Below are 54934 nucleotides of genomic sequence, written 5' to 3' on the forward strand. Positions count from 1 at the left end.
CGCGCGGGGCGCGTCGGGGGGGCGCGGGGGGCCGGGGCCGCCCCGGCGACGGCCGTCGCCCCGCAGCTGCGGGGCGACGGCCGTCGTCGTGCTGCCGTGCGCGGGAATCAGCCCGCGGCGGCGACCGCCTCGGCGACCTCGTAGGTGTTCAGCGCGGCGCCCTTGCGCAGGTTGTCGCCGCAGACGAATAGCTCCAGGGTGTTCGGGAAGTCCAGCGACTGCCGGATCCGGCCCACCACGGTCGGGTCCCCGCCGACGGCGTCGGCCGGCGTCGGCCACTCGCCGGCGGCCGGGTCGTCCTTCACGACGATCGTCGGCTGCGCGGACAGCACCTTGCGGGCCGCCTCGACCGGCACGTCGCGGGAGAAGGTCGCGTGGATCGCCAGCGCGTGCGTGGTGACCACCGGGACGCGCACGCAGGTCGCGGAGACCTTCAGGTCCGGGATGCCGAGGATCTTGCGGGACTCGTTGCGGACCTTCAGCTCCTCGGACGACCAGCCGTCGTCCTTCAGCGAGCCGGCCCAGGGGACGACGTTCAGCGCCAGCGGCGCCGGGAACGGAGAGCCGTCGCCGACCGGGACGCCCGCCGCCTTCAGCGCGTCGGCGACGTCGCCGGAGACGCTCCCGACCTGCTTGCCGGCCAGCGCCTCGATCTCGGCGTAGAGCTGGTCGACGCCGGGCTGGCCGGCGCCGGAGGCGGCCTGGTACGAGGAGACGACGAGCGCCTCCAGGCCGAACTCGCGGTGCAGCGCGCCCATCGCCGCCATCATCGACAGCGTCGTGCAGTTCGGGTTCGCGATGATGCCCTTCGGGCGCTCGGTCACCTTGTCGGCGTTGACCTCGGGCACGACGAGCGGGACGTCGGGGTCCATCCGGAACGCACCGGAGTTGTCGACCGCGACCGCGCCGCGGGCCGCCGCGACCGGCGCCCACTCGGCGCTGATCTCGTCCGGGACGTCGAACATGGCGATGTCGACGCCGTCGAACACCTCGGGCTTGAGCTCGAGGACGGTGACGTCCTCGCCGCGCACCTGCAGCACCTTGCCGGCGCTGCGGGCCGACGCGATCAGCCGGATCTCGCCCCACGGCACCGACTCGCGGGAGCCGATGATGTCGATCATGGTCGTGCCGACGGCGCCGGTGGCGCCGACCAGCGCGAGAACGGGCTTGTTCATGGCCATCTCAGCTCACCGGCCCGTTCCCGCGGCGACCACCGCGTCGTCCTCGGCGCCCAGCCCGAACGCCTCGTGCAGCGCCTGCACCGCGTCGTCCAGCTGGTCCGACCGGCAGATGACCGAGATCCGGATCTCGGAGGTGTTCATCGTCTCGATGTTGATCCCGGCGTTGGACAGCGCCTCGCAGAACGTCGCGGTGACGCCCGGGTGGTTGCGCATGCCGGCGCCGACCAGCGACACCTTGCCGATGTCGTGGTCGTAGATCAGCTCGGAGAAGCCGATCTCGCCCTTCGCGCGCTCCAGCGCCGCGACGGCGGTGTCGCCATCGGTGCGGGGCAGCGAGAACGTGATGTCGGTCTTCTTGTCCGACACGTTGGAGATGTTCTGCAGCACCATGTCGATGTTGATCTCCGCGTCGGCGACCGTGCGGAAGATCTTCGCCGCCATGCCGGGGGTGTCCGGCACGCCGGTGACGGTGATCTTGCCCTCGGACCGGTCGTGCGCGACGCCGGTGATGATCGGATTCTCCAACGGGATCTCCTCGATCGAGCCGGAGACCAGCGTGCCCGGCTTGTCGTTGTAGGAACTGCGCACCCGCAACGGCACGCCGTAGCGGCGGGCGTACTCGACGGCGCGCAGGTGCAGCACCTTCGCGCCGGAGGCGGCGAGCTCGAGCATCTCCTCGTAGGTGACGGTCTCGAGCAGGCTGGCCCGGGGGACGATCCGGGGATCGGCCGAGTAGACGCCGTCGACGTCGGAGTAGATCTCGCAGACGTCGGCGTTCAGCGCCGCGGCCAGCGCGACGGCGGTCGTGTCCGATCCGCCGCGGCCCAGCGTGGTGATGTCCTTGGAGTCGGCGCTCATCCCCTGGAAGCCGGCGACCAGCACGATGTAGCCCTCGTCCAGGGCCTCGCGGAGCCGGTACGGGTTCACCTCGGTGATCCGCGCGTCACCGTGCCGCGAGGTGGTCAGCATCCCGGCCTGGGAGCCGGTGAACGACCGCGCCTCGGCCCCGAGCGAGTGGATGGCCATGGCCACCAGCGCGTTCGAGATGCGCTCACCCGCGGTGAGGAGCATGTCCATCTCGCGGGCCGGGGGTTTCGGGGAGATCTGCTCGGCGAGGTCGGTCAGTTCGTCGGTGGTGTCCCCCATGGCGGACACGACGACGACGACGTCGTGTCCCTCCTTGCGGGTACGGACGATCCGCTCGGCGACCTTCTTGATGCGCTCTGCGCTCTCGACCGACGATCCGCCGTACTTCTGCACGACGAGGGCCACGCCGACCTCCTGTCCTGGCTCCGCTTCTCGAAGCCGTCGGGTGCTCTCTTCGGCCGCGGGCGAGCGTGGGTGGAACGCCCGCGGCGCTGGTCGGAAAGGCACACTACCGGCGGACGGCATCCGATTTCAGGCTCTGACCGGCCGTCGATGACTCAGGACACACGGGCGTGTCACCGGCGCGCCCGTCCGGTATCCCGCAGCGCGCGCGGCCACGGATGATGATGCCCCGCCCGGCCCGCCGGGCGGGGCCGTCAGGCGGCTCGCCCGGACTGGCGGAGCCGGTGCCTGCGGACCGCGTCGGTGTTGCCGCAGCGGGCACTGCAGTAGCGCTGCCTGCCGTTGCGCGACACATCGGCGAAGATCCGCTCGCAGCCCGGCGCGGCGCACCGGCCGAGCCGGTCCATCCCCCGGGTCGCCAGGTGCGTCGCGGTGCCGATCGCGATCAGCGCGTGCAGCACCGCGGCCAGCCCCAGGCCGTCGTCGCGGTGGTGCAGGTGCCAGTGCCCGTCGTGGTCGGTCAGCCGCGGCGGGCCGGTCCCCTCGGCGAGCAGCGCGTTCAGCAGCTCCGCCCGCGCACCGGCCGCCGGCGCGTCGACCACCTCGGCCCAGCGGGCCAGGAAGGCCGCCACGGCGCCGAGATCGGCCGGCTGCGGCGTCCACTCCCGGGCCAGCCCCGCGGCGACGCAGCGGTCGGCCAGCTCGGCCACCGACGACGGCGGGTCGTTCGCCAGGTCGGCGGCCAGCAGCACCGGATCGCGGCCGTAAGGGTTGATGTGCACCAAGGCATTACAGCAGGGTCGGACGGGTGAGCACACCCCTGGACCACGAGTGGGAGACGGTGTCCCGGCACCGCACGTCGGACGGGACCGTCCGCTACCGGCGGTGCCGGTGCGGCGCATGGCGGATCGAGCCGGGCGGCGACCTGCCGCCGGCGGTCGTACTGCCGGGTCAGACCCGGCGCAGCAGCCGGACGACGACGGTCGTCAGCACCAGCCAGAGTACCGCGGCGACGCCGTAGTTCAGGGTCACCGCCAGCTTCGGCTGCTCGGGCGTGAACAGGTCGCCCAGGCCCAGGTTGAACTGCGCGGCCCAGCCCGCGACGAACTCGGTGAGGAAGTTCGCCGGGTTCGCGTCGAGCAGCGTCAGGACGATGTGGGCGACCAGGACGCCGACGATCACCAGCCCGACCACGCGCACGATCGTCGCGATGATGCCGAGCCCCTGTCGCAGGGTCGTTCCCACGGTTGCCGCCATCGCACACCTCTCCCGTCGTGACGGACGCCATGGTCCCATCCGGGCGCCCTCGCCACCCCTTCAACGACGCGGGCGGCGGCCGGATGTGATCTCTTCGTTGCGACCGCACATCGCTCCGGCCGAGATCCACCCGATCACCGGGTTGCCGCGCAACGGGGGTACCGGGCTACGGTGGACACATGGCGCGCCTGCTCCTTCGCCGCCGCGGCGGGGTCTGACCGACCGGCCCCTCGTCGCGGGGTCTCGCGTGTCCGCCGGTCGCCACGGCCGTCCGGCGAACACAGCGACATCGCCACACTGCGACACATCAGGAGCACCTTCCCGTGACCACGTCTCCCGACGCCTTCGAGTCCCGCGCCCGCAGCAACGTCCGCACCCCGCAGGGCGCACCGCACGACGGGCAGCCCGCGTGGAACCGCCAGCGCGGCTCGCAGCTGCCGTTCCACCGGTACAAGCCGTTCCATCAGCTGGTCGAGCCGGTCTCGCTGCCCGACCGCACCTGGCCGGACAAGGTGATCGACACCGCGCCGCTGTGGTGCGCGGTGGACCTGCGCGACGGCAACCAGGCGCTGATCGACCCGATGAGCCCGCTGCGCAAGCGGCGCATGTTCGACCTGCTGGTACGCATGGGCTACAAGCAGATCGAGGTCGGCTTCCCGGCGGCGAGCCAGACCGACTTCGACTTCGTGCGGGAGATCATCGAGCAGGGCGCGATCCCGGACGACGTGCAGATCCAGGTCCTCACCCAGGCCCGGCCGGAGCTGATCGAGCGCACCTTCGCGGCCTGTGAGGGCGCGCACTCGGCGATCGTCCACCTCTACAACTCGACCTCGATCCTGCAGCGCCGGGTGGTGTTCCGGTCCGACCGCCCGGGCATCACCAAGATCGCCACCGACGGCGCGGAGCACGTCCGGCGGATCGCCGAGAAGTACCCGAGCACGGACTGGACGTTCCAGTACTCGCCGGAGTCCTACACCGGTACCGAGCTGGAGTACGCCGTCGAGATCTGCGACGCGGTCAGCGCGGTCTGGGAGCCGACGCCGGAGCACCCGATGATCGTCAACCTGCCCGCGACGGTGGAGATGGCGACCCCGAACGTCTACGCCGACTCCATCGAGTGGATGCACCGCCGGCTGGCCCGCCGCGACGCGCTGGTGCTCTCGCTGCACCCGCACAACGACCGCGGCTCCGGCATCGCCGCCGCCGAGCTGGGTTACCAGGCGGGCGCCGACCGGATCGAGGGCTGCCTGTTCGGCAACGGCGAGCGCACCGGCAACGTCGACCTGGTCGCGCTCGGGATGAACCTGTTCACCCAGGGCGTCGACCCGCAGATCGACTTCTCCGACATCGACGAGATCCGGCGCACCGTCGAGTACTGCAACCAGCTGCCGGTGCCCGAGCGCCACCCGTGGGGCGGCGACCTCGTGTACACGGCGTTCTCCGGCTCGCACCAGGACGCGATCAACAAGGGCTTCGCCGCCATGCAGGCCGACGCCGCCGAGGCCGGCCGGCCGGTGGACGACCACCCGTGGGAGGTGCCCTACCTGCCCGTCGACCCGCGCGACATCGGCCGCACGTACGAGGCCGTGATCCGGGTGAACTCGCAGTCCGGCAAGGGCGGCATCGCCTACATCATGAAGACCGAGCACCAGATGGACCTGCCGCGCCGGCTGCAGATCGAGTTCAGCCACGTCATCCAGGCCTACACCGACACCGAGGGCGGCGAGGTCGAGCCGAAGGCCATGCGCGACGCGTTCGACGTCGAGTACCTGGGCCGGGAGACGCCGCTCAAGCTGGTCCGGCACCGGATCACCAGCGACGGCGAGGGCCGGGACGAGATCGTCGCGACCGTCCGGGTGGAGTCCGACCTGCACGAGATCACCGGCTCCGGCAACGGCCCGATCGCCGCGTTCGTCGACGCGCTGGCCGGGATCGGGTTCGACGTACGGGTGCTCGACTACCACGAGCACGCGATGGGCGGCGGGGACGACGCCCGCGCCGCCGCCTACGTCGAGTGCGCCGTCGAGGAGAAGGTGTTCTGGGGCGTCGGGATCGACAGCTCGATCACCAGCGCCAGCCTGAAGGCCGTGGTCAGCGCGATCAACCGCGCGCTGCGCTGAGGTTCAGCGGCCGATCGCGTCGGTGACCGACAGGGCCGGCCCGGGCAGCTCCGGGCCGGGAGCGCCTGCGCCGGATCGTGCGGCGCCAGCACCGGCGCGAGCACCGAGACCAGCACCACGCTGCGTGACGCCCGGTGGCGTTGCTCTTTGGTCCGAGCTCGTTCGGTTTCGGTTGCTTCGTGGATATGACGTTGCGTCACTCAACGGTAGATCGTTGCGTCACGCTCGTGCTACGAACCGGCACGGGCGTACCAGGTCGGGTCAGGGCGGTCCGCGGGGCCCGTTCAGCCCAGGGTCCGCTCCAGGTCGTCGAGGATCAGTCCGGCGCCGGTGGGGCCGATCGCGAGCATCCAGGCGTCGTCGTCGACGGTGAAGGCGCGACCCTCCCGCACCGCGGGCAGCGTCTCCCAGAGTGGCGCGACCTGTGCGAACGGCTGGTCGTCGGCGAGCCCGTAGGAGGTCACGTAGACGACGTCGGCGTCGGCGGACCCGATCTGCTCCGGGCCGATGCGGACCGCGATGTCCGGCTCGTCGCGGACGATCTCCGGCTGCGGGAAGCCGGCGTCGGCGAGCACCGAGCCGACGAACGAGCGCGGGCCGTAGAGCCGGATCTCCTCGGGCAGGAAGCGCACCACGCTCACCGTGCGATCGGCCGCGCCGAGCCGGTCGCCCACCTCGGTGGCCCGGGCGGTGTAGGCGTCCAGCAGGTCGCGGCCCTGCTGCTCGCGGTTCAGCGCGCCTGCGTAGAGCGCCAGGTTCTCCTTCCAGGCGTCGCCGGTGCGCTCGGCGAACACGGTCGGCGCGATCGCCGACAGCTGCGGGTACAGCGCCTCGTGCCGCAGCTTCGAGGACAGGATCAGGTCCGGCGCGAGCGCGGCGATGGCCTCCAGGTCGGGGGTCGCCATCGGGCCGACCACGGTGATCCCGTCCGGGACCTCCAGGTAGGACGGCAGCACGCCGTCCGCCGCGGCACTCGCCACGCCGACCGGCTCGACGCCCAGCGAGAGCGCCACGTCGAGCTCCTGGCTGTCCAGCACGACGACCCGCGCCGGCGACCCCGGGACGGTGGTCGTGCCCATCGCGTGCGCGATCTCGCGCCCGCCCGGATCCGGCACCGACTGTTCGCCGGGGGCCGCGGAGCAGCCGGCGAGCAGGGCCGTGGCGAGCAGGACCAGGACGGGACGAAGCGGACGTACGGTCACCGGCGTGAGTGAATCAAGGCGAAACGGATTCGGCAAGCCTCACCTTGCCGGGACGGCGATCGTCATGATCAGCCGGCGGCGGCGACCGCGGCGGCGCGGTGCCGGTCGCGGTGGTGCGCGATCAGCGCCCGGGACGCCTCCGGCTCCAGCGCGTCCGCCCGCGCGTCGGCCAGCACCCGGCGGTAGGTCTCCAGGTCCCGCGCCGTGTCGAGGAACGACTCGCCGGCGTGGCCCTCGGTGTGCACCAGGTCCGAGCCCAGCTCGTCCGGGATCGCGAGCACCGAGAACCGCCCGGCGTGCGCCCGCTGCACGCCCGCCGAGAACGGCAGGACCAGCAGGATCACGTTGGGCAGCCGGGACAGCTCCAGCAGCCGGTCGAGCTGGTCGGCCATCACCGACGGCCCGCCGGTCGCCCGCGCCAGCACCGACTCGTCGATCACCGAGCGCAGCCGCAGCGGCGGGTCCGAGGTGAGGGCCTCGTGCCGGCGGCGGCGCAGGTGCACCAGCTGGTCGATCTCCCAGCCGTCGTGGCCGGGCAGCCGCGCGGCGAGCACCGCGCGGGCGTAGTCCGGGGTCTGCAGCAGGCCGTGCAGCACCGACAGGTCGAACGCGTCGACGCCGGTCGCGTCGGTCTCGACGGCGGCGTACCGGCCGGGGGCGGGCAGCACGTAGCGCTCGGTGCGCAGGCCCTCGGTGAAGGGTTCCCACCAGCCGCGGGTGCGGCTCTGCGCGACGAGCCGGCGGAGCATCTCCGCCTCCATGCCCGCGACGCCGCCGTAGAGGGCCAGCAGGGCGTCGACGTCGACGGGGCGGGGCACGCCCTTCCCGTTCTCCAGCCGGCTGATCTTCGACGCCGAGCACCTCAGCCCGCGGGCGGCGTCCTCGAGCTTCAACCCGGCGTTGAGCCGCAGGCGGCGCAGCTCCGCGCCGAGCCGGCGCCGGGCGCCGGTGGGCTCCTGCTCCACCTCGTCCTCCTGTCGTCGGGGCCACCCGCTGTCGGTGTCGTCGGGGGCGCCCGCTGTCAGTGCACTGCACCCCTCCGGCTCGTGCAATCCGCCGCGCCGTGCAACTTTCATCAAGAATGCAATTGCACAGGGGCGGGAGGTCAGGCACCCTGGGAGGTGTTGGACGTGACACACAGCACAGTTCGGAACGTACGACGGCCGGGAGGGACGACCAGCACACACACCGAAGGGGGAGGAACATGATCGGCACATTCTCGATCGGCACGGCTTCGATCGGCACGGCTTCGATCGGCACGGCACGGGCGGGGTGGCCGCGGGCCGGCGCGGGGCGGTGGACGCCATGACCGCACTGGTGATGCTGGCCGCGGTCGGGATCGTGGTGCTCGGGATCACCGCGATCGTGATCGGCGTGATCGACTCCAGGCGGGCCGGGGCCCGCAGGCGGATCGCCGCCGAGCGGCGGCTGGCGTGGGAGCGGCGGCAGCGGCAGCTGCACGGCGGCCCGTACGAGGTCGAAGCCTGGGGTGACGAGGACACCGACTGACGGGTCGGCAGGACGGCGCGCCCGGTGGGGGCCGGCGCGCCGGGGCCGGTCGCGTCCGGGCGTACCCGGCGGGACCGGCCGTCGTCGTGTCCGGGTTCTCTGCGGGTGCTAGAGCGCGCGGCGGCCGGCGAGCGCCCGGCCGAGCGTCATCTCGTCGGCGAACTCCAGGTCGCCACCCATCGGCAGCCCGGACGCGAGCCGGGTCACGGTGAGCCCCGGGAAGTCGCGCAGCAGCCGGACCAGATAGGTGGCGGTCGCCTCACCCTCGGTGTTGGGGTCGGTGGCGATGATGACCTCGGCGATCGCGGTCTCGTCGGGCGCGGGGCCGGTGCCGCCGAGCCGGGCGAGCAGCTCCCGGACGCGCAGCGTGTCCGGTCCGATCCCGGCCAGCGGGTCCAGCGCGCCGCCGAGCACGTGGTAGCGCCCCTTGAACTCCCGGGTCCGTTCGACGGCCAGGACGTCCTTGGGCTCCTCGACCACGCACACCAGCGTCGGGTCACGGCGCGCGTCGGCGCAGTACCGGCAGCGGGTGTCCGCCGAGACGTTGCCGCAGACCTCGCAGAACGCGACACCCTGCTTGACCGTCTGCAGAACCTCCTGGAGCCGGGCGATGTCCGCCGGGTCGGCCGCCAGCAGGTGGAACGCGATCCGCTGGGCGCTCTTCGGGCCGACGCCGGGCAGCCGGCCCAGCTCGTCGATCAGGTCCTGGACCGGCCCCTCGAACACCTCAGGCGCCCGGGAGGCCCAGGCCGCCCATGTCCAGACCGCCGGCGAGCGGGCCCATCTTCTGCTGCTGCAGCTCCTGGGCGCGGCGGACGGCGTCGGCGAGCGCGCCGGCGACCAGGTCCTGCAGCGTCTCCACGTCGTCCGGGTCGACCACCTTCGGGTCGATCTTCACCGAGCGCGGCTCGAGGCCGGCGGTCACGGTGACCTCGACGAGGCCGTTGCCGGCCTGGCCGGTCACCTCGGCGGCGGCGAGCTCGGCCTGTGCCTCCTGCAGCTGCTGCTGCATCTTCTGGGCCTGCTGCAGGATCATCTGCATGTCGGGCTGACCGGGTTGCACGCGTACCCCTCGCTGTTGCTCCCGGCTCGCGGTCACGGGGGAATCCCCCGACACGGCCGGCGCGGACGTCTCCGCACACCAGGGTAGCCGTGTCAGGCTCTCCGACCGTGCACGCCCCGATCCGTCCCGTCGCCGTCGTCCTGGCCGCGGTCGCGCTCTGCGCGGCGTGCGCCGGAGCCGCCCCGGCCGCCCCGGTCACCCCGTCCGGCACCCCGGAACCCGTCCCGCCCGCGCCGCCGCCGGTGGTCGTGCTCGATCCCGGGCACAACGGCGGCAACGCCGCGGACCCGGCCGCGATCAACCGTCCGGTGCCGGACGGCCGGGGCGGGACGAAGGCCTGCAACACCACCGGGACCGCCACCGACGACGGCTATCCCGAGCACGCCTTCAACTGGGACCTCGCCCAGCGGGTCCGGCAGCGGCTGGAGGCCGCGGGTGTACGGGTGGTGCTGACCCGGCCGGACGACGACGGCGTCGGCCCCTGCGTCGACGAGCGCGGCGCGGCCGGTGGCCGGGCCGGGGCCGCGGCGGTGGTGTCGCTGCACGCCGACGGGGCGGCGCCGGCCGCGGCCGGGTTCCACGTGGCGCACGCCGATCCGCCGGTGCACGGCACCGGCCCGGAGGCGCTGCGGCTCGCCGGCACCCTGCGCGACGCGCTGCGGGCCGGGGGTTTCACCCCGGCCGGCTACATCGGGCGGGACGGGCTGGACGGCCGCCCCGATCTCGCCGGGCTGAACCACTCGACCGTCCCGGCGGCGCTGGTCGAGGCCGGGAACATGCGCAACGCCGCGGAGGCACAGGTGCTGTCGAGCCCGGAGGGCCGGGAGCGGTACGCCGACGCGGTCAGCGCCGGGGTGCTCGGGTACCTCGGGCGCTGAGGGCCTCCGGTCACTTCGGGTCGATCGTGCGGGCGCCCAGGTGGGTGGTGAGGATCTCCAGCGCCGCCGCCTCCGGGTCCCGCCGGACGCCGGGCGTCGCCGCCTCGGCCGCGGCCTCGGCGAGCATCGACTCCTCCACCTCGGCCTCGCTGACCGGCCGGGCCGGGTGGGCCACGCCGCCGGACCGGCCGCCGGTCTCGTTCGGATCGGGCGGGGCGTCGTCCGGGGGCGGCTCGGGCGGCAGCGGGATGTCGGAGTCCGGACCGGCCGGGCGCCGGGCCGGACGACCGCCGCGCTGCTGGTCACCGCCCTGCCTGACACCGCCCTGTTGATCATCGCCCTGCTGTACGCCGCCGCCGGGCCGCTGGGACGGGCGCTGCGGGATCGGGCGTTGCGGGCGCTCGGCGGCCGGCCGGTTGCGGGCGGCCGTGGCCTCCCCCTGGTCGCAGCGGACCTGCCACTGCACGCCGAGGACGGCCCGGAGCGCGTCACTGATCACGTCGGTGTTGCGCTGCTCGGAGAGCCGCCTGGCCAGCGGCGGCGCCCCGATCGCGAGCACCAGGGTGTCCCCGTCGACGGCCCGGACGGTCGCGTTGACCAGCAGCGCCTCGGTGCTGCGGCTGCGCTTGCGGACCGCGGCGAGGATCTCCGGCCAGACCCGCCGGACGGCGGTGGCGTCCAGCGAGGCCGCCATCGGGGCGGGCTGCGCGGACGCCGGCGGCGCGGCGTCCGGCGGTGCCCCGTCCCGCGGCGGGGCCGGGGTGGTCGCCGGTGCGGTCGGGGGAGCCTGCTCGGTGGGCCCGTCCGGAGCCGGTTCCGCGGAACGCGCCGCGCCCTGGTCGGCGGTCTCCCCCGAACCCGGCCCTGTGGCAACCCCCGCGGCGCGTTCCGCGGAACGCGCCGCCCCCGGGTCGGCGGTCTCACCTTGGCCCGGCCCGGCCGATCCGGCGCCGGTCGGTTCCGCGGAACGCGCGGCCCCCCGATCAGCGGTCTCCCCCGAACCCGGCCCTGCGGCAACCCCCGCAGCCGGTTCCGCGGAACGCGCGCCGGAGTCCGCCGCGCCAGGTCCGGCCGACCCAGCGCCCGCCGGTCCCGCGGAACGCGCAGCGCCCGGTCCGGCGGGATCACCCGTGCCCGGCCCCGCTCCGGTCGGTCCCGCGGAACGCGCCGCACCCGGTCCGGCCGTCTCACCGGTGCCACGGCCGGCCGGCCCGGCATCGGTCGGTTCCGCAGAACGCGCGGCGCCCGAGCCGCCGGCATCCCCGGCAGCCGGTTCCGCGGAACGCGCCGCGCCCGATGCGGTGGCCGGCTCCGGCGCGGCGGAACCGGCCGCCGCGGGCCGGGATCCCGCCGCGGGCCCCGGCTCAGCGGGCCGCTCGCTGGGCCGCACGAACTGCCGGGCCCGGCCGCCGTCGTCGGCGCCGGGGCCGGGGCCGGGGCCGGCGGGATCGGAGACGATCGCGTTCCGCCGCTCGATCCGCTCCAGCCGTTCCAGCAGGCCGCCGTCGGAGGTGGTCGCCGCGGGCAGCAGCATCCGCGCGCACAGCAGCTCCAGGAGCAGCCGCGGCGCGGTCGCCCCGCGCATCTCGATCAGGCCCTGGTGCAGGATCTCGCCGTAGCGGGTCAGCGTCGCCGGGCCGACCCGGGCCGCCTGGTCCGCCATCCGGGACAGCTCGTCGGCGGCGCCGTCGACCAGGCCCTGCTCGGCGGCGTCGGGCACCGCCTGGACGAGCATCAGGTCGCGGAAGCGCTGCAGCAGGTCCGAGGCGAAGCGGCGCGGATCGTGACCGGCCTCGACCAGCCGGTCCACCGCGCCGTAGACGGCGGCGCCGTCGGCCGCGGCCAGCGCGTCCACCGTGTCGTCGATGAGCCCCGCATCGGTGACGCCGAGCAGCGCGACCGCCCGCTCGTAGGTCACCCCCTGCGGACCGGCGCCCGCCAGGAGCTGGTCGAGCACCGACAGCGTGTCCCGGGCCGAGCCGCCACCGGCCCGGATGACCAGCGGGAACACCGGCGGGGCGACGGTCACCTCCTCCTCGCCGCAGATCCGCTCCAGCAGCGAGCGCATGGTGCCCGGCGGGATCAGCCGGAACGGGTAGTGGTGCGTCCGCGAGCGGATGGTCGGCAGGACCTTCTCCGGCTCGGTGGTGGCGAACACGAACACCAGGTGCTCCGGCGGCTCCTCGACGATCTTGAGGAGCGCGTTGAAGCCCTGGTTGGTGACCATGTGCGCCTCGTCGACCACGAACACCCGGTAGCGCGACTCGGCCGGCGCGTAGAACGCGCGGTCGCGCAGCTCCCGGGCATCCTCGACGCCACCGTGCGACGCCGCGTCGAGCTCGACGACGTCGATGTTGCCCGGCCCCTCCGGGGCCAGTGCCACGCACGAGGAGCACTCGCCGCAGGGGTCCGGCGTCGGCCCCTGCACGCAGTTCAGCGAGCGCGCCAGGATCCGCGCCGACGACGTCTTCCCGCAGCCGCGCGGGCCGGAGAACAGGTACGCATGGTTGATGCGGCCCGCGGTCAGCGCCGTCGACAGGGGCTCGGTGACGTGCTCCTGCCCCACGACGTCGGCCAGCTTGGCCGGGCGGTACTTGCGGTACAGAGCCAGAGCCACGACCGCGAGGCTACCGAGGGGGTCCGACACTCCTCGAGGCGCGGGACGGGCCGCGACACCGGCCCGGAACATGAGGGGACCCCGCGCACCCGCCAGAGCCTGTTGACCCTTGCTGCCTTCCGGCCCTGGGGGAGTTCACAGGATGGACGCCGCACGGGGTCCACGGACAGTGTGCCACGCCGGGGACCCCGCAGTGCGAGGGGGCGGTGACGGTTCGGGAGAGAGGGCAGGTAGCCTTCTCCGCGGAGGATTCGCCTAGTGGCCTAGGGCGCACGCTTGGAAAGCGTGTTGGGAGCAATCCCTCACGGGTTCAAATCCCGTATCCTCCGCCAGCCGCAGCAGGCAGAACGCCGGGCAGCCCCTCGTAGGGCGGCCCGGCGTTCGGCGTTGTTGCGAGACGGCCGCCGGCTCCCACCGGAGACCCCGATCCGGGCGGCCCCGCCCCGGCCGTCCGGCACGCGACGTGGCCGGTGCCTCGCGGCGGAGTGGCACCCGGCCCGCCAGGCCGGCGCCGATAGCATCGCGCCGCGCCTGGCGCCCTTCGTCGGAGATTCGATTCCTGGGACCGGCACTTCTTCGTCGTGGTGCGACCTGGTGGGCTGCGATCCGATCGACGCGGTCGGCACAGGAGGACCAGCGAGCTTCGCCGACAAGGTCCGACGTGCAATTGCCCGCACCGAGGACCTGAACTCACTCCGCTATGCGGACCAGCAGGAGATTCGCGAGGCCTGGAGCAATCTCACAGGCCAGGCGGTCGGCTACTCGTTCCATCTGATACCGCCGGTCTACTCGGACCACAGGGTCGGAATTCGGGTCGGCCGGAACGTCTTCATCAATCAGAACTGTCGCTTCAATGATCTCGGCTGCATCGAGATCGGTGACGACGTGATGCTCGGCCCGGGCGTCAGCTGATCTCCTCCGGCCACCCCGTGAGCCCGGAGGAGCGGCGGACCGGGGTGGCCACGGGGGCGATCCGGATCGGACGCAACGTGTGGGTCGGCACCTCGGCGATGATCATGCAGGGCGTGTGCGTGGGCGACGACGCGGTGGTCGCAGCCGGAGGCGTCGTCACCCGCGACGTACCTGAGCGGACCGTGGTGGGTGGCGTCCCGGCGCGGGTCATCAAGGTCATCGACCGACGGACCTGCCGTCCGCCGCTCAGGAACCTGCCGGCGGTGGGCTGTCGATGGCGCTGCGCAGGCCGTCCAGCCAGGCGAGGTGACCCCGCAGGGCCGCGCGACCGGCCGGCGTGAGGCGCAGCCAGGTCCGCGGACGCCGACCGACCGAGCCCTTGCGGACCTCGAGGTGGCCGGCCTCCTCCAGGGTCCGGCTGTGCTTGGAGACGGCGGAGTCGCTGACCCCGACGAGATCGCGGACGGTGCCGAACTCGACCCAGTCCGCGCCCTGGAGCAGCGCACACAGCGCCAGCCGGGGGCCGGTCTCCAAGATCGCGTGCCGCTCGCCAGCGGCCGCGTCGGCGGCGCCACCGCTCACGGCGTGACCCGGCCGGCCGCGATGTCGTCGCGCATCCGGGACCGGATCCGGACCTGCCCCAGGAAGACGGCCGCGGCGACGACCGCCAGCAGGACCAGCGCGGCCGGCCGGAGCCCGTTCGCGACCAGCAGGTGGATGCCGACGAGACCGGCGATGGTGGCGACGAGGACGGCGAGCCACAGCCGCCGGGCGCCGGGGTAGGCGCCGATCCGGCGCGGGAGGTGCACCCCGGACCGGCGGCGGCCGATCACCGCGTGGGCGGCCGCGGCCAGGGCCACCACGAGCAGGGCCCACTGGACGCCCGGGAGCCCGCCGGGCAGGTACGACGCCCAGATCGGGATTCCCGCGATCAGCACGAGCGCGATCCCGTAGAGGGCCCAGTAGGTCCGCGGGAGCTCGGCGTGCACGGATAGCCTGCGGCGCGCCTCGGCGACCTGGTGGAGCTCGGGGGTCTCGGACATGGCGTTCTCCCGTTTGCATAAACTTTCGATATAGAAAGCTTATGCTAGTTCGACAGGACTGGTCAACCGGGCAGGTCACCGCGCACTCGACGGGGCGCGCCCGGTCGGGCATGGTGGGTGGCAGCGCGACTGGCGGGACGAGGATGGGGAACCATCGGGAAGCCGGATCGCGGGTGCCGACCGCCTGGGTGCCCGCCGAGGCGGTCCCATGACGATCTTCCCCTCCCCCGCACGCCTGCTGCCCGGCGCACCAGTCGCCGAGGCGGTCCTCGCGTCCGTGACGGCCCGGGCCCGGGCGCTGCGCGAGCGCGGCACCGTCCCCTCGCTCGCGACGATCCTGGTCGGCGACGACGACGCGAGCGCCGGCTACATCCGGATCAAGCAGCGCCGGGCCGCCGCGCTCGGGTTCCGCTCCCCGCACGTGCACCTGCCCGCCGACACCACGCAGCAGCAGCTGCACGACGCGATCCGCGCCCTCAACGACGACCCGGACGTGCACGGCCTCCTCGTCCAGCACCCGCTCCCGGCGCACCTGGACCACGGCGCCGCGCTCGAGATCGTCGCCCCGGACAAGGACGTCGACGGCATGCACCCGGTGAACCTGGGCCGGCTGGCGGCCGGACTGCCCGCGCCGACGCCGTGCACGCCGGCCGGGATCGAGGCACTGCTCGGCCACTACGACATCCCGGTCCGCGGCCGGCACGTCGTCGTCCTCGGCCGGGGCGCGACGCTGGGCCGGCCGCTGTCGATCCTGCTGTCGCAGAAGCGGGAGACCGCCGACGCCGCCGTCACGGTCGTGCACACCGGGGTGCCGGACTGGGGCACCCACACCCGGGCCGCCGACATCCTGGTCGCCGCCGCCGGGGTGCCGGGGATCGTCCGGCCCGAGCACGTCCGGCCCGGTGCCGTCGTCATCGGCGGTGGGGTGCGCTACGACGGGCGACGGCTGATGCCCGACGTCGACGAGTCCTGCGCCGGGACGGCCGGGGCGATCACCCCGCGGGTCGGCGGCGTCGGCCCGACGACGGTCGCGATGCTGTTCCGGAACACCGTCGACGCCGCGGAGTCTGCGGCGGCCTGACGCTGCGCACCGGACCGCGGCTCTCCCAGCTCGCGGCTACAGCAGGCAGAACTCGTTGCCCTCCCGATCACGCAGGACGACCCACTCCGCGTCGTCGCCCCGTCCGATGTCGACGCGCCTCCCAGGAGAAGAACATCCGGCGGACGGTAGGGGTCAGGCCCACGCGTTGCCCAGCCGGATCCCGCTGAACCCGAGCGTGCTCGCCGCGACGGCCGCCCAGAAGTCGCCGATCCGGGGCAGCACCCGCAGCCCGATCCCGGCCGCCTCGTGCAGCGCGAGCAGGTCGCCGACCGGTTCCGGCGGCCCGAGCGGCCGGACCGTCGCGGTCGCGACGTGCGCGTGCGGCTCCGGCTCCCCGATCGGCGTGAACGGCTCCGCGGGAAGCCGGTAGGCGAACAGCTCGACGCTCCGGATCCGGTCCAGCCACGCGTACTCGACGGCGTGCACGCGCGAGCCCGCGCCGGGGCCGATGATGCGCGCGGCGTCGGCGGCCGTCGTGCGTGGCGTGGTCCAGGCCATCGCCCGGGGGCACTGTCGCGGGAACCAGTAGGCCGGTGCCCGCTCGGCGTCGACGGCCCACACGTAGGCGGCCGCCTGCCGGGAGGTCCGGGCGACGTGCGGCGCGAACACGGTGATCGTCGGGTCCTCGGAGAAGTGCAGCACCTGTCCGGCGTCGGGACGCATCGGCCCATCGTCCCGCAGCCGGGGCCGCGGGTCCCCGGGCTCAGCCGACCTGGTTGACCCGGATCAGGTTCCCGGCCGGGTCGCGGAAGGCGCAGTCGCGCACGCCGTAGTCCTGGTCGATGGGCTCCTGGACGACGTCGGCGCCGGCGGCCTGCAGCCGCTCGAACAGCCCGTCGAGATCGTCGGTGGCCAGCGTGACGGCGGTGTAGGCGCCCTTCGCGATCAGCTCCAGGATCGTGCTGCGCTCGGCGTCGGTGACCCCGGGATCGGCCGCCGGGGGGTGCAGCACGATCGAGGTGCCGGCCCCGCCGGCCGGGCCGACGGTGATCCAGCGCATGTCCTGGTAGCCGACGTCCTGCCGGATCTCGAAGCCGAGCGTGTCGCGGTAGAAGCCGATGGCGGCGTCGGCGTCGGTGTGCGGGAGGAAGGCGTGGTGAATGCTGAGGCTCATGGCGACGACCCTAGGGACGGTCGTCCGGTCCGGGCTTCTCGATTCCTGACCGGTTCCGGACCGGCCTCGTGACCTGCTTCGCCAGGCACGGCGGGATGCCCTCGGCGGCCTGCGAGTGGTCGCGCCGGTAGACGCTCGGGGGCACACCGACCAGCTCGGTGAACCGGGTGCTGAAGGTGCCCAGCGACGACGAGCCCACCGCGAAGCAGACCTCGGTGACGGTCAGGTCCCCGCGGCGCAGCAGCGTCATCGCCCGCTCGATCCGCCGGGTCATCAGGTAGGAGTACACCGATTCGCCGTAGACGCGGCGGAACTCGCGGCTCAGGTGACCGACCGACATGTGCGCCCCGCGGGCCAGCGCCTCGACGTTCAGCGGCCGGGCGTACTCCCGGTCGATCCGGTCGCGCACCCGCCGGAGGACGACGATGTCGCGCAGCCGCTGCTCCTCCGTCCGGCCCCCGCCCATGCCGTCATCGTGCCACGGGCGGGATCGCACCCTCCGTGACCTGGACCGGTCACCCGTCCGGCATCTCCCGATCAGGGAGTCCGTCGCCCCGGGTCGCCGGAAACTCCCGGTCCAGTCGCATTCCGGCCGAATCGATTTCACCCCATTCAGCGAGTATCGGAACCGTCGGTAATTCATTAGCTCGATGGGGTTGCGCGCATTGCTTTGCAGGCCAACGGATCGCGATCATTCTCGACAGTCGGCACGGGCTCCCACCTGTTCGTTGTGCCGACACGGAGGGGCGGGCTCTCGGGCACGGCCACGACACATCAGGAGCAAACTGTGCTGAAGAAGGCTGGAATCGTCGTTGCGGCATCGGCGGCGGCCCTGCTCGCCATCAGCCCGATGGCGTTCGCCTCGGACGGCGGCAGCGAGATCGACAAGGACGCCAAGGGCCTCATCGCGGGTCTGAACGGCAACAACGTCAACGTGCCGGTCCAGGTCTGCAACAACAACGTGCCGGTCAACGTGCTGGGCGTCCAGGTTCCGATCGAGGACGCAGCGGCGGGCAACGGCCTGACCGGTGCCCTCGGCATCCTGGGCGACGCCTCGGCCAAGAGCGGCGACTCGGTCACCGACCAGTCCGACGCCTGCGCCCAGTCCTCCGGGGCCGGCGACAGCATCGGCTGACAGCTGACGAGGTCCGCATCCGCGGACACCAGGACGGGCCCCGGGGCGAACATGCCCCGGGGCCCGTCCTGCGTGGGTTGCCTCGCTGTGGGCGATATCTCGTCGGTGTGACGAATCAGCCGCGGCGGTGTCCCAGCGGTCGGTGGCGGGACCGCACCGCCATGAGGTCCCGCCACCGCCCCGCCCGCCTCGACCCGGTGACGGTGACGACGATGCCCCTGCCCGAGACCACCGCGACCGACACCTGCCCCACGTACCGGCTGGCCACCGGCGCGTTGTGCGCGACGGCGTACCACCGGCCGGGTGGACGCCTGGTGGTGTGCTGCCTGGGCGCGGTCGACGGCGCGTCCGCCGCCGCCCTCGGCAGGTTCCTGCGGGAGCTGACCGGGCCGGCCCGCTGCGTGGTGCTGGACCTGTCCGGCGTCGAGCACCTCGGCACCGCCGCGATCGAGACCCTCGTCGCGGTCCGCCGGGACGGCACCCGGCTCCGGATCCGCCGCGGACGGACCCGGGACGTGCACCGGGCACTGGCCGGTAGCGGCGCGCTGACCGTCCTGGAGGACGGCTGAGCAGGGCCTGGGCCGCTCAGCTGCCCGCCGGCACCGGCCGCCGCGCACCGCGGTACCGGGCGATCACCCCGTGCCGCGGCCCGAACAGGTAGGCCAGCACGAAAGCGACGGCGAGGCTGAGCACGACCGATCCGCCGGTGGAGACGTTCGCGTAGTAGCTGACGTAGCTGCCCACCACCCCGGACAGCACGGCGACCGCGACGGCGACCGCCAGCATCGGCTCCATCCGGTCGGTCAGCAGGTACGCGGTCGCCCCCGGAATGATCAGCACGGCGACGACCAGCACGATCCCCACCGCCTGCAGCGCGACCACGACGGCCAGCGCGAGCAGCCCGAGCAACAGCGCCTCGACCCGGCGCGGATCGATCCCGATCGCGTGCGCGTGCACCCGGTCGAAGGCGACGAGGGTGAAGTCCCGGTGCCGCAGCAGCACCACCGCGACGGTGACCAGCCCGAGCACGACGATCTGCACGACGTCACCGGTGGAGAGCCCCAGCAGGTTGCCGAACAGGATGTGCGACAGGTCGGTGTCGCTGGGCGTGCGCGAGATCAGCACCAGCCCGAGCGCGAACAGCCCGGTGAACACGACGCCGATCGCGGCGTCCTCCTTGACCCGCGAGGTGCGGCGCACCAGCCCGATCAGCCCGACCGCGCCGGCCCCGAAGACGAACGCACCGACGCCGAACGGGATGCCGACGATGTAGGACAGCACCACCCCGGGCAGCACCGCGTGCGACACCGCGTCCCCCATCAGCGACCAGCCGACCAGGGTCAGCCAGCAGGACAGCAGCGCGCCGACCGTGCCCGCCACGACGGCGACCAGCAGCGCCCGCTGCATGAACCCGAACTGCAGCGGCTCCAGCAGCCAGGCGATCATCGGGCCTCCCCCTCGCGGACCGGCGGGATGCCGAACACCCGGCCGAGCACCTCCGGTGTGACGACGGCGAACGGCGGACCGTCGGCCAGCAGCCGGCCAGCCAGCAGCACCGCCCGGTCGCACAGCGTGTCGACGCCCGCGATGTCGTGCGTGGAGACCAGCACGGTCCGGCCGTCGTCGCGCAGCTCGTGCAGCACCGTCGTCATGGCCTCCTGGGTGCCGCGGTCGACCCCGGCGAACGGCTCGTCGAGCAGCAGCAGCGGGGCGTCCTGGGCGATCGCCCTGGCCAGGAACACGCGCTTGCGCTGCCCGCCGGACAGCCGGCCGATCTGGCGGCCCGCGAGATCGGCCAGCCCGACCCGGGCGAGCGCGTCGTCGACGGCCGCCCGGTCCGCGGCGCGGGCCCGGCGGGCGATCCCCATCCGGCCGAAGCGCCCGGTCAGGACGACCTCGCGGGCGGTGACCGGGAAGTCCGGGTCGATCGCCTCGGCCTGCGGCATGTAGGCGATCGCGGCGGACCGTCGGGCCGACCGGACGTCGCCGCCGAGGATCCGGACGGTGCCCGCGTACGGCCGGAGCAGGCCCATCGTGGCCTTGAACAGGGTGGACTTGCCGGAGCCGTTGGCGCCGAGCAGGCCGCACACGGTGCCCGTGCCGAGCTGCAGGTCGACCGCGTCGAGCGCGGTCACCTCGCCGTAGCGGACCGAGACCCCCCGGACGTCGAGCACCGTCACCGGACACCCCCGGTGAGCCCGTCGGCGATCACCCGGGCGTCGTGCCGGAGCAGCTCCAGGTAGCTGGGGACCGGACCGCCCTCCTCGGACAGCGAGTCCACGTAGAGCGGGCCGGCGAGGCGGGCCCCGGTCTCGGCCGCGACCTGGCGCTGCGCCGAGTCGTTGACGGTGCTCTCGCAGAACACCGCGGGGACGGCGTTGTCCCGGACGAATCCGATCGTGCTCGCGATCTGGTCCGGGGTGCCCTCGGCGTCGCTGTTCACCGGCCAGAGGTACGCCTCGCGCAGGCCGAGATCGCGGGCCAGGTAGGAGAACGCGCCCTCGCAGGTCACCAGGGCCCGCTGGGTCTCCGGCAGGGCGCCGAGCTCGGTCCGCAGGTCCTCGCCGACCCGGCGGATCTCGGCGGCGTAGCGCTCGGCGTTCGCGGTGTAGACGTCGCGGCCCGCCGGATCGAGCTCGATCAGCGCGTCCCGGATGTTCTGCACGTACCGCTCCCCCGCCACCGGCGACATCCAGGCGTGCGGGTTCGGCCGGTCCCGGTACTCCCCCGCCACGATCGGCAGCACCTCGACGCCCTCGCTGACGGTCACCGAGGTGGCCTCGGAGCGGTCGACGAACTGCTCGAACCAGCGCTCCAGACCCAGGCCGTTGTCCAGCACCAGATCCGCCCCGGCCCCGCGGACCAGGTCCCCGGGCACCGGCTCGTAGTCGTGGATCTCCGCGCCCGGCCGGGTGATCGACTCGACCCGGACCCGGTCGCCACCGACCTCGCGGGCCATGTCCGCGATCACCGTGAAGGTCGCCAGCACCACCGGCCGCGGGTCGTCGTCGGCGGCGCCCGGGGCCGGTCCCTGGCCGCACGCGCCGGCCAGCACCGCGACCGCGAGCAGTACCGCCGCGAGCGCCGAAGTTCGCCGCGGCAGCAAGTGTGAGTTAGGCATGGCGAACACTATGTGGCACGCGCCGCCACACGGCAAGAACGGGAGCTCGGGATCAGGCGGGGAGCCCGCCGAGCACGCGATCCAGCTCGTCGAGACAGGCCAGCCCGGCCGAGACCGAGTACCCGTCCCACCAGGCGAGCGGATCGACCTGCGCCACCCGGCCGGCCCGCACCGCGGGCAGCTGCTCCCACAGCCCGCCGGCGGTGTAGCGATCGAACGTCGCGTCCGCCTCGTCGACCAGGCCGCCGCCGCCGAGGAAGTAGAGGAGCACGTCGGCGTCGGCGAGCACACCGACCGACTCGTCGCCGATCGGCACGTGCGTCTGCTGCGGCGAGGGCAGGTCGGTGGACGGCGGACGGGTCAGTCCGGCGTCGGCCAGGACCGCGGATCCGAAGATCTGGCCGCGCACGATCCGCAGCTCGTCGGTAGTGAACCGGAGCAGTGCGACGGTGTACCGGTCGATCACCCCGGTGTGTGCCGACCGCACCTGGTCCAGGCGCTCGGCGTAGGCCGCCAACCGTCGCTCGATCTCCTCGCCCGCGCCGAGCACGTCGCCGATGGTGCGTACCGCCTCCTGCCAGACGGCGCCGCGCCCGGCGTTCTCGTAGGCGACGGTCGGCGCGATCGCGGCGAGCCGGTCGTAGTGCTCCTCGACCCGCTGGGTGTTGCCGATGATGAGATCCGGGCCCATCGCGACCAGCTGCTCCAGGTTGAGCTGGTTGAACCCGAGCGGGGTGAAGTCCGCCGCCGGCGCCGGCAGGTAGGGCGGCACCGGGGCGGCGCCCTGCAACGTCTCGGAGGCGATCAGCGGCACCCCGGCCTCGAGCGCGACCTGCAGGCCGCCGTTGCTGTCCAGCGACACGATCCGCTGCGGCACCACCGGCACCTGCGCCGTCCCCAGTGGATGCTCGACCGTCCGGCCGCCGTCCGGAGCGTCACCGGCCGGGGCGGCGGGCGAGCACCCGGCCGCGGCGGCCAGACCGGCGAGCGCGCCGGCGGCGAGGAAGCCGCGCCGGTCCAGAGCGGAGCGCGGACGGGCGGTCACGGTGCGGGGACGGTCCGGCGCGAGCAGCACAATTCGGACAATAGAGGTGAGCCTTACTTCCGTCCAGCGAGGTCGGAGGCGGCCCACTTCCGGGCCCGCTCCCCGGCGTCGAGCACCGGGCAGGTCAGGCACATCCCGTGCACGCCGTCGGTGAAGTCCAGGCAGCAGGCGCCGCGGACGCCCCACACCTGGTCGTCGGTGGCGCCGTAGCGGACCAGGGCCGGTACCGAGCGCCGCGGCAGCCCGGCCTCGAACAGGTGCCCGGCCAGCGTCTCGGCCCGCCGCCAGGCGGGTGCGCGCTCCCGGCCGAGCTGACGCGCCACGTTCATCATCCCGAAGTGGAGCATGTCGACGACGTAGCTCCACAGTGTCCGCGAGCCCACCCGGGTCCGTTCCCCCACCAGCCCGACGAGCGGGGCGAGGGTGCCGACGAACGCGGGGGCCAGCTCGCGATCGGCGGCCGGGGCGCCGTCCACCACCAGGACCCGCCCGGTGACGGCGCCGGACTCGACCCGGCAGAGGTAGCGCTGCGGCGACGGCGCAGGCGCGGTCCCGGACAGGTACACCGAGCCCGCCGTCGCGAAGACCAGCTCGCGGACCAGGTCGCGCAGCGTGTGCACGGCGCGCGGGCCGGGCGGTGCGTCGCGGCGGGCGTCGAGCAGCCGGTCCAGGATCGGGTCGCCGGGATCGGCGATCCGGGCCAGCGGGACCCAGCCGGGGCCGGTGGGCGGCGCGGTCGCGAACCCGGGGAGCGGGGCGAACGCCAGCGGCGCGCAGCGCCCGCGGAGCTCGGCCATCGGTCCGCCGGGGCCGGTGTCGGTCATGGCACCAGGGTCGCACGAACCTGCGACCCGGCCGGCCCGGTCCGATCGGTCACCATCGGGTCCCCCGGGCTGGCCGGTCCGGCATGCTGGGTCCCGGACCGCCGCACGGCGGCACCCCGGACGAGACGCGCCGTACCCGGACCGCCAAGACGACGCACCCTTCGGGAGGACGTGCGTCATGGCGTGGATCTACCTGGTGGTCTCGGGTGTGCTGGAGACGGTGTGGGCGGCGGCGCTGTCGCAGAGCCGGGGTTTCTCCCGGCTCGGGCCGTCGCTGCTGTTCGGCGGCGCGCTGTTCCTGAGCATGGGCGGTCTGGCGCTGGCCCTGCGGGAGCTGCCGGTCGGGACCGCGTACGCGGTGTGGGTCGGGATCGGCGCGGTCGGCACCGCGACCTACGGGATGGTGGCGCTCGGCGAGCCCGCGACAACGGCGCGGCTGCTGTGCCTGCTGGCGATCGTCGCCGGCGTGGTGGGCCTGAAGGTCCTGCACTGAAGGATCGGCCCTGAAGGATCGGCCCTGAAGGATCGGCACTGACGGACCGGCACTGACGGACCGGGCGGCCCGGGAACGACGGCGGGGCCGCACCCCGTGTGGGATGCGGCCCCGCCGACCGGGGAGCCCCTTTACTCGAAGGGTCCGTTCTTGATGAGCCCGCCGACCGGCCCCTCGACGTAGCCGGCGTTCAGCGGCGGGAGCTCGGTCTCGGTCCCGCTGACGCCGTCCGGGCGGTTGCTCGGCAGGTAGCTGTCCGCGGCGTCGACGAAGCCGAACTGCGCGGTGTCGACCAGCGAGCCGACGGCGTCGATCGCCTGGGTCGGGCTCTGGGTGCTCGGGAAGCCGGTGGTGGCGTCCTCCGCGCCCTCGTCGGCCGCGGCGATCCCGGCGAGCGGGAAGGCCACGGCGCCCAGGGCGCCGACGGCGATCAGCGAGCGTCGCATCCGGTTCTTCATCGAATCCGTCCTTCGTCTGGGGAGCGAGCAGGCCGTCACTCTAACGGCCTAGTGACGTGCGGCGTGTGGACCACGCCGCACGACGATCACATGTTGTCCGCACCGGTCTTGATGGCCTCGCGGATCCGGTTGTAGGTCCCGCACCGGCAGATGTTGCGGATCTCGTCCAGGGCCGCGTCGTCGATCTTGCGACCCTCCTCCTTGCACCGCCGCACCAGCGACACCGCAGCCATGATCTGACCCGGCTGGCAGTACCCGCACTGCGCCACGTCGTTGTCGATCCACGCCTGCTGCATCGGGTGCAGCTCGTCACCGTCGGCCAGACCCTCGATCGTCGTGACCTCGTCGGACTCCGACAGCGCGCCGACCGGCACCGCGCAGGGGTTGAACGCCTTGCCGTTCACGTGCGACGTGCACGCCTTGCAGACATTGATGCCGCAGCCGTACTTCGGCCCGGTCACGCCGAGGACGTCGCGGAGCACCCAGAGCAGGCGGACGTCGTCGGCGACCTCGACCGAGACGCGCTCGCCGTTGAGCGTGAAGGTGTGTGTGGGCATGGGGAAGCTCCTGCTCTCAGCGGGCCAGCTCGAGGCCGTTGGTGGGGGCGGGCGGCACGGGCGGGATCGTCGGGTACGGCTCGAACGGCAGCGGGTCCTTGTGCAGGATCGGGAAGTACTGCGGGACCGTGCCGGTGGCGCGGGCGTAGGCGCAGGCGATCGCGCCGCAGGTGGCGGCGACGCCGAACTCGCCGGCGCCGCCGGGCTCCGGGGCCTCGGAGTCGTCGATGATCACGATGTTCATCTCGGGCGGGGTGTTCCACTGCCGGGTGTAGAAGTAGTTGTCCCAGCTGGCCTCGACGAAGTGCCCGTCCTCCAGGTGCAGCCCGGAGGTCAGCGTCATCGCGATCGCGTCGTTGATGCCGCCCATCATCTGCGCCTCGAGTCCGCGCGGGTTGATCACCAGGCCGATGTCGACGACGTAGGTCACCTTGGTGACGCGCGGCCCGGTCCGGGCCTCGCGGATCCGGCGGTTCACCGTCTCCGGGCGGCAGTCGAGCTCGACGACGGCGCAGGCGATGCCCTTGTACTCCTGGTGGATGGCGATGCCCTGGGCGGTGCCCTCCGGCATCGACTTCCCCCAGTCCGCCTCCTCGGCGGCCCGGTCGACGACCTTCTTGAACCGGTCGAGCTTCACGAAGCCGGACCGGAACTCGTACGGGTCCTTGCCGAGCTTCGCGGCGACCTGGTCGATCATCAGCTCGCGGGCGGTGGCCGTGTCCGGCGAGTAGATGTTGCGCATCGAGCAGGTGTTGAAGCGCATGTCGACCTCGTTGAGCAGTGAGGTCGCGACGCCGACGTTGTACGGGTTGGTCTGCGTGGTCAGGTAGATGGCCTGGGAGACCGAGTAGTTGCCGAGCGGGAGCTTCGCGACCGCGGCGGTGATCCCCTCGGAGAAGCCGGGGTTCACCTCGGTGGACACGCTGGTGTGCCGGATCTCGAAGCTGGACACCGACTCGCCGGTGACCTGCGCGCGCACCCGGGTGGTGGCCAGCGGGTGCACCCGGCCCTGCCGGGAGTCGTCGGCCCGGGTCCACATGAGCTTGACCGGCTTGCCCATCACCTTCGAGACCTCGGCGGCCTCCTGCAGCGCGTCGAAGAACAGCCGCCTGCCGAACGAGCCGCCGCCCTCGGTGACGTGGATGGTGACCGCGTTCTGCGGCAGCCCGAGCTCCTGGGCGATCTCGGCCTGGGCCGCGATCGGGCTCTTGGACGGGCCCCACAGCTCGGCCGAGCCGCTGCGGACGTCGGCGATCGCGCAGTTGGTCTCCAGTGCGGAGTTGCTGCGGAAGTAGAAGACGAAGTCGCCCTCGACGGTCTCGCCGGGCGCCTGCGGCACGGCCAGCGGCAGCTCGGCGCGGCGCACCGCGGCCAGGATCGACTCGTCGTCCTCGCCCTCGACGGTGCCGCCGTCCCAGCTCACGTCGAGCGCGTTGACCGCGTCGACGGCCTGGCCGAAGGTGACCGCGCGGACCGCGACGCCGGTGCGGACCTGCTCGACGTCGGTGACGCCCGGCATGTTCCGGACCTCGTCGAGGTTGTTCACGCCGGTCGGGGCGGAGTTGAGGTTCGGGCCGCGGCAGATCACGGTCGGCAGCGCGTCCGGGATCTGCAGGTCGGTGAGGAACTTCTTCCGGCCGGTGACCATCGCCCGCGCGTCGGACTTGGTCCGCGGCGTGCCGATGACGGTGAACTCCTCGCGCGGCTTCAGCACGACCTCGACGGCGTCGTCCACCGGGCTCGCGGCGAGCTCGGTGAGCTCGCCGAACGGCAGCTCCTCGCCGTTCTGGCCGAGGATCAGGCCGGTCCGGCTGGTGAGGACGCTCTTCTCCTGGCCCAGCTGCGCGGCGGCGGCGTCGAGCAGCCTGCCCTGGGCCAGCGCGGCGGCGACCCGGATCGGGGTGTAGGTGGAGAACGTCGTCGTCGAGCCGCCGGTGAGCTGGTTGAACACCAGCTCGGGGCGGGCGTCGGCGAGGGTGACGACGACCTGGTCCGGGTCCAGGTTCATCTCCTCGGCGATGATCATCTGGGTGGACGTGATGATGCCCTGGCCGTTGTCCGAGCGGGGCAGCGCGAACGAGACCGTCCCGTCCCGGTTGACCTCGATCCGGATCAGGTTCGCGGTCGGCCGGGCCGCGTCGCGGACGGCGTCGAGCAGGTCGTAGACCTCGGCGGGCAGCGGCGGCGACGGGATCGCCGCGGCGCTGGCCTGCGGCACGCCGCCGCCGAACAGGGTCTGCCGGCCCATCTCGGCGGCGACCACGAGGGTCGGCGCCGCGACGAGGTAGCCGAGGAAGCGGCGTCGGCTGACGTTCGACCGGGGGCCGTCGGACGCCGGACGCTCGGGGGCGGGGGCGCGATGAGCGGGCATCGTTGTCCTCTCCAGGGTGCTGCGGTGACCCACGTGGCGCCCCGCGTGCGGGGAGCGGGGGCGCCATGGGCTCTCGGGGCAGGCAACGAGGCCGATCGTTCGACGGTTACGCGCCGGTAGGCCCTTCCGGTGTCGATCGAATCCGCGCGTCCGCTCGCGGCCGATCACGTTCTTCGCAGGTCAACGAGGTGCCACCCAGGGGAGCCTTACCCGCATCTGCGGAGAAAACACCCTGCACGGCCCCGCACGGCCGCCGTTTCACCCTGTGAGGTGAACCACCCGTCCGGGTGAGGGTCGCTGATTGACACCGAACCGCTGAGGGGGTGTCGTCCGAAGGGGGGTCACGTCCGCCGCCGGGAGCCCTGGCGGCGGACGCGACGACCCCGGCGCGTCACCGTGGGCGTCTCACATGGCGTCGGCGCCGGCCCTGATCGCCTCGCGGATCCGGTTGTAGGTCCCGCACCGGCAGATGTTGCGGATCTCGTCCAGGGCCGCGTCGTCGATCTTGCGACCCTCCTCCTTGCACCGCCGCACCAGCGACACCGCAGCCATGATCTGACCCGGCTGGCAGTACCCGCACTGCGCCACGTCGTTGTCGATCCACGCCTGCTGCATCGGGTGCAGCTCGTCACCGTCGGCCAGACCCTCGATCGTCGTGACCTCGTCGGACTCCGACAGCGCGCCGACCGGCGTCGCGCACGGGTTGAACGCCTTGCCGTTGATGTGGCTGGTGCAGGCCTTGCAGACGTTGATCCCGCAGCCGTACTTCGGCCCGGTCACCCCGAGCAGGTCGCGCAGGACCCACAGCAGGCGGACGTCGTCGGCGACCTCGACCGAGACCTGCTCGCCGTTGAGCGTGAAGGTGTGTGTGGACATGTGGTGGGAGCTCCTCAGATCGGGCGACGCGTCAACGGGCCAGCTCGAGACCGTTGGTCGGCGAGGGCGGGATCGGGGGGACGGTCGGGTACGGCTCGAACGGCAGCGGGTCCTTGTGCATGATCGGGAAGTACTGCGGCACCGTCCCGGTCGCGCGGGCGTAGGCGTTCGCGATCGCCCCGCAGGTCGGCGCGACGGAGAGCTCGCCGACGCCGCCCGGCTCGGGCCGCCCGCTGTCGACGATGAAGATGTCCATCTCGGGCGGGGTGTTCCACTGCCGGGTGTAGAAGTAGTTGTCCCAGCTGGCCTCGACGAAGTGCCCGTCGACCAGGTGCAGCCCGGAGGTCAGCGTCATCGCGATCGCGTCGTTGATGCCGCCCATGATCTGGGCCTTGTAGCCGAGCGGGTTGATCACCAGACCGCCGTCGCTGGCGAACACGACCTTGGTGATCCGCGGCCCGGTGCGGGCGGCGCGGATCTCCCGGCCCACCGTCTCCGGCCGGCAGTCGATCTCCACCAGGCAGGCCGCGAAGCTCTTGTACTCGACGTGGAACCCGAGGCCCTGGGCGGTGCCGTCCTTCATGGACCGGCCCCAGTCACCCTCCTCGGCGACCTTGTCGAGGACCGCGCGCATCGCGTCGTTGCGCAGGAACTCACGGCGGAACTCGTACGGGTCCTTGCCCATCTTCGCGGCGATCTGGTCGACGATCAGGTCGCGCGCGGTGCCGACGTCCGGTGAGTACACGTTGCGCATCGATCCGGTGTTGAACCGCATGTCCACCTCGGACAGCGTGCGGGTCTGCACACCGAAGTCGTACGGCGTGTTCTGGGTGAGCTCCCAGATCGCCTCGGCGACGCCGACCTGGCCGAGCGGCGCCTTGGCCGCGGCGGCGGTGACCGCGTCGCCGAAGCCGTGCCCGAAGTCGCAGGCCACGCTGGTGTGCCGCTGCTCGAAGCTGACCACCGACTCGCCGGCGACGACCGCACGGATCCGCGAGGTGGCCAGCGGGTGCACCCGGCCCTGGCGGGAGTCGTCGGCCCGGCTCCAGATCAGCTTGACCGGCTTGCCGATCTTCTGCGAGATCTCGGCGGCCTCCATAGCGGCGTCGCCGAACAGCCTGCGGCCGAACGATCCGCCACCCTGGACGATGTGGATGGTCACCGCGTTGACCGGCAGGCCGAGCTGCTCGGCGATGTCGTACTGCACGGTGATCGGGATCTTCAGCGAGGTCCAGATCGTCGCCGAGCCGTCCCGGACGTCGGCGATCGCGGTGTTCGTCTCCAGCGCCGAGCTGCTGCGGAAGTAGAAGGCGAACTCGCCCTCGACGGTCTCGCCGGGCACGGACGGCACGGCGAGCGGGAGCTCCGCGGCGCGGACCTTCGCCAGGATCGACTCGTCGTCCTCGCCCTCGATCGTCCCGGCGTCCCAGCGCACGCGCAGCGCGTTGACGGCGTCGACGGCCTGGCCGTAGGTGTGCGCGCGGACCGCGACGCCGGTGCTGACCTCGACGACGTCGGTGACGCCCGGCATGTCCCGGACCTCGTCGGCGTTGGCGACGCCGAGCGGTGCGGAGTTCAGGTTCGGGCCGCGGCAGATCAGCGTCGGCAGCGCGTCCGGGACCTTCAGGTCCGCGATGAACTCCTTCTTGCCGGTGACGATCGCGCGGGCGTCGTTCTTGGTCCGCGGGGTGCCGATCACCCGGAAGTCCTCGCGCGGCTTCAGCGCGACCTGCACCTCGCGGGTGACGTCGCTGGCCGCGGCCTCGGTGAGCTCTCCGAACGGGATCGCGCTGCCGCCGGCACCGGTGATCAGGCCGGCCCGGCTGGTGAGCGTGTCGACGTCCTGGCCGAGGATGTGCGCGGCCGCGTCGAGCAGCCTGCCCTTGGCGAGCGCCGCGGCGACCCGGATCGGGGTGAAGGTGGAGAACGTCGTGCTCGAACCACCGGTGAGCTGGTTGAACACCAGTTCCGGCCGGGAGTCGGCGAGCGTGACGATCACCTGCTCGGGCTCCAGGTCCATCTCCTCGGCGATGATCATCGCGGTCGAGGTGACGATGCCCTGGCCGTTGTCCGAGCGGGGCAGCTGGAACGACACCGTGCCGTCCCGGTTGACCTCGACCCGGATCAGGTTCGCGGTCGGCCGCGAGGAGTCGCGGACCGCGTCGAGCAGGTCGTAGACATCGGCGACCTGGGGCGGCGAGGGGATCGCCGCGGCCGACGCCCCGGGCGGGGCGAACAGCTGCTGGCGACCCAGCTCGGCCGCGACGACCAGGGTGGGCGCGGCGACCAGGTAGCCGAGAAAGCGCCGTCGGCTGACGTCGCTGCGTGGTGTGCGTGCACGAGTCGGGGCAGACATCGTCGTCCTCTCCATCACCTCCGGCAGCTGTGATGCAGGGGAGCCGCTCGCCGGAGTCCGTCGAGGGCGAAACGAGGGCCGGTTCGCAGGGATGCGCGCAGCGGTTCGACCCCGATCCGGGGTACTTCTCCGCAGCACGTGCGGTCATCCGCTGGGTTCTCGCAGGTAGATCGGCCACCGTCGATTCTCATGATTCCGCAGATGCGGATGACAGCCGTCACGTTAATCCGCATTAACACGTTGCGGGACGGATTTCGCGATGACCTGTTCGTGTGAGCGTGGACACCTTCTTCGGTGGGTAGGCGTCCGTTCCGGCGTCAGCGGCGGCCGGCCCTCAGCAGCCGGACGAAGGTCCACGGCAGCACGACGAGCACGGCGACCGCGGCCAGCACGAGCCCGATCGCGATCGTCCAGGCCGGCGCCCCGCCCGCACCGGACAGCACGCCGAGCACCGGCAACGCCGCCGGCACGACGACGACCGCCGGCCACACCAGCGTGCCCAGCCACTTCTCGCCGACCGTCCACGCCCGGCCGGTCCAGAGCATCGCCACGCCGGCCAGCCAGCCGACGACCGGCAGCACGAAGCCGCCCAGCATCAGCATCAGCACGGTCAGCACGGGGTAGGCGTCCGGGTCGCCGGCGCTGCGCGGGGCCGGGCCGGTCGGGTCGGTCGGGTCGGTCGTCATGGTGGTCATCTCCTGCTCCTCCGTTCCGCGCCGGGTTCCGGCGCCGTGTCCACAGCGTCTCCCGGGGCCGGGGTGCGGGGCATCGGAGCAGGGACGGATCGTGCGCGTCGGACCGTGGTCGGACGCCGGGGCGCCGGGGCTCAGCCCCGGTCGGCCAGCGCGCCGTCGAGCACGGTGTCCAGCAGCGCCGCCAGCTCCGCCGCGAGATCGAACGGGGGCGGCTCGACGTGGATCCAGCGCACCACGGCCGAGTAGTAGCCCAGCGAGAGCAGCCGGCCGACCCGGGTCGGGTCCGCCGAGGGACGCAACCGCGCCCCACCGGCCGCGATCAGCTCGGCCAGCTCCTCGCCCAGGTCGTGCCCGAGCAGTGTGTTGCTGTTGCGCAGTGCCACCTCCATCAGCGCCGTCGTCTCGCCGCGGGTCGCGACGTTGAGCGCGGCGAGCGCGGCGAGGTAGCCGCCGAGCAGCTCGCGCAGCGACCGTCCGGCGGGATCGGCGGCGTCCAGCGAACGGGCCGCCGCCTCCCGGCGCCGGCGGGCCCACTCGTCGAGGAACAGCGCCTTGCGCGGGAAGTGGTTGAACACCGTCGTCCGGGCGACCCCGGAGCGGAGCGCGATCTCGTCCATCGAGGTCGCGTCGAAACCCTGCTCGACGAACAACTCGACGGCCGCGGCGTACACCCGGTCCCGGCGCTCGTTGCGCTTGCGGGTGCGCCGGGTCAGCGGCGGCGGGGCGTGCACCGCGGTGGACTCCATCCGGTTCAGTACAGCACAGCTCGACGGACGAAGTTGTACTCGGGTCTTGCTTCGTCGCGGCTCCGGGCCTACCTTCGGCCACACCGAATCTGTACTTGAGTACGGCTTCGCAGGCGAGAGGGACGGTGCACCGTGGCATCAACGACGACCATCCGGGACGTGCTCCGACGGGCGAACCCATGAGGTGGGTGACCTACGACGCCGGGTCCGGCCCGCGCGCCGGGCTGCTGGGCGGGGAGACGGTCCGCGGCCTGCCCGCCGGCGTCACCCTGCTCGGACTGCTCGGCGACGACGGCGAGCGGCTCGCCGACGCCGGTGCCACCGCCCGGTCGGCGCCCGCCGAGGTGCATCCGCTGGCCGGCGTCCGGCTGCTGGCCCCATCCCGCGACCCCCCTCGATCCGGGACGGTCTGTGCTTCCTGGACCACCTGCGCGGCTGCTACCGGGCCCTCGGCCGGCCCGCCGACCTGCACCCGGCCTGGTCGCAGACCCCCGCCTTCTACTTCGGGAACCCCGCCGCCGTGATCGGCCCGCACGACGACGTCCCGATCGCGCCCGGATCGCGCTGGTTCGACTTCGAGCTGGAGGTCGGCGCCGTCGTCGGCCGGGGTGGCCGTGATCTGCACCCGGACACCGCCGCGCGGCACATCGTCGGCTACACCTTCTACAACGACTGGACCGCCCGCGACCACCAGCTGCGCGACATGGCGCAGGGCATCGGGATGGGCAAGTCGAAGGACAGCGCGATCACCCTCGGCCCGGCGCTGGTCACCGCCGACGAGGTGCCGCCCGGGTTCGAGGTCGCCGCCGCCGTGAACGGCCGGGAGATCGCCCGCGGCTCGCTGTCCGGCATGGACTGGAGCTGGGGCGAGCTGCTCGCGTTCCTCTCCCGCGGCACCGACCTGGTGCCCGGCGACGTGATCGGGTCCGGCACCGTGCCCGGCGGCTGCCTGCTCGAACACGTCGACACGCCCGATCTCGGCGCCTTCACCGGGTGGCTCGCCCCCGGCGACGAGGTCGTGCTCTCCGCGACGGCGCTGGGCGAGACCCGGCAGACCGTCCGCCCGGCCGTACCACCGGTGCCCCTGAGTTCCTGGCACTGAGTTCCGGCACCGAGTTCCCGGCACCGAGCTCGACCCGCCCACCCCCCATCACCCGACGTCAACGCAGACGGAGGACCTCGTGTCCGTTGCCCCACCCCCCGCCGGAACCCCTGCCCCGCAGGCGTCCGCCCCCGTGGGGTGAAGCAGCTGGACGGCGCGCTCGGCGACTTCGCCCGGCACATCTTCGGGCCCTTCGATCTCGACGGCATCACGATGACCGGGCCGGACCGCACCTTCACCGGGGAGGAGAGCGTCGACGTCGGCGGACGCGAGGTCCGGCTGATCCAGGTCGGCCCGGCACACACCCCGGGTGACGCGCTGGTGCACGTGCCGGACGCCCGGTTGCTCTACGCCGGCGACGTCGTCTTCGTCGGGGGCACGCCGATCGCCTGGGCCGGGCCGATCGAGCGCTGGGTGGCGGCGCTGGACCTGATCCTGGACATGGAGATCGACACCGTGGTGCCGGGGCACGGCCCGGTCAGCGGGAAGCCCGAGGTCGCGGACATGCGCGAGTACCTGGTATTCGTCGAGGCCGAGGCGCGGAAGCGGTACGAGGACGGTATCGGGGTGGACGAGGCGGTCGCCTCGATCGATCTCGGCCGGTTCGCCGAGCTGCCGGAGTCCGGGCGGCTCGCGCAGAACGTGCTGAACACCTACCAGCACCTCGACCCGACCGTCGAGCGACCGGAGCGGCTCACCGTGCTGACGAAGATCGCCGCACTGGAGGGCTTCCCCGGCACCCCCTGACCCGACCACCCCGGAGGACGCTCCCGCGATGATCCACGACGCGTACGACCTGCTCACGGCCACCGCGACCGCCCGGCCGGAGGCGCCGTTCCTGCTGTTCGACGGCGACGACGGGCCGGTCCGGATCGGCTACGCCGAGCAGGTCCGGCGGGCGGACGCGACCGCGGGCCTGCTCGCCGGGCTCGGGTGGGCGCCGGTGACCGGGTGCACCTGATCACGGCGAACCGGCCGGAGTTCCTGGACGTCTGGTTCGGCTGCGCCCGGCTCGGCGCCGTCGTCGTGCCGGTGAACCCGCTGTCCACCACCGCCGAGGTCGCGCACCAGCTCACCGACTCGCACGCGACGCTGTCGGTCGCCGATCCACAGCTGCGGGCCACGGTCGTCGCCGCGGCCGGTGACCTGCCCGTGCTGGACGCCGACGAGCTGCCGGCCCGCCGGGCCGACGCGCCGCCACCGCCGCCGCACCGGCCCGCCGCGACCGCGGCGATCATGTTCACCTCCGGCACCACCAGCGCCCCGAAGGGCGTGCAGGTCACCCCGGCCAACTACCTGCGGGCCGGCCGGCCGTCGCCGCGCACCTGGGCGTCACCGCCGAGGACCGGTGGCTGGTCACGCTGCCGCTGTTCCACGGCAACGCCCAGTACTACTGCCTGATGTCCGCGCTGGTCGCGGGCGGTTCGATCGCGCTCACGCCGCGGTTCTCCGCGACCGGCTGGCCGCGCCAGGCCCGGGTGCTGGAACCGACCCTGGCCAGCCTGTTCGCCGCGCCGATCCGGATGCTGCTCGCCCGCTCCGAGCCCGACCCGGCGGACGCGGCCAACGCGCTGCGCCTGGTGCTGTTCGCGCAGAACCTGTCCGGCTCCCAGGCCGCCGCGTTCGAGGCCCGGTTCGGCGCCCCGCTGGTCCAGCTCTACGGGATGACCGAGACCGTCGTCCCGCCGCTGGTGAACCCGCTCGACGAGCGGCGCCGCTGGGACTCGATCGGATTGCCGCTGCCCGGCGTGCAGGTCCGGGTCGTCGACGCCGACGGCGCCCCGGTGCCACCCGGCACCCCCGGCGAGCTGCAGATCGGCGGGACCCCCGGCGTCGACCTGACCCCCGGCTACGACGGCCGTCCCGACGCCACCGCCGCCCTGTTCGACGACGGCTGGCTGCGCACCGGCGATCTCGTCCGGCTGGACGACACCGGCCGCGCCTACTTCGTCGACCGGGCCGGTGACCTGGTCAAACGGGCCGGGGAGAACGTGTCGACCGGCGAGGTCGAGCAGGTGCTCGGCGGGCACCCGGCGGTGCTGGAGAGCGCCGTGCACGGGATGCCCGATCCGGTGTACGACGAGATCGTCGTCGCGCACGTCGTGCTCCGGGACGGGCACGAGGCCGGGCCGGAGGAGCTGATCGCCTGGTGCCGGGAGCGGCTGTCCCGGTTCAAGGTCCCGGAGCGGGTGCTGGTGCGCTCGGAGCTGCCCCGCACGACCATCGGGAAGATCCGGAAGGACGTGCTGCGCACCGAAACCGTCCCGCCGCACTGACCCCGCTGCTCGGCGGCCTACGGCACCCCCGCCGGTGTTCGCACGGGATCGGGCCGTTCGCACGGGATCCGATCCGGTGCGGACGGGGGCTCAGCCGGGGTGTCGCCGGGGTACGGCGGCGCGGAGGTCCCGGACGTCCGGGTGCGCCGCGTGCGGCTGCAGGGCGACGAGCATCGCGCCCAGATCTGCCAGCGCGTGCGCCGAGCCGGTGTCCCGGACGAGGTCCAGCGCGTCGCGCCCGGCGGCGACGGCCCGGTCCACGTCGCCGCCCCGGGCCGCGGCCAGCGCGAGATCGGCCAGGTACCGGGACCGGTCGCGCGGATAGCTCTCCGGCAGCGCGTCGCAGGCCGCGGCGAACAGCTCAGCGGCCGGTCCGTGACGGCCCAGTTCGAGATCGACGACGCCGCGCTGGAACAGCAGGCGGGCGCGGTCCTGGAAGTACACCCACGGCGGCTCGGCCTCCGGCGCCGCGGCGGCCCGCTCGGCCCAGGACCCGGCCTGCTCGATCAGCCGGTGCGCCGCGTCGGCGTCCCCGTCGAGCGCGTGCCCGCGCGCCTCCTGCTGGGCGATCAGGCCGAGCACGCCGGGCGACACCCGGCCGGGGTGGCGTTGCCCGGCTGCGGCCAATCCGACCGCGCGCGCCGGATCGCGGGCGGCCCATGCCATGTGCGACTTCAGGCTCAGCACCGATACCAGCATGTTCGCGTCGCCGGTCTCGGACGCGGCCTCGGCGGCCCGGTCGTAGTGGGCCAGGGCATCGGCGACCCGGCCGAGATCCTGCGCCTGCCACCCGGCGAACTGGCGCCACTGCGCGCCGATCGAGAGCAGGTCGTGCCGGACGCCGGCGCGGGCGGCCCGGCTCAGATCGTCGATCACGTCGAGCTGCGCCAGCGTGGTCGGCAGCACCCGGCCGGCGCCGAGCACGTCCTCGAGGCGACGCTGCCCGTCGAGCAGGACGGCCAGGTGCCCGACGACGGCGTGATCCACGCGTTCCGGGCGGTCGAGCACCCGGGCCAACCGGTCCGACAGGTCGGGATCGGTGGCCGTCGCGAGGATCGGCGGCGCCGCGCCGGCCCGCTCGGCGCCGAGCCACCGGCCGAGGAGGTTGCCGTCGGCGCCGAGTGCGACGTCGAGCGCCTCGACCACCGGCCGCGACGGCCAACGGCGCAGGTGCTCGACGTGACTGAGATGGGTGCGGTGCACGTGCGCGGCGTCGGCGACGTCGGCCAGCGACCGGCCGGACACCGCGCGCAGGCGGGCCAGCTCCGCGGCGAACTCCGCGCGCCTGGTCACCTGTGGTCTCCCGGTGTAGTCCGGACGGTGTCTACGCGGACACTCTGCCCGGCCCCGGGACGGGGCGCCACGCTCGGCGCGGTGCGGAGACCACGAAGCACCGACCGGCGGGACCTCGATCCGTGCGGACGGTCCGGCGGGCGCGTCGAGCTGATGTCGGCGGCCGATCGGCGGACCCACTACGCCACGGACCTCGACTACGGCGCGGCTCTGGCCGCGCGGATCGAGATCGTCCCGGCCGTGTGCGGGGCGCAGATCAGGCTGTGTGCACTGGTTACCCCGCCCGGACCGCTGTGCCCGCACTGCATCGCGGCACCGGAGCCGGGCGCCCGCCCCTCGTGACGAGATCCGCACGGGTTCGGCTCGTTCGCACGGGATCGGATCCCGTGCGGATGCGACGAACCCGTGCGGACGGTGACAAGGCGGGTGTTCCAGAGCGGCGGTTGCACGATGCCCGCCACACGGCCGCGACTGTTCTGCTGCTGCTCGGCGTCACCGAGCGGACGGTGATGGCGGTAATGGGGTGGTCGAGCACCGCGATGACAGCTCGTTACCAGCACGTAGTGGCGGCAGTCCGGCGCGATGTCGCAGTCCAAATGGGTGGATTGCACTGGCGCCCAACGGTCGATGAAGAAGCCTGACGCCGGGCGAGCACTCGGTCGATCCAACAATCCGCGAGTCCCCGAAACGCAGATTACAGATCGAGTCTCTGAGCACTGAGGTAGTCCCCATTGGCTGGCCCGCCCGTGTCCCACCACTCCTCGATGTTTGCTCGGATGACAAGACCGGCTGATTGAACGGAAGACTTCTTGAAGTCATCCGCACTTCCGATCTTCAGTCGCCACCTGCTGGTCCCGGCCGGAGTCTCCACCGCGACTTCGCAGTGGACGGCACCCGACCCGGGATCGACACCAAGCCCCTCAAGAACGATCCTTCTGTGATCGTTCTCAACAAGCGGCTGACTTGCGCTTCGGAACAGCTCGGCTACCGACCACTCGCTCACAGTATCGAGAACCCACCTTACGGCTCGTTAATTGGAACAAAGACCGGACACTCCCGGGGCGCCTGCGCCCTACCCTCGGATCGCAGGCTCGTAGTATTGGGATAGTTCAGCGGATAGGCGGTGATCACGCCCTGCGGACGGAACCCACCCCTTCCGATAGGGCCCGGATTGACCACGACTCTGAACAGCTCGAGGCAGTCCGCATTAAAGATTGAGTAGATGGTCTTATCCTTGCTCTGCTGACCACGCGCGATCGCCTCCGCGATCCGGGAGTCGAAACCGGCGTTCCAACGTCCGCGCGATACGACATGTCTAAACCCGTACGTCTGCGTTCCGCACCGCAGGGGCAACACTAGACTGCCGCGCCGATAGTTGACCACTACCGATTCTTCGCTCTTCTCATTACAGAAAGTAGGGGGAACGCTCGCGGACGCAGTTCCACTGATCATGATCGTAGAGACGATCGACAAAGCGACAAGAGCGACACTGATACATGCGCGTCGAAACACGATCTCTCCGCTTCTTCTCGGATACCGAGAATCGTTGCGTGGCGATACGATCGAGGCAAGACCAGAAACAATTATCGCCCGATCAAGGCTACGAAGACGACCAAGGTGGCCCACAGAGCGATCACCTTGCGCGTACGCACCGCCATGACATCACGCAATCGGGGGACCGACCGTACTCGAGTCGCACCGCGCTGATGTTCGAGCTCCCCCACGCCACCCGGAGCTGCCATCGGCAGCAACCCGGACGACGCGGGCCCGCTCTCGTACCCGGGCGGCAGGGCCCGGCTCCTACAGCGCAAACGCCACCACAACTGCAACCAACAGCAAAGGGCCGGACCCCCGACCCGGGGATCCGGCCCTCCGACCAGCGGTAGCGGTGGGATTTGAACCCACGGAGGCGTGAACCTCACGCGCTTTCGAGGCGCGCTCCTTCGGCCGCTCGGACACGCTACCGCCGAGAAGGCTACTAGACGGCCCCGCGCGGAACGGGCGGGGGGTCAGCCCCGGTGATCGGCGAAGAACGACTCCAGCAGGGCCGCCGCCTCGCCCTCCCGGATCCCCCCGACGACCTCCGGACGGTGCGTCAGCCTGCGGTCCCGCAGCACGTCCCACAGCGAGCCGACGGCGCCGGTCTTCGGTTCCCAGGCGCCGAACACCACCCGCTCGATCCGGGCGAGGGCGATCGCGCCGGCGCACATCGTGCACGGTTCGACGGTCACCGCGAGCGTCGCGCCGGTGAGCCGCCAGGAGCCGACCACCCGCGCGGCGGCGCGCAGGGCGAGCACCTCGGCGTGCGCGGTGGGGTCGCCGAGCGCCTCGCGGGCGTTGCAGGCGGCGGCCAGCTCGGAGCCGTCGGCGTCGAGCACGACGGCGCCGATCGGGACGTCACCGGTCGCCGTCGCCGCCCGCGCCACCTGCAGCGCGCGGACGACAGCTGCCTCGTCGGCGGGCCGGAACACGCTCAGGAGTTGACGATCTCGTCCAGCTGACCGGCGAAGCCGCAGCGCCGGGCGATCGTGTCGAGCTGCTCGTCCGGGTAGAGCTCCAGGTCCGAGACCAGGACCTCCAGCTCGTCGGCGGGCAGGCCGAGATCGGCCAGGATGCCGAGGTCGCCCTCCGGCCAGGGGTCGTCGAGCACGTCGTCGTCCGGCGGGAGCTCGACCCGCAGCAGGTCCAGGACGTCGGCGGCGACGTCGTAGTCCAGCGCGGCGACCGCGTCGGAGATCAGCAGCCGCACCCCGCCCGCGGACGGGCGCAGCAGGACGAAGAACTCGTCGTCGACGTCGAGCAGGCCGAGCACCGCCCCGGTGGACCGCTGCGTGCGCAGCGCGGTGATCGCCGCGTCGAGATCGACCAGTGCCTCGGCATCGAGCCGGACACAGCGCCACCGCCCCTCCTCGCGGATCGCGGCGACCGCGAATCCGGGCAGGGCGGCACCCCGGGTGTCCGGGGCTGCCTCGACGCTCTGGGTTGGCACGTCGACAACGGTACGTCCAGAACGTCGTGTGAGCCACGCCACGACCAGGTATGCGTGGTCACATCGGTCCGGCGGGTCGCCCGGCGGACGACGGTGGACGACGATCGGTCCATGGCCATCACCCACGCGTCGGTGTCCCGCCTGCCCGACGGGCTGATCGCGCAGGCGCGCACGCTCCAGCCGCGGACCGTGGCGCTGCGCCGTGAGCTGCACCGGGCGCCCGAGCTGGGCCTCGATCTGCCGCGCACCCGCGACGCCCTCCTCGCCGCCCTGCGGGACCTGCCGCTCACGATCCGGACCGGCCGGTCGTGCAGCTCAGTGGTGGCAGTCCTGGAGGGAACGCGGCCCGGGCCGACGGTGCTGCTGCGCGGGGACATGGACGCGCTGCCGCTGCAGGAGGACACCGGACTGGACTTCGCGTCCGGGACCGACGGCGCGATGCACGCCTGCGGGCACGACACGCACACGGCGATGCTGGCGTCGGCGGCCCGCCTGCTGGCCGGTCACCGGGACCGGATCGCCGGTCGGGTGCTGCTGATGTTCCAGCCGGGCGAGGAAGGATTCCACGGGGCCCGGCACATGATCGACGAGGGACTGCTCGACGACGGCCCGGAGCTCGCCTACGCCCTGCACATCTCCTCGACCGTCCCCAGCGGCGAGCTGCACCACCGGCCCGGACCGATCATGGCGGCGGCCGACGTGCTGACGGTCACGGTGACCGGCCGGGGCGGGCACGCGTCCGCACCGCAGGACGCCTGCGACCCGGTTCCGGCGGCCGCGGCCATGGTCGGCGGGCTGCAGACACTGCTGGGCCGGCGGGTCGCCCCGCACGACGCGGCAGTGCTCACGGTCGCCCGGATCCAGGCCGGGACGACCGACAACGTCATCCCCGAGACGGCCGAGCTGACCGGCACCCTGCGGACGCTGTCCGAGCCGGTCCGGGCGTTGCTGCACAACGAGATCGAGCAACACTGCCGGTACCTGGCGCTGGCCCACGGCTGCACCGCCGAGGTCCGGATCACCACCGGCTACCCGGTCACGGTGAACGACGGCCCGGCGACCTCGGCGCTGGTCCGGGTCGGCGAGCAGGTGCTGGGCGAGGGCGCCTGCGTGCCGATGACGAACCCGTTGATGGGCGCCGAGGACTTCTCCTACGTCCTGGCGCGGGTGCCGGGATCGCTGGCGTTCCTCGGGGCCCGGCCACCCGGGGTCGCCGCCGCGGACGCGCCGCCGAACCACTCGAACCGGGTGGTGTTCGACGAGGCCGCGTTCCCCGCCGGGGTCGCCGTCTACGCGGCCCTCGCGCTGGCCGCGCTGACCTGAGCCGGCCACGAGCGCGTCGGCCGCGGGGGCGGTGCCGGCCGGGGCTCGACGTCGGCGGCGGGGTGCGATGTCGGCCGCGGGCCGATGCCGGCCATGGCCCGGCGTCAACCACGGCCCGGCGTCAGCCGTGGGCCGGCCAGGGCTTTGTCGGTTCGGCGCTCGGCGCACCGCACCCCTGGCCCGACATCGCACCCCTACCCGCGCTTCGGTCGCACCCCTGGCGCGACGCCGCACCCCTCGGAACCGGTGCGGTGCCGAACCAGGGGTGCGAGGCGGGACCCGGGGTGCGACGACGGGCCGGGAATGCTGCGTTGCGCCGAGGGACGACGCCCCGCCAGGGGTGCGCGGCCCCGCCAAGGGTGCGAGGACGTACTGGCCTGAACCGCCACCGGACGGCACGCTGGACGACGTGCTCCCGCTCCCCGATCTGGTGCGGGCCCTCGACTCCGGCGAGCTCTCCCCCACCGAGCACCTCGACGACGTCCTGGCCCGGCTCGACGCCGACCGCACCGGCAGCGTCATCGTCCCCGACCGCGAGCGGGCCCGCGCCCGGGCCGCCGAGCTGACGGTGCTCGCGCTCCGCGGCGAGCGGATCGGCCCGCTGCACGGGGTGACGGTCGGGATCAAGGACCTCGTCGACGTCGCCGGGCTGCCGACCCGCTGCGGCTCACGCCTGCTCGACGACGCCCCGCCGGCCCGGGCCGACGCCCCGGTGGTGGCGATGCTCCGGGCAGCGGGCGCGGTCGTCGTCGGGAAGCTGCACACCCACGAGTTCGCCTACGGCCCGGCCGGCGACGTCGCGGCGACCGGGCCCGCCCGCAACCCGCACGATCTCGGCCGGATCACCGGCGGCTCGTCGTCCGGGTCGGCGGCGGCGGTCGCGGCCGGGCACCTGCCGCTCACCGTCGGCACCGACACCGGGGCGAGCGTGCGCACCCCGGCCGCGCTCTGCGGGGTGGCGGGCTGGAAGCCGCGCCGCGGCACCCTGCCCGGGGGTGGGGTGTTCCCGCTGGCGGAGTCGTTCGACACGGTCGGCCTGCTCGCCGCCGACGCCGCCTCGCTCGCACTCGCCCGGGCCGCGCTCGCCGGCGCCGTGCTCACCGGCCCGGGGCCCGCGGCCGCCCAGCCGTACCGGATCGGGGTGGCGACCGGGCACTGGTGGCGGCCGCACGACCCGGCGATCACCGACGCGGTCCGGACCGTCGCCGGCACCCTTGCCGGGCTCGGCGCGGACGTGTCCGAACAGGACACCCCCGGCGTCGACGAGCTGGCCGCGACCTACCCGGTGATCACCGGCGCCGAGGCGTTCGCGACGCACCGCGAGTGGTTCGCACGACGCCGCGACGAGTACCAGCCCGCCACCGTCGAGCGCCTCGCCCCGCACGCCGACGTCCCGGCGCACGCCTACGTCGACGCGCAGCGGACCCGGCGCCGGCTCGCCGCCGCACTGACCGGGCATCTCGGCTGCGACGTCCTGCTCTGCCCCACCACCCGGCTGCGGGCCACCCCGATCGGCGCCGGCACCGTGCCCACACCGGACGGCGAGATCGCGGTGCGGCCCGCGCTGCTGGAGACCACCTCGCCGTTCAACCTGCTGGACCTGCCGGTGGTGGCGCTGCCGGTCCCGGTCCCGGGGCTCCCGGCCGGCGTCCAGCTGGTGGGTGTGACGGTCGGCGACGACGTGCTGCTCGACCTGGCCGGCGCCGTCGAACGGGCACTGCGGTGATCCTCCCGGTGGCGGTCGCCCGCGGGGTCGCCGCCGGCGGGATCGACCGCGCCTACCGCCGCTGGACGAGCGCCCGGGTCCGCGCGGGCTCGACGCTGCGCACCCCGGCCGGCGTCGTCGAGATCGTCGCGGTGGACGAGATCGATCCGTCCTCGATCACCGACGACGACGCCCGCGCGGCAGGAGCCGGCTCCGCCGCGGCCGTCCGCCGGGCGTTCCGCGGCGACCCCGGCGACCCGGTGTTCCGGATCCGGCTGCGCGCCGCCGGGGCCGATCCGCGGGTGGCGCTGCGTGACACCCCGCTCACCGGCCCGGACGAGCTGGACGAGCTGGTCCGGCGGCTGGACCGGCTGGACCGGGCGTCCCGGCACGGCCCGTGGACCAGGGCGACGCTGCGCTGCGTCGCCGACCACCCCGGTGAGCGGGCCGCTGATCTGGCGGGCCGGCTCGGGCGGGAGCGGGACCCGCTGAAGCTCGATGTCCGGAAGCTCAAGGACCTGGGGCTGACCGAGAGCCTGGGGACCGGGTACCGGATCTCGCCGCGCGGCGCGGCCTTCCTGGCGACGGGCCGCTGAGGCGCCCAACCCGGGGGCCTCTACCCTCCGGACGCATGCGAGCCGTGTGCGTGCTGGGGACCGGACTGATCGGCGGGTCGCTGATGCGTGCCGCGGCGCGCGCCGGACGCGAGGTCTGGGGCACCGCGGCCTCCGACGCGACCGCCGCGGCGGCCGTCGCGGACGGGTTCGACGTCACCACCGACACCGACGCCGCGCTGGCCCGGGCCGACGCGGCCGACGCTCTGGTCGTCGTCGCGGTCCCGCTGACCGCGCTCGAACCGGTGCTGCGCCGGATCGACGCCGTCGCCCCCACCTGCCGGCTCACCGACGCGGTCAGCGTGAAGGTCGCCGTCGCCGACGCGGTCGCCGAGTTCGCACCGCGCGCCCGCTACGTGGGCGGCCACCCGATGGCCGGGACCGCGGAGTCCGGCTGGGCGGCCGGCGATCCGGACCTGTTCGACGGCGCCGCCTGGGTGGTCGCCGCCGACGACGGCCTGGACCTCGACGTCTGGCGCGACGTCGCCGGGCTGGCCTGGGCCTGCGGCTCCCGGGTGGTCCCCGCGGCCGTCGACGAGCACGACATCGCGGTCGCCCGGATCTCGCACCTGCCGCACCTGTTCGCCGCGGTGCTCGCCTCGGTCGGCGCCGGCGACCAGGGTGACGATCTCGCGCTGGCGCTGTCCGCGGGCTCGTTCGCCGACGGCACCCGGGTCGCCGGCACCCGGCCCGAGCTGGTGCTGGCGATGTGCGAGGGCAACCGCGCGGCGCTGCTCGCCGCCGTCGACGACGCGCTGGGCCGGCTCGGCGCGATGCGCGGCGCGCTGGCCTCCACCGGCGGGCTCGCCGCGACCGTCCGGGCCGGCCACGAGGCGCGGATGCGCTGGGCGTCCACCCGGGAGCCGCTGGAGCTGCCGGTGTCCCTGGACGGGGAGCCGTCGGCGGTGCTGGCCGAGCTGCGCGAGCTGGGCCGCCGCGGCGACGTCGTGGAGCGCCCGAAGGACTGAGCCTCAGCCCGCGGGCAGCTCGGTGCGGGCGGCGACGCCCGGGTACCCGATCACGAAGCCGTCGGCGTCGACGGTCAGGTCCGCGGCCGTGCCGCCCGCCTCGAAGCCGACGACGGCGGGCTCGGAGCCGGTGCCCACCCGCACCGTGCGGTAGGTCTGCTCGGTGGCCTCCACCCGCAGCGTCGGGAGGTCCACGAACACCATCGGCACGACGTGCTCGCCCTTGTCCCGGTGTAGCCCGAGCCGGCGGACCGGCAGCGCGTTGAACACCGGGCTGAACGCGAGATCGACGTCGCGGGCGCCGTGGAACTCGCCGCGGGTGCCGCCGGAGCCGTCGTCGACCAGCCAGACGCCGTCGGTGCTGCGGCTGATCGTCAGCTGCTGCTCGCCGCCGGCGGTCGCGACGTCCACGGCCAGCCGGGACAGCGTCCCGTCACCGGCCACGACCAGCCGGTACGACGCGGTCAGCACGCCGCCGGGCAGGTCACGGATGCCGCGGATCATCCGGCCGACCGCGCGGAAACCGCCGCCGGAGGTGGTGATCCGGGCGGACTCCAGACCGTCGGCGCCGTCGGTGTCCGGATCGGCACGCCAGCTGAGCATGATCGCCATGCACACCTCCGCCTCGGGGGTTCGACGTCACGGGACTGCCATTGCACACCGCCGCACCGCGTGCGCAGAAGGGTGATGATCGTGTCATCATCCGGGTTCGCGGCGCACGTCGGACGGGTCGACGTCGTCGCGCACCCCGCGGAACACGGGTTGCCGCAGCCGCCCCGCCTGCGTCCGGCCCAGGTGCGCGACCTCCACCACGACCGACGGGGTGCACCATCTGGCCCCGGCCGCGTCCACCCGCGGGACCGCCGTCGCGAACGGCCGCGTGCCGGACTCCAGCGGCCCGAGCCGCGCGGCGAGCACCTGCTGCACCGCGGACCCGGCGAGGCCGGACCCGACCCGGCCGGCGAACTCCAGCCCGTCCGGGCCGGGGATGCCGAGCAGCAGCGCGCCGATCCGGTTCCCGCTGGTCCGCTCCGGCCGCCAGCCGCCGACCAGGCAGCTCTGCGAGTGCCGGTGCGCGACCTTCACCCAGTCCGGGCTGCGCCGGCCCGGCCGGTACACCGACGTCTCCTTCTTCGCGACGACGCCCTCTAGCCCGCGCTGGGCGGTGACCGCGAGCAGCGCCGCCCCGTCCGGGTAGCGCGGGGACACCTCGACCTGCGGGACGCGGGCCGGGTCCAGTCGGTCCAGCGTCGCGCGGCGCTCGGCCAGCGGCCGGTCCAGCAGCGGCACCCCGTAGAGCTGCAGCACGTCGAACACCATGAACGTGACCGGGCGGCGCTGCGCGGCGGCCGGGCCCACCACCCCCTGCATGCGGTGGGCGAGCGCGGCGAAGCTGGGGGCGCCGTCGTCGAGCAGGACGACCTCGCCGTCCAGCACGACGTCGGGCGCCAGCTCCACCAGTCCGGCGAGCTCGGGAAAGTTCGCGGTGACATCCCGGCCGGAACGGGTACGCAGGCGCAGTACCGGTGCCGTGCCGCCGGGGCCCGCCGGGTCCTCGGTCACCGACGCCAGCACGCGCATGCCGTCCCACTTGACCTCGAACGACCAGCCCGGACCGGTCGGGAGCGGTCCGGGGGTGGCGAGCATGGGCAACACACCGTCATGCTGTCACCGAACGCCGGGGCGAGGGGGATGAGCCAGTGCGTGCCATCTGGAGCGGGGCCGTGTCGTTCGGCCTGGTCAGCGTCCCGATCAAGGTGTACTCGGCGACGTCGAACCACGACGTGCGCTTCCACCAGGTGCACGGCGAGGACGGCGGCCGGATCCGCTACAAGCGGACCTGCGAGGTGTGCGGCGAGGAGGTGTCCTACGCCGACATCGTCAAGGGCTTCGAGACGCCCGAGGGCGAGCTGATCACGCTCGACGAGAACGACCTCGCCTCGCTGCCGGTCTCCACCGGTCACGAGATCGACGTGGTCGAGTTCGTGCCGAACGACCAGATCGACCCGATGCTGTTCGACAAGACCTACTACCTCGAACCGGAGACGAAGGCCGCGAAGCCCTACGCGCTGCTGCGCGAGGCGCTGAACGAGACCGACCGGACGGCCGTGGTGAAGGTGGCGCTGCGCCAGCGCGAGACCCTCGCGCTGCTCCGGGTGCGCGGCAAGGTGATCGTGCTGCAGACCCTGATCTGGACCGACGAGGTGCGCGAACCCGACTTCGACGTGCTGGACACCGACGTCGAGCTGCGCCCGCAGGAGCTGCAGATGGCGGCCTCGCTGGTGGAGTCGATGGGCGCCGACTTCGACCCGGCCGAGTTCCACGACGAGTACCGGGACGCGATGGTCGACCTGATCGAGACCAAGCGGTCCGACGGCGACGCCCGGCCCGCGCCCGCCGCGGAGCGGTCCGACGACGGCGCCGACTCGATGAGCGACCTGCTCTCCGCGCTGCAGGCGAGCGTGGACGCCGCCCGGTCGAGCGGAAAGGGTTCCAGCAGCTCCGGCAGCTCGAGCAGTTCCGGCAGCTCGAGTAGTTCGGGCAGCTCCGGCTCCGGCGGCACGAAGAGCAGCTCGTCGGGCCGGGCGAAGACCGGCACCCGCAGCCGCCGCTCGGGCACCGCCGCGGAGAGCGGATCCGGCTCGTCCGGCCGGAAGACGTCGTCGGGCACCCGCTCCCGCAGCACGTCCGGCGGCACGGACGGGGACGCGTCCACCGGCACCGACGACGCGAAGCCGGCCACCACCCGCCGGCGCAGCCGCAAGACCGCCTGAGGTCAGGGGCCGAAGCTCGACTCCGGCGGGCGCTGGTCGTTCTGCAGCGCCCCGAACAGCGCCGATGCCCGCTCCCGGTCCCAGCGCAGGTTCGAGCCGCCCGCGCTGCCGCCGATCGGCACCGTCGTCTGGACCCCGTCACTGCCGGACGCCCCGCGCATCGCCCAGGCCAGCCCGGCGACGTTCCACAGCCGGTCCGAGTCGTCGACGGTGATCGTCTCCGTGACCGCGGACGCCAGCGGGACGGTGCGGAACGGGTTGAGCAGGGTCAGCGGGCTGGTCGCCTTGCTGAGCAGCGCGGAGAGGAACTCGCGCTGCCGCTGCACCCGGTCGAAGTCGGAGCCGGGGGTGGCCCGGGTGCGGACGTAGCCGAGCGCGGTCTGGCCGTCCATCTCCTGGCAGCCCGCCTCGATGTCCAGCCCGGCGAGCGGGTCGTTCATCGCCTCGTCCACGCACATCTCGACGCCGCCGACGGCGTCCACCGCGCCGACGAAGCCGCCGAACCCGACCTCGACGTAGTGGTCGATCTGCAGTCCGGTGGCCTGCTCGACGGTCGCCACGAGCAGCTGCGGGCCGCCGAACGCGAACGCGGCGTTGATCTTGTTGCTGCCGTACCCGGGGATCGGGACGTAGGAGTCGCGGGGCAGCGAGACCAGCACGTCGCCGGACCGGCCGCTGTGCAGCAGCATGATCGTGTCGGTGCGCTGGCCGGCCGCGTCGCCGGTCGCCAGGCGCTCCTCGTCCTCGGCGGACAGGCCCTCCCGGCTGTCCGAGCCGACGATCAGGTAGTTCGTGCCGGAGCCGCTGCCCGCACTCTCCGCGGGGAGCGCCTCGACCCGGGTCATGTTCTGGTCGAGATAGACCCCGAACCCGACGAACGCGACCAGCAGCACGATCAGCACGGCCTTCCAGCGGCCGCGCAGCATCCCGCGCGCCCGCCGCCAGTCGGGCAGCGTCGGCCCCTTGGTGATCCGCCCGTCCCGGGGGGCGAGCGAGGCCGGGTGCACGCCGGGGCCGGGGCCGGCGGGACCGGCCGGACGGGGCATCGCGGTGCCGCGGGGCGGCACGCCGGAGCGGGACGTCCGGCCGGGCGGCGGGGAGCGCAGCGGGCCGCGGCCGCGGGCCGGCGGCGACTGCCGGGGATTCTGGGGCTGCTGGGGCGGTGACGGCGGCGGCATCGGCCGCCCGCCGCGCCCGGGGAGCGGGCGGGGGCCGCGCGCCGGCTGGTTCGCCCAGCCCGGGCTGCCCCCTCGCGGGGGCGGGCCGCGGAACTCTCCGGCCATGCCTGCTCCACCGTCCAACCGGCCCGCGGTTCGCGGGGCCCTCACCGTCCGACCATACTGCCCCGCCGGTGATCACCCGTCGTGGAGCACGGGAGCCGCCCTGCGAACGCTGCACTCCACAACGGGTGATCACCGGGCAGGATCTCCCCCGTGGACCTGCCACTGATCGAGGACGACCTGGCCGACGAGGGCGTCATCCGCGCCACCTCGCTCGTGCGCCGCCCGCCCGACATGCCGGACACCGCAGTGCTCTGCTGGTTCCCCGAGGTCGTCGACGCGCTCGGGGCCGGCGACGCCCGCGCGCTGTCCGTGCTGCGCACCGAGCTGGGCCGCACCCCGGTCTGGCGCACGCACGGCCCGGCCGGGCGGCCGGTCGCGGTCCTGCACCCGGGCGTCGGGGCGCCGCTGGCCGCGATGTTCCTGGAGAACCTGGTCGCGATGGGGGTGCGGCGGATCGTCGGCGTCGGCGGGGCGGGCGCGCTGCGGCACGAGCTGACCCTCGGGCACGCGGTGGTGCTGGGCAGCGTGCTGCGCGACGAGGGCACGTCGTTCCACTACCTGCCGCCCTCCCGCACGCTGGACGCCGATCCGGCCGGAATCGCGGTGCTGGAGCGGGCGCTCGGCGACGCGAGCATCCCCTGGGTGGTCGGCCGCTGCTGGACCACCGACGCCGTCTACCGGGAGACCCCCGGCCGCATCGACCGGCGCCGGGACGAGGGCTGCGCGGTCGTCGATATGGAGGCGTCCGCGCTGGTCGCCGCCGCCCGGCGGCTCGGGATCGGCTACGGCCAGGTGTTCCTGGCCGCCGACTCGCTGGCCGGCCCCGAGTGGGAGCACCGCGGCTGGACGACGGCACACGACGCCAGGTCCGGCCTGTTCGGCCTGGCAGTGGCCGCGGCCGAGGCGTGGGACCGGTCGTGACCGGCCCGGTGTTCGACGAGCGCGACCAGCTGGACACGGTCGCCGCCGCGCTGCTGCCCGGCGAACGGATCGTCGCGGTGTACGACGCGGTCGATCCCGGGGCCGGCTTCCTCGGCCTGACAGACCTGCGGATCCTGCTGCAGGACAACGTCTTCGGCGGGAACCGGACGGCGCTCACGTCCATCCCGTACGCCCGGATCGACGCGGTGTCGGTGCTGTCCGGGCGCTCCCCCGCCGGCGGCTTCGTCCCCTCTACCCGGATCGCCGTCACCGCCGGGGTGCGTACCTACGAGCTGGCGCTGCGGGACCCGGCGCGGGCCCGGCACGCGCACGACGTCGTGCTCGACCGGACCGTCCGCCCGTGACCGGGGGCACGCTCGGCGGCGGGTCCGGCCCGCCGGTTGCGACACTGGGTCCATGAGCCCCGCCCCGTCGCCCGCCGTCCCCGACACCCCGGCGCAGCCCGCTCAAGAACGCACCGACGTGCTGGTCGTCGGGGCCGGACCGGCCGGCTCCGCGGCGGCGGCCTGGGCCGCCCGGCACGGTCTCGACGTCGTCCTCGCCGACGCCGCCGAGTTCCCGCGGGACAAGGCCTGCGGCGACGGGCTGACCCCGCGGGCGATCGCCGAGCTGTCCCGGCTCGGCCTCGGCGACTGGGTCGACGCGCACGGCACCAACCGCGGCCTGCGCGCGCACGGCTTCGGGCAGGTCCTGGAGCTGCCCTGGCCGGGCGGCTCGCTGCCCGCACACGGCTCCGCCATCCCGCGCACCGAGCTCGACTCCAGGATCCGGCAGGCCGCACTCGACTCCGGCGCCGTTCCGATGGACGGCGCGAAGGCCGTCGACGTCGTGTTCGCCGGCGACCGGGTCGAGTCCGTGGTGTTCGCCGACGGGCGCCGGATCGCCTGCCGACGCCTGGTCGTCGCGGACGGGGCGCGCTCCACGCTCGGCAGGGTGCTCGGCCGGGAGTGGCACCAGGACACCGCCTACGGCGTCGCGATCCGCGGCTACATCGGCTCCGGGCGGCACGACGACCCGTGGATCAGCTCGCACCTGGAGCTGCGCGGTGAGAACGACGAGGTGCTCGCCGGGTACGGCTGGCTGTTCCCGCTCAACGACGGCCGGGTCAACATCGGCGTCGGCACCCTCGCGACCGACCGGCGCCCGGCCAACATCAAGCTGCGCTCGCTGGTCGAGCACTACGCGAACGCCCGCCGCGCCGACTGGCAGCTCGACGGCAAGGTCGAGCTCCCGCGCTCGGCACTGCTGCCGATGGGCGGCGCGGTGTCCGGCGTCGCCGGGCGCAACTGGGCGCTGATCGGCGACGCCGCGGGCTGCGTCAACCCGCTCAACGGCGAGGGCATCGACTACGGCCTGGAGACCGGCCGGCTGGTCGCCGAGCTGCTCACCGCAGGAGCCGACCTGGACACCGCCTGGCCCGCCACCCTGCGCTCGCACTACGGCCTGGCCTTCTCCATCGCCCGGCGGCTCGCCGGGCTGATCACCGTCCCGCGGCTGCTCCCGCTCGCCGGGCCGATCGGGATGCGCTCGCGCAGCCTGATGACCGTCGCGCTGCGGGTGATGGGCAACCTGGTCACCGACGAGGACACCGACCTCACCGCGCGGGCCTGGCGGGCCGCCGGGAAGCTCTCGGTCCGGCTCGACGACCGCCCGCCGTTCCCGGCCGCCGACCTGCGGACCCCCGCCGTCGCGCGCTGAAAGCCTGGCGTGCCCCGGCCGGCCCGGGGCAGGATGGCCGACCGTGGCTTCCGGGGATCCGACCGTCGTACTGGTGCACGGCATGGGCTGCAACGCCTCGTCCTGGAACGGTGTCGTGCGCGAGCTCGCGCTGCGCGGGGTCCGGGCGCTCGCCGTCGACCTGCCCGGGCACGGCGCCGGGGCGCGCATCCCGCGCGGCTACCTCGGCTCCCAGGACCGGGCCCTGCTCGGCTCCGAGTCCAGCGGGATGAAGGGCATCGGCACGCCGGACGACGTCGCCTCGGTCGCCGAGGTGCTGCGCCGTGCCAAGAAGAACGGGCCGGTCGTGCTGGCCGGTGTCAGCCGCGGCGGGCTCACCCTCAACGCCGTCGGCAACAGCCACCCCGAGCTGGTGGACCGGCTCGTCTACATCTCGGCGCACTGCCCGGTGAACGCCGACTCCGGCGCCTACCAGATCGCGCCGGAGAACGCGGACAGCCTGCTGCACCGCACCACCGCGCTGGTGGTGGCGAACCCGACCACGATCCGCGGGCTGCGGCTGAACTGGCGCACCGCCGACCCGGACATGCTGGACCTGCTGCAGGAGGCGCTGCTCGCCGACGGCACCCGCGACGAGCTGCTGGCCTACCTGCACGTACAGGACCCGGACGAGTCGATCCTGATCGACGACTCCCTGGTGCAGGCCGGGGCGCAGGGCTGGGGCCGGATCCCGCGGCACTACGTCCGGTTGCCCGCCGACCGCGCGCTGCCGGTCGCGCTGCAGGACCGCTACATCGCCGAGGCCGACGCGCTGACCCCGGACAACCCGTTCACCGTGCACGACCTGGACGCCTCGCACATCGGCGTCCAGGTCCATCCCGGCCCGACCGCCGAGCTGCTCGCCCGGATCGCCGCCAGCGGGTGATACCGCGGCTCGCCCGCGTGCCGTCGCAGCGCACGGCACCCGCGGGCCGGTAGCGTCGCCCCACGTCGCGTGCCGTCTCCGTCCCGGGGCCGGTGGCGAGCAGACAGACATCGGGAGGGCCAGTGCAGCGCGGTGATGACCGGGACGCGGCCCGCCGCGGTGACGACCGGGACGCGGCCCGCCGCGGTGACGACCGGGACGCGGCCCGCCGCGGTGACGACCGGGACGCGGCCCGCCGGGCAGCGCCCGACGCGTGGCGCACCGGGAACCACCGCCGGGGTGGATCCCGCCCGGCCGACCCCGGCCCGGCAGGCCGGCCGCCCCAGGACCCCGGCCCGGCAGGCCGGCCGCCGCAGGACCCCGGCCCGACCCGCCGCGCCGCCGCCCCGCCACCGCACGGCCCCGGCGGCCGCGGTGGCCCCGGTGGTCCCGGCGGCCCCGGCGGCCCCGGCGGCCCCGGCGGTCCGCAGGACCCGACCCGCCGCGCCGCCGCACCGGGCCCGGACGCCACCCGCCGGGTCGGTCCCCCCGCACCCGACGGCACCCGCCGGATGGACGCGGGCGACCCCACCCGCCGGGTCGGGCCGCCGCCCACCGCCGCCTACGGCGCCGCCCGCCCGAACCGCCCGGACGCCACCCGGATGATGCCCGCGCCGGTCACCGAGCCGGAGCTGCTCGGCGGCCGGTACCGGCTGGAGGGCCTGATCGGCCAGGGCGGCATGGCCGACGTGCACCGGGCCACCGACACCCGGCTGAACCGCCCGGTCGCGGTGAAGATCTTCGGCCCGGGCAACGACCCGACCGCCGACCAGCGCTTCGAGCAGGAGGCGCAGGTCATGGCCAACCTGCGCAATCCCGGACTGGTCGCGGTGCACGACTTCGCCGTCGAGCCGGACCGCGCCTACCTTGTGATGGAGCTGGTCGACGGGCCGTCGCTGAAGGACGTCATCGCCGCCGAGGACCTCCCGCCCGACGACATCCGCCGGATCGGCACCGAGATCGCGCAGACCCTCGCCTACGTGCACGGCCAGGGCGTCACGCACCGGGACGTGAAGCCGTCGAACATCCTCATCGACTCCGACGGCCGGGCCCGGCTCGCCGACTTCGGGATCGCCGCGCTGCTCGGCGCCGACGGCCACACCGCCGCCGGCGAGATCATCGGGACGCCCGCCTACCTCGCACCGGAGCAGGTCCGCGGCACCGACGTGGGCCCGCCCGCCGACATCTACGCGCTCGGCCTGGTGCTGCTCGAGGCGTGGACCGGCCGCCAGGAGTACCAGGGCGAGGGCCTGCAGGGCGCCGCCGAGCGGGTGCACCGCGCCCCGGTGGTGCCCGCCGACGTGCCGGAGCCGCTGCGCTCGACGATCTCCGCCGCCACCGCCACCGACCCGCAGCGCAGGCCGGACGGCCACCGGGTCGCCGAGATGCTCGCCGCGGCGAGCCCCGCGCCGGCCGCCCCGGTGCAGCCCGAGCCGGAGCCGGGCAACGCCCATCTCGGCTCGTCGAGCCCCGGGAAGTGGATCGCGATCGGCGCGTTCGTCGTCGCGCTGCTGGTGCTGCTGATCGGGTTCCTGCTGTTCGGCGGGGACGACCAGGAGGCCCCGGCGCCCGCGCCGACCGAGACCAGCGCGCCGGAGACGACCGAGGAGACCACCGAGCCCGCCCCGACCACCGAGGAGGAGGGCGGCAACGGCGGGTTCCCGATCCCGACGAACATCCCCACCGAGCTGCCCACGCTGCCGACGAACATCCCGACCGAGCTGCCCGACCTGCCCACGAACCTGCCGAACCCGGACGAGATCACCGAGGGCGCGCAGGGCTTCTGGAACAGCGTCCAGCAGTGGTGGCGCAGCGTCACCGGCGGGAGCTGATCACCGGCCGGCCCGGCCGCGGATCACCCACCCCGCGACCGCGGACCGGTTCGGCAGCCCGAGCTTGCGCAGGACGCTGCTGACGTGCTGCTCGACCGTCCGCTCCGAGACCCCCAGCCGCCGGGCCGCGGACCGGTTCGAGGCGCCCTCGGCGAGCAGCCGTGCGACCTCCGTCTCGCGCCGGGTGAGCGGACCGAGCACCAGCTCGGTGCCTGCCAGAGCGTCCCGGGCCGCCGCGGCGAACCAGGGCGCGTAGAACGCGTCGGCGCGCGTCGCGGCGTCGGTGAACGCCGCCGCGGCGCCCGGCGCGTCACCGAGGAAGCGCGCGAGCCGGCCCAGCACCAGCGCGACCGGTCCGCCGTAGGGCGTGGTCGCACCGGCCGTGACGTGCAGGTGCGCGAAGGGGCGCAGCCGCCGCCGGACGGCCTCGGCGCCGATCCGGTCCCCGGCGGCCTCGGCGAGCTCCGCGTGCCCCGCCTCGGCGACCAGTACCTCGGCGGACGCCGGTGGCAGCGCCGCGGCGTGCGGTGCCAGCGCCCGCCAGACCGCGACGGCCTCCGCGGCGCGGCCCGACCGCAGCAGCACCCGTCCCCGCCAGCCCTGCGCCAGGAACGGCCCGTCGGCGACCGCCAGTCGCACCTCGGCCTCGATCGCCGCCAGCCCGTCGCCGGTGCGGTGTGCGAGCGCGTGCCGGAACAGCAGATCGAGGAACGACGTGTCCGGGGCACCGGCCGACTCCCCCGCGGCCCGGGCCTCGGCGATCGCCGCACCGACGTCGTCGAGCCGGTCCTCGATCAGGGCCAGCGACGCGTGCACCGACGCCAGCCGCCAGCGCCACACCGGTGACCCGAGCCTGCCGACCAGCGCTGCCAGCTCCGTCAGCTCGGTGTGGAACTCCACCCGCAGGCCCAGCTGCTGCAACGCGTCGAGGCGCCACAGCCGGCCCCAGGCACGGATGTGGTCGTCACCCGCCGCATCGCCCAGCCCGACGAGATCGCCGGCAACGGCCAGCCGCTCCCCCGTGCCGGCCGGGCCCAGCGCCCTCGCGTGCCGTGCCTGCAGCGCGATCGACCGGCGCTCGGCCTCGTCGGGCGGGACCGGGCGGACCGGCTCGGCGGGCCGGACCGACCACGCCGTCGAGATCGCCGTCAGGTGTTCCCCGACCAGCTCGCGCAGCTCCGGATCGGTGTCGCCGAGGGCGGCCATCGCCTCCAGGCACAGCGCCTGGCGGGCGGCGGTGAGGTGCCG

At 73.9% G+C, this 54934-nt stretch carries 57 protein-coding genes, 2 tRNA genes, 1 other RNA gene, 2 pseudogenes and 1 riboswitch (1 of these 63 cut by a window edge); of the genes and pseudogenes, 27 read left to right on the forward strand and 35 right to left on the reverse strand.

Annotation, left to right across the window (positions count from 1 at the left end):
- Nucleotides 1-107 precede the first annotated feature (107 nt).
- The 4 genes from ABZ881_RS00530 to ABZ881_RS00545 all read right to left on the reverse strand — a co-directional run bounded on the left by ABZ881_RS00530 (nucleotide 108) and on the right by ABZ881_RS00545 (nucleotide 3707).
- Nucleotides 108-1181, reverse strand: a complete 1074-nt coding sequence (locus ABZ881_RS00530) for an aspartate-semialdehyde dehydrogenase (protein ID WP_358480604.1) — start codon at nucleotides 1179-1181, stop codon at nucleotides 108-110.
- Nucleotides 1182-1187: 6 nt separating this feature from the next.
- On the reverse strand, nucleotides 1188-2453 hold the full coding sequence (locus ABZ881_RS00535; protein ID WP_358480605.1) for an aspartate kinase: 1266 nt from the start codon (nucleotides 2451-2453) through the stop codon (nucleotides 1188-1190).
- Nucleotides 2454-2704: 251 nt separating this feature from the next.
- Nucleotides 2705-3232 carry a CGNR zinc finger domain-containing protein gene (locus ABZ881_RS00540; RefSeq protein WP_358480607.1) on the reverse strand — a complete coding sequence of 176 codons (528 nt, stop codon included), beginning with the start codon at nucleotides 3230-3232 and terminating at the stop codon, nucleotides 2705-2707.
- Between the two features lie 169 nt (nucleotides 3233-3401).
- Nucleotides 3402-3707, reverse strand: coding sequence for a hypothetical protein (locus tag ABZ881_RS00545; protein ID WP_358480608.1), 306 nt, complete (start codon nucleotides 3705-3707; stop codon nucleotides 3402-3404).
- A gap of 323 nt (nucleotides 3708-4030) precedes the next feature.
- Between ABZ881_RS00545 and leuA the strand changes: the two genes are divergently transcribed.
- Nucleotides 4031-5827, forward strand: a complete 1797-nt coding sequence (leuA, locus tag ABZ881_RS00550) for a 2-isopropylmalate synthase (protein WP_358480610.1) — start codon at nucleotides 4031-4033, stop codon at nucleotides 5825-5827.
- 284 nt (nucleotides 5828-6111) lie between these two features.
- On the opposite strand, the gene ABZ881_RS00555 is transcribed toward leuA, so the two are convergent.
- Both ABZ881_RS00555 and ABZ881_RS00560 read right to left on the reverse strand, forming a co-directional pair.
- Entirely contained in the window at nucleotides 6112-7029 is a 918-nt protein-coding gene (locus ABZ881_RS00555) for an iron-siderophore ABC transporter substrate-binding protein (RefSeq protein WP_358480612.1), read from the reverse strand.
- A 68-nt stretch (nucleotides 7030-7097) separates the two neighbouring features.
- Nucleotides 7098-7994, reverse strand: a complete 897-nt coding sequence (locus tag ABZ881_RS00560; RefSeq protein WP_358480614.1) for a helix-turn-helix transcriptional regulator — start codon at nucleotides 7992-7994, stop codon at nucleotides 7098-7100.
- 340 nt (nucleotides 7995-8334) lie between these two features.
- Here ABZ881_RS00560 and ABZ881_RS00565 point away from each other — a divergent pair, with 340 nt between their 5' ends.
- Nucleotides 8335-8538 (forward strand): hypothetical protein, encoded by a 204-nt coding sequence (locus ABZ881_RS00565; protein ID WP_358480615.1) that lies wholly within the window; start codon nucleotides 8335-8337, stop codon nucleotides 8536-8538.
- Between the two features lie 108 nt (nucleotides 8539-8646).
- Here ABZ881_RS00565 and recR read toward each other — a convergent pair whose 3' ends face one another.
- The gene (recR, locus tag ABZ881_RS00570; RefSeq protein WP_358480616.1) at nucleotides 8647-9264 is read right to left on the reverse strand and encodes a recombination mediator RecR; all 618 of its coding nucleotides are present in this window, start codon (nucleotides 9262-9264) and stop codon (nucleotides 8647-8649) included.
- A 1-nt stretch (nucleotide 9265) separates the two neighbouring features.
- Nucleotides 9266-9580, reverse strand: coding sequence for a YbaB/EbfC family nucleoid-associated protein (locus tag ABZ881_RS00575; protein ID WP_344023306.1), 315 nt, complete (start codon nucleotides 9578-9580; stop codon nucleotides 9266-9268).
- 128 nt (nucleotides 9581-9708) lie between these two features.
- Here ABZ881_RS00575 and ABZ881_RS00580 point away from each other — a divergent pair, with 128 nt between their 5' ends.
- On the forward strand, nucleotides 9709-10479 hold the full coding sequence (locus ABZ881_RS00580) for an N-acetylmuramoyl-L-alanine amidase (protein WP_358480617.1): 771 nt from the start codon (nucleotides 9709-9711) through the stop codon (nucleotides 10477-10479).
- A 10-nt stretch (nucleotides 10480-10489) separates the two neighbouring features.
- Here ABZ881_RS00580 and ABZ881_RS00585 read toward each other — a convergent pair whose 3' ends face one another.
- The gene (locus ABZ881_RS00585) at nucleotides 10490-13096 is read right to left on the reverse strand and encodes a DNA polymerase III subunit gamma and tau (RefSeq protein ID WP_358480619.1); all 2607 of its coding nucleotides are present in this window, start codon (nucleotides 13094-13096) and stop codon (nucleotides 10490-10492) included.
- Between the two features lie 70 nt (nucleotides 13097-13166).
- An RNA gene (ffs, locus tag ABZ881_RS00590) (signal recognition particle sRNA small type) lies at nucleotides 13167-13261 on the reverse strand.
- A gap of 79 nt (nucleotides 13262-13340) precedes the next feature.
- Here ffs and ABZ881_RS00595 point away from each other — a divergent pair.
- From ABZ881_RS00595 to ABZ881_RS00605, 3 genes are all read left to right on the forward strand, one after another.
- Nucleotides 13341-13428, forward strand: a tRNA-Ser gene (locus tag ABZ881_RS00595).
- A gap of 262 nt (nucleotides 13429-13690) precedes the next feature.
- On the forward strand, nucleotides 13691-14008 hold the full coding sequence (locus tag ABZ881_RS00600) for a hypothetical protein (protein ID WP_358480620.1): 318 nt from the start codon (nucleotides 13691-13693) through the stop codon (nucleotides 14006-14008).
- Between the two features lie 104 nt (nucleotides 14009-14112).
- Nucleotides 14113-14349, forward strand: coding sequence for a hypothetical protein (locus ABZ881_RS00605; protein ID WP_358481084.1), 237 nt, complete (start codon nucleotides 14113-14115; stop codon nucleotides 14347-14349).
- Here ABZ881_RS00605 and ABZ881_RS00610 read toward each other — a convergent pair.
- Nucleotides 14255-14590 (reverse strand): transcriptional regulator, encoded by a 336-nt coding sequence (locus ABZ881_RS00610; protein WP_358480621.1) that lies wholly within the window; start codon nucleotides 14588-14590, stop codon nucleotides 14255-14257. The genes ABZ881_RS00605 and ABZ881_RS00610 overlap by 95 nt on opposite strands.
- Nucleotides 14587-15051, reverse strand: coding sequence for a hypothetical protein (locus tag ABZ881_RS00615; RefSeq protein WP_358480622.1), 465 nt, complete (start codon nucleotides 15049-15051; stop codon nucleotides 14587-14589). Before ABZ881_RS00615 ends, ABZ881_RS00610 begins: the two co-directional genes overlap by 4 nt.
- Before the next feature lie 208 nt (nucleotides 15052-15259).
- Here ABZ881_RS00615 and ABZ881_RS00620 point away from each other — a divergent pair, with 208 nt between their 5' ends.
- Nucleotides 15260-16132: a tetrahydrofolate dehydrogenase/cyclohydrolase catalytic domain-containing protein gene (locus ABZ881_RS00620; RefSeq protein ID WP_358480623.1), complete on the forward strand. Its 873-nt coding sequence runs from the start codon at nucleotides 15260-15262 to the stop codon at nucleotides 16130-16132.
- Between the two features lie 153 nt (nucleotides 16133-16285).
- Here ABZ881_RS00620 and ABZ881_RS00625 read toward each other — a convergent pair whose 3' ends face one another.
- From ABZ881_RS00625 to ABZ881_RS00635, 3 genes are read right to left on the reverse strand one after another with little or no spacing between them, the layout of a single operon-like run.
- On the reverse strand, nucleotides 16286-16816 hold the full coding sequence (locus ABZ881_RS00625; protein ID WP_358480624.1) for a DUF6886 family protein: 531 nt from the start codon (nucleotides 16814-16816) through the stop codon (nucleotides 16286-16288).
- A gap of 40 nt (nucleotides 16817-16856) precedes the next feature.
- Nucleotides 16857-17267, reverse strand: coding sequence for a VOC family protein (locus ABZ881_RS00630; protein WP_358480625.1), 411 nt, complete (start codon nucleotides 17265-17267; stop codon nucleotides 16857-16859).
- Nucleotides 17268-17277: 10 nt separating this feature from the next.
- Entirely contained in the window at nucleotides 17278-17733 is a 456-nt protein-coding gene (locus tag ABZ881_RS00635; RefSeq protein ID WP_358480626.1) for an AraC family transcriptional regulator, read from the reverse strand.
- A gap of 321 nt (nucleotides 17734-18054) precedes the next feature.
- On the opposite strand from ABZ881_RS00635, the gene ABZ881_RS00640 reads away from it, so the two are divergent.
- Together ABZ881_RS00640 and ABZ881_RS00645 are read left to right on the forward strand one after the other, a co-directional pair.
- Nucleotides 18055-18402 carry a hypothetical protein gene (locus tag ABZ881_RS00640; RefSeq protein ID WP_344023180.1) on the forward strand — a complete coding sequence of 116 codons (348 nt, stop codon included), beginning with the start codon at nucleotides 18055-18057 and terminating at the stop codon, nucleotides 18400-18402.
- 212 nt (nucleotides 18403-18614) lie between these two features.
- Entirely contained in the window at nucleotides 18615-18971 is a 357-nt protein-coding gene (locus ABZ881_RS00645; RefSeq protein WP_358480627.1) for an STAS domain-containing protein, read from the forward strand.
- A 16-nt stretch (nucleotides 18972-18987) separates the two neighbouring features.
- On the opposite strand, the gene ABZ881_RS00650 is transcribed toward ABZ881_RS00645, so the two are convergent.
- Genes ABZ881_RS00650 through ABZ881_RS00670 form a run of 5 tightly spaced genes read right to left on the reverse strand, consistent with a single transcriptional unit; the run spans nucleotide 18988 to nucleotide 23392 of the window.
- Entirely contained in the window at nucleotides 18988-19848 is an 861-nt protein-coding gene (locus ABZ881_RS00650) for a metal ABC transporter permease (RefSeq protein ID WP_344023176.1), read from the reverse strand.
- On the reverse strand, nucleotides 19845-20582 hold the full coding sequence (locus ABZ881_RS00655) for a metal ABC transporter ATP-binding protein (protein ID WP_358480628.1): 738 nt from the start codon (nucleotides 20580-20582) through the stop codon (nucleotides 19845-19847). The genes ABZ881_RS00650 and ABZ881_RS00655 overlap by 4 nt, the downstream gene beginning before the upstream one ends.
- Nucleotides 20579-21523, reverse strand: a complete 945-nt coding sequence (locus ABZ881_RS00660) for a metal ABC transporter substrate-binding protein (protein WP_358480630.1) — start codon at nucleotides 21521-21523, stop codon at nucleotides 20579-20581. The genes ABZ881_RS00655 and ABZ881_RS00660 overlap by 4 nt, the downstream gene beginning before the upstream one ends.
- A gap of 52 nt (nucleotides 21524-21575) precedes the next feature.
- Nucleotides 21576-22568 carry an iron-siderophore ABC transporter substrate-binding protein gene (locus ABZ881_RS00665; RefSeq protein ID WP_358480631.1) on the reverse strand — a complete coding sequence of 331 codons (993 nt, stop codon included), beginning with the start codon at nucleotides 22566-22568 and terminating at the stop codon, nucleotides 21576-21578.
- A gap of 53 nt (nucleotides 22569-22621) precedes the next feature.
- Nucleotides 22622-23392, reverse strand: coding sequence for a hypothetical protein (locus tag ABZ881_RS00670; protein ID WP_358480632.1), 771 nt, complete (start codon nucleotides 23390-23392; stop codon nucleotides 22622-22624).
- A 95-nt stretch (nucleotides 23393-23487) separates the two neighbouring features.
- A riboswitch (guanidine-III (ykkC-III) riboswitch) is annotated at nucleotides 23488-23551 on the forward strand.
- Nucleotides 23552-23570: 19 nt separating this feature from the next.
- On the opposite strand from ABZ881_RS00670, the gene ABZ881_RS00675 reads away from it, so the two are divergent.
- Nucleotides 23571-23885: an SMR family transporter gene (locus ABZ881_RS00675; protein ID WP_358480634.1), complete on the forward strand. Its 315-nt coding sequence runs from the start codon at nucleotides 23571-23573 to the stop codon at nucleotides 23883-23885.
- Nucleotides 23886-24016: 131 nt separating this feature from the next.
- Here the strand turns inward: ABZ881_RS00675 and ABZ881_RS00680 are convergent, their stop codons facing one another.
- The 7 genes from ABZ881_RS00680 to ABZ881_RS00710 all read right to left on the reverse strand — a co-directional run bounded on the left by ABZ881_RS00680 (nucleotide 24017) and on the right by ABZ881_RS00710 (nucleotide 31944).
- A complete protein-coding gene (locus ABZ881_RS00680) occupies nucleotides 24017-24343 on the reverse strand; it encodes a hypothetical protein (RefSeq protein WP_344023163.1) in 327 nt (108 codons plus the stop codon).
- An 86-nt stretch (nucleotides 24344-24429) separates the two neighbouring features.
- Nucleotides 24430-24900 (reverse strand): (2Fe-2S)-binding protein, encoded by a 471-nt coding sequence (locus tag ABZ881_RS00685; RefSeq protein WP_358480636.1) that lies wholly within the window; start codon nucleotides 24898-24900, stop codon nucleotides 24430-24432.
- Nucleotides 24901-24916: 16 nt separating this feature from the next.
- Entirely contained in the window at nucleotides 24917-27271 is a 2355-nt protein-coding gene (locus ABZ881_RS00690) for a molybdopterin cofactor-binding domain-containing protein (RefSeq protein WP_358480637.1), read from the reverse strand.
- A gap of 405 nt (nucleotides 27272-27676) precedes the next feature.
- Nucleotides 27677-28147 (reverse strand): (2Fe-2S)-binding protein, encoded by a 471-nt coding sequence (locus ABZ881_RS00695; protein WP_344023157.1) that lies wholly within the window; start codon nucleotides 28145-28147, stop codon nucleotides 27677-27679.
- Between the two features lie 31 nt (nucleotides 28148-28178).
- Nucleotides 28179-30503 (reverse strand): molybdopterin cofactor-binding domain-containing protein, encoded by a 2325-nt coding sequence (locus ABZ881_RS00700; RefSeq protein ID WP_358480639.1) that lies wholly within the window; start codon nucleotides 30501-30503, stop codon nucleotides 28179-28181.
- Between the two features lie 317 nt (nucleotides 30504-30820).
- A complete protein-coding gene (locus ABZ881_RS00705; protein WP_358480640.1) occupies nucleotides 30821-31198 on the reverse strand; it encodes a hypothetical protein in 378 nt (125 codons plus the stop codon).
- 131 nt (nucleotides 31199-31329) lie between these two features.
- On the reverse strand, nucleotides 31330-31944 hold the full coding sequence (locus ABZ881_RS00710; RefSeq protein ID WP_344023152.1) for a helix-turn-helix domain-containing protein: 615 nt from the start codon (nucleotides 31942-31944) through the stop codon (nucleotides 31330-31332).
- 188 nt (nucleotides 31945-32132) lie between these two features.
- Between ABZ881_RS00710 and ABZ881_RS00715 the strand changes: the two genes are divergently transcribed.
- The 6 genes and pseudogenes from ABZ881_RS00715 to ABZ881_RS00740 all read left to right on the forward strand — a co-directional run bounded on the left by ABZ881_RS00715 (nucleotide 32133) and on the right by ABZ881_RS00740 (nucleotide 35322).
- Nucleotides 32133-32468: a hypothetical protein gene (locus tag ABZ881_RS00715; protein WP_358481085.1), complete on the forward strand. Its 336-nt coding sequence runs from the start codon at nucleotides 32133-32135 to the stop codon at nucleotides 32466-32468.
- Nucleotides 32372-33046, forward strand: coding sequence for a fumarylacetoacetate hydrolase family protein (locus tag ABZ881_RS00720; protein WP_358481087.1), 675 nt, complete (start codon nucleotides 32372-32374; stop codon nucleotides 33044-33046). The genes ABZ881_RS00715 and ABZ881_RS00720 overlap by 97 nt, the downstream gene beginning before the upstream one ends.
- Nucleotides 33047-33178: 132 nt before the next feature.
- A pseudogene (locus ABZ881_RS00725) lies at nucleotides 33179-33793 on the forward strand (MBL fold metallo-hydrolase); the annotation flags it as partial.
- Between the two features lie 28 nt (nucleotides 33794-33821).
- The gene (locus ABZ881_RS00730; RefSeq protein WP_358480643.1) at nucleotides 33822-34007 is read left to right on the forward strand and encodes a hypothetical protein; all 186 of its coding nucleotides are present in this window, start codon (nucleotides 33822-33824) and stop codon (nucleotides 34005-34007) included.
- Entirely contained in the window at nucleotides 33998-34447 is a 450-nt protein-coding gene (locus ABZ881_RS00735) for a class I adenylate-forming enzyme family protein (RefSeq protein WP_358480645.1), read from the forward strand. Before ABZ881_RS00730 ends, ABZ881_RS00735 begins: the two co-directional genes overlap by 10 nt.
- Complete coding sequence (locus ABZ881_RS00740) at nucleotides 34414-35322, forward strand: AMP-binding protein (protein WP_358481089.1); 909 nt, start codon at nucleotides 34414-34416, stop codon at nucleotides 35320-35322. The genes ABZ881_RS00735 and ABZ881_RS00740 overlap by 34 nt, the downstream gene beginning before the upstream one ends.
- Before the next feature lie 90 nt (nucleotides 35323-35412).
- On the opposite strand, the gene ABZ881_RS00745 is transcribed toward ABZ881_RS00740, so the two are convergent.
- Nucleotides 35413-36615: a helix-turn-helix transcriptional regulator gene (locus tag ABZ881_RS00745; protein WP_358480647.1), complete on the reverse strand. Its 1203-nt coding sequence runs from the start codon at nucleotides 36613-36615 to the stop codon at nucleotides 35413-35415.
- A gap of 419 nt (nucleotides 36616-37034) precedes the next feature.
- Between ABZ881_RS00745 and ABZ881_RS00750 the strand changes: the two are divergent.
- Nucleotides 37035-37256, forward strand: a pseudogene (locus ABZ881_RS00750) (tyrosine-type recombinase/integrase); the annotation flags it as partial.
- A 1239-nt stretch (nucleotides 37257-38495) separates the two neighbouring features.
- On the opposite strand, the gene ABZ881_RS00755 reads toward ABZ881_RS00750, so the two are convergent.
- The 3 genes from ABZ881_RS00755 to ABZ881_RS00765 all read right to left on the reverse strand — a co-directional run bounded on the left by ABZ881_RS00755 (nucleotide 38496) and on the right by ABZ881_RS00765 (nucleotide 39604).
- Nucleotides 38496-38580: transfer RNA gene (locus ABZ881_RS00755), tRNA-Ser, on the reverse strand.
- A gap of 44 nt (nucleotides 38581-38624) precedes the next feature.
- On the reverse strand, nucleotides 38625-39086 hold the full coding sequence (locus ABZ881_RS00760; protein WP_358480649.1) for a nucleoside deaminase: 462 nt from the start codon (nucleotides 39084-39086) through the stop codon (nucleotides 38625-38627).
- Nucleotides 39087-39088: 2 nt separating this feature from the next.
- Entirely contained in the window at nucleotides 39089-39604 is a 516-nt protein-coding gene (locus ABZ881_RS00765) for a tRNA adenosine deaminase-associated protein (RefSeq protein ID WP_358480651.1), read from the reverse strand.
- Between the two features lie 111 nt (nucleotides 39605-39715).
- On the opposite strand from ABZ881_RS00765, the gene ABZ881_RS00770 reads away from it, so the two are divergent.
- The 4 genes from ABZ881_RS00770 (at nucleotide 39716) to ABZ881_RS00785 (ending at nucleotide 44214) form a co-directional block, all read left to right on the forward strand.
- The gene (locus ABZ881_RS00770; RefSeq protein ID WP_358480652.1) at nucleotides 39716-40927 is read left to right on the forward strand and encodes a M20 family metallopeptidase; all 1212 of its coding nucleotides are present in this window, start codon (nucleotides 39716-39718) and stop codon (nucleotides 40925-40927) included.
- Between the two features lie 409 nt (nucleotides 40928-41336).
- On the forward strand, nucleotides 41337-42653 hold the full coding sequence (locus tag ABZ881_RS00775; protein WP_358480654.1) for an amidase: 1317 nt from the start codon (nucleotides 41337-41339) through the stop codon (nucleotides 42651-42653).
- Nucleotides 42650-43228 (forward strand): hypothetical protein, encoded by a 579-nt coding sequence (locus ABZ881_RS00780; protein ID WP_358480656.1) that lies wholly within the window; start codon nucleotides 42650-42652, stop codon nucleotides 43226-43228. The genes ABZ881_RS00775 and ABZ881_RS00780 overlap by 4 nt, the downstream gene beginning before the upstream one ends.
- A gap of 35 nt (nucleotides 43229-43263) precedes the next feature.
- Entirely contained in the window at nucleotides 43264-44214 is a 951-nt protein-coding gene (locus tag ABZ881_RS00785) for a prephenate dehydrogenase (RefSeq protein ID WP_358480657.1), read from the forward strand.
- 3 nt (nucleotides 44215-44217) lie between these two features.
- Here ABZ881_RS00785 and ABZ881_RS00790 read toward each other — a convergent pair whose 3' ends face one another.
- Nucleotides 44218-44826, reverse strand: coding sequence for a putative glycolipid-binding domain-containing protein (locus ABZ881_RS00790; protein WP_358480659.1), 609 nt, complete (start codon nucleotides 44824-44826; stop codon nucleotides 44218-44220).
- A gap of 87 nt (nucleotides 44827-44913) precedes the next feature.
- Nucleotides 44914-45861 carry a non-homologous end-joining DNA ligase gene (gene ligD / locus ABZ881_RS00795; RefSeq protein WP_358480660.1) on the reverse strand — a complete coding sequence of 316 codons (948 nt, stop codon included), beginning with the start codon at nucleotides 45859-45861 and terminating at the stop codon, nucleotides 44914-44916.
- 53 nt (nucleotides 45862-45914) lie between these two features.
- On the opposite strand from ligD, the gene ABZ881_RS00800 reads away from it, so the two are divergent.
- On the forward strand, nucleotides 45915-46988 hold the full coding sequence (locus ABZ881_RS00800) for a Ku protein (protein ID WP_358480662.1): 1074 nt from the start codon (nucleotides 45915-45917) through the stop codon (nucleotides 46986-46988).
- 2 nt (nucleotides 46989-46990) lie between these two features.
- On the opposite strand, the gene ABZ881_RS00805 is transcribed toward ABZ881_RS00800, so the two are convergent.
- Nucleotides 46991-48271, reverse strand: a complete 1281-nt coding sequence (locus tag ABZ881_RS00805) for an LCP family protein (protein ID WP_358480664.1) — start codon at nucleotides 48269-48271, stop codon at nucleotides 46991-46993.
- A 150-nt stretch (nucleotides 48272-48421) separates the two neighbouring features.
- On the opposite strand from ABZ881_RS00805, the gene ABZ881_RS00810 reads away from it, so the two are divergent.
- The 5 genes from ABZ881_RS00810 to ABZ881_RS00830 all read left to right on the forward strand — a co-directional run bounded on the left by ABZ881_RS00810 (nucleotide 48422) and on the right by ABZ881_RS00830 (nucleotide 53686).
- Nucleotides 48422-49192 carry a nucleoside phosphorylase gene (locus ABZ881_RS00810; protein WP_358480666.1) on the forward strand — a complete coding sequence of 257 codons (771 nt, stop codon included), beginning with the start codon at nucleotides 48422-48424 and terminating at the stop codon, nucleotides 49190-49192.
- Nucleotides 49189-49557: a hypothetical protein gene (locus ABZ881_RS00815; RefSeq protein WP_358480669.1), complete on the forward strand. Its 369-nt coding sequence runs from the start codon at nucleotides 49189-49191 to the stop codon at nucleotides 49555-49557. Before ABZ881_RS00810 ends, ABZ881_RS00815 begins: the two co-directional genes overlap by 4 nt.
- Nucleotides 49558-49609: 52 nt before the next feature.
- Nucleotides 49610-50911 carry a geranylgeranyl reductase family protein gene (locus ABZ881_RS00820; RefSeq protein ID WP_358480670.1) on the forward strand — a complete coding sequence of 434 codons (1302 nt, stop codon included), beginning with the start codon at nucleotides 49610-49612 and terminating at the stop codon, nucleotides 50909-50911.
- A gap of 43 nt (nucleotides 50912-50954) precedes the next feature.
- Nucleotides 50955-51815 (forward strand): alpha/beta fold hydrolase, encoded by an 861-nt coding sequence (locus ABZ881_RS00825; RefSeq protein WP_358480673.1) that lies wholly within the window; start codon nucleotides 50955-50957, stop codon nucleotides 51813-51815.
- 122 nt (nucleotides 51816-51937) lie between these two features.
- On the forward strand, nucleotides 51938-53686 hold the full coding sequence (locus ABZ881_RS00830; protein WP_358480675.1) for a protein kinase: 1749 nt from the start codon (nucleotides 51938-51940) through the stop codon (nucleotides 53684-53686).
- On the opposite strand, the gene ABZ881_RS00835 is transcribed toward ABZ881_RS00830, so the two are convergent.
- Nucleotides 53687-54934, reverse strand: the 3' portion of a protein-coding gene (locus tag ABZ881_RS00835) for a helix-turn-helix transcriptional regulator (RefSeq protein WP_358480677.1). Its footprint extends 198 nt past the window's final position; 1248 of the gene's 1446 nt are visible here — the last part of the coding sequence; the start codon falls outside the window, past its right edge; the stop codon is at nucleotides 53687-53689.

Source organism: Pseudonocardia sp. NPDC046786 (assembly GCF_040645415.1).
GTDB classification, from domain to species: domain Bacteria; phylum Actinomycetota; class Actinomycetes; order Mycobacteriales; family Pseudonocardiaceae; genus Pseudonocardia; species Pseudonocardia kongjuensis.

Excerpts from the sequence above, each read along its gene's own strand:
- ABZ881_RS00530 (WP_358480604.1), bottom strand. The coding sequence starts at position 1,181 with ATGGCCATGAACAAGCCCGTTCTCGCGCTGGTCGGCGCCACCGGCGCC.
- ABZ881_RS00545 (WP_358480608.1), bottom strand. The coding sequence starts at position 3,707 with ATGGCGGCAACCGTGGGAACGACCCTGCGACAGGGGCTCGGCATCATC.
- ABZ881_RS00565 (WP_358480615.1), top strand. The coding sequence starts at position 8,335 with ATGACCGCACTGGTGATGCTGGCCGCGGTCGGGATCGTGGTGCTCGGG.
- ABZ881_RS00575 (WP_344023306.1), bottom strand. The coding sequence starts at position 9,580 with ATGCAGATGATCCTGCAGCAGGCCCAGAAGATGCAGCAGCAGCTGCAG.
- ABZ881_RS00605 (WP_358481084.1), top strand. The coding sequence starts at position 14,113 with ATGCAGGGCGTGTGCGTGGGCGACGACGCGGTGGTCGCAGCCGGAGGC.
- ABZ881_RS00615 (WP_358480622.1), bottom strand. The coding sequence starts at position 15,051 with ATGTCCGAGACCCCCGAGCTCCACCAGGTCGCCGAGGCGCGCCGCAGG.
- ABZ881_RS00620 (WP_358480623.1), top strand. The coding sequence starts at position 15,260 with ATGACGATCTTCCCCTCCCCCGCACGCCTGCTGCCCGGCGCACCAGTC.
- ABZ881_RS00625 (WP_358480624.1), bottom strand. The coding sequence starts at position 16,816 with ATGCGTCCCGACGCCGGACAGGTGCTGCACTTCTCCGAGGACCCGACG.
- ABZ881_RS00630 (WP_358480625.1), bottom strand. The coding sequence starts at position 17,267 with ATGAGCCTCAGCATTCACCACGCCTTCCTCCCGCACACCGACGCCGAC.
- ABZ881_RS00635 (WP_358480626.1), bottom strand. The coding sequence starts at position 17,733 with ATGGGCGGGGGCCGGACGGAGGAGCAGCGGCTGCGCGACATCGTCGTC.
- ABZ881_RS00645 (WP_358480627.1), top strand. The coding sequence starts at position 18,615 with ATGCCCCTGCCCGAGACCACCGCGACCGACACCTGCCCCACGTACCGG.
- ABZ881_RS00650 (WP_344023176.1), bottom strand. The coding sequence starts at position 19,848 with ATGATCGCCTGGCTGCTGGAGCCGCTGCAGTTCGGGTTCATGCAGCGG.
- ABZ881_RS00660 (WP_358480630.1), bottom strand. The coding sequence starts at position 21,523 with ATGCCTAACTCACACTTGCTGCCGCGGCGAACTTCGGCGCTCGCGGCG.
- ABZ881_RS00670 (WP_358480632.1), bottom strand. The coding sequence starts at position 23,392 with ATGACCGACACCGGCCCCGGCGGACCGATGGCCGAGCTCCGCGGGCGC.
- ABZ881_RS00675 (WP_358480634.1), top strand. The coding sequence starts at position 23,571 with ATGGCGTGGATCTACCTGGTGGTCTCGGGTGTGCTGGAGACGGTGTGG.
- ABZ881_RS00680 (WP_344023163.1), bottom strand. The coding sequence starts at position 24,343 with ATGAAGAACCGGATGCGACGCTCGCTGATCGCCGTCGGCGCCCTGGGC.
- ABZ881_RS00685 (WP_358480636.1), bottom strand. The coding sequence starts at position 24,900 with ATGCCCACACACACCTTCACGCTCAACGGCGAGCGCGTCTCGGTCGAG.
- ABZ881_RS00690 (WP_358480637.1), bottom strand. The coding sequence starts at position 27,271 with ATGCCCGCTCATCGCGCCCCCGCCCCCGAGCGTCCGGCGTCCGACGGC.
- ABZ881_RS00695 (WP_344023157.1), bottom strand. The coding sequence starts at position 28,147 with ATGTCCACACACACCTTCACGCTCAACGGCGAGCAGGTCTCGGTCGAG.
- ABZ881_RS00700 (WP_358480639.1), bottom strand. The coding sequence starts at position 30,503 with ATGTCTGCCCCGACTCGTGCACGCACACCACGCAGCGACGTCAGCCGA.
- ABZ881_RS00705 (WP_358480640.1), bottom strand. The coding sequence starts at position 31,198 with ATGACCACCATGACGACCGACCCGACCGACCCGACCGGCCCGGCCCCG.
- ABZ881_RS00710 (WP_344023152.1), bottom strand. The coding sequence starts at position 31,944 with ATGGAGTCCACCGCGGTGCACGCCCCGCCGCCGCTGACCCGGCGCACC.
- ABZ881_RS00730 (WP_358480643.1), top strand. The coding sequence starts at position 33,822 with ATGATCCACGACGCGTACGACCTGCTCACGGCCACCGCGACCGCCCGG.
- ABZ881_RS00770 (WP_358480652.1), top strand. The coding sequence starts at position 39,716 with ATGGCCATCACCCACGCGTCGGTGTCCCGCCTGCCCGACGGGCTGATC.
- ABZ881_RS00785 (WP_358480657.1), top strand. The coding sequence starts at position 43,264 with ATGCGAGCCGTGTGCGTGCTGGGGACCGGACTGATCGGCGGGTCGCTG.
- ABZ881_RS00790 (WP_358480659.1), bottom strand. The coding sequence starts at position 44,826 with ATGGCGATCATGCTCAGCTGGCGTGCCGATCCGGACACCGACGGCGCC.
- ligD (WP_358480660.1), bottom strand. The coding sequence starts at position 45,861 with ATGCTCGCCACCCCCGGACCGCTCCCGACCGGTCCGGGCTGGTCGTTC.
- ABZ881_RS00805 (WP_358480664.1), bottom strand. The coding sequence starts at position 48,271 with ATGGCCGGAGAGTTCCGCGGCCCGCCCCCGCGAGGGGGCAGCCCGGGC.
- ABZ881_RS00820 (WP_358480670.1), top strand. The coding sequence starts at position 49,610 with ATGAGCCCCGCCCCGTCGCCCGCCGTCCCCGACACCCCGGCGCAGCCC.